The following is a 56,146-nucleotide window of genomic DNA, read 5'->3' as shown; positions in this document are numbered from 1 at the left end:
GCGAGCACATCCAGCTCGCCAACAACCTCGGCGACTACAACACCGAAGAGCAGCTCCGCGAGATCCTCGAAGACGTCGAGGAACACGGCCACCACCTCGAGCACTACCTCGAAGACGACACGCTCGTCACGAGCGAGACGCTCGAATAGGCCGCCCGCGGCGGACTGCTTCCGGGGCGTTCCGGCGTTCGATTCTCCGTTTTTTCACGCACCCAGTGACTACGCCGCCGATACCGCCTCGCTTACTCGAGATCCGGTGCCCGCTCGCCCGCCGGGACGACGATCTCCAGCCAGTTCTCCTCGGGCGGCAGCGGACAGGAGAACGTCTCGCTGTACGCGCAGAAGGGGCTGTACGCGAGGTTGAAGTCGACCGTGACGCTGTCGCCGTCGTCGAGGTCGCGCTCGGGGGCAAGCTCCATGTACCGGCCCTGATGATACGTCTGCTGGCCGGTCGTCTTGTCGCGGAAGGGGACGAAGATGGCGCCGTCGTCGCCCTCCTGTCGGTAGCCCGCGAGCGTGTGTTCCTCGTCGTTCACCTCGAACGCGAACGTGACGATCCGGAGGTAGCGGACCGGATTGCTCGCGGTCGTCTCCATCTCGACCGGGTCCGGGTCGTCGTGGACGGTGACGGTCGCCTCGACGCGGTAGTCCGGGTCCGGCGGGAAGTAGTCCAGCCCGTCGAAGTCGTCGCGGTGCTCCGGGGGGATCGGGGACTGCGGGTGGTCGGCGAAGAACTCGTCTTTCTCCCGGCGGTTCGCGCGGAGTTCGTCGGCGTAATCCTCGCTCATGGGCGGTCCGACGAGCGCCGGCGGTTTCAGGGCCGCGGTTCGGGCGGGACGACGCGCCGCCAGACCCATCGGCGAGGCGGTCGCGGCGGCCTCACAGCGCCTGAAGATCGGCGAGGCAGTCGTCGAGGTCGCGGTTCGACGTCGCCAGCGATACCCCGTCGACGCGGGCGAGGTCAGCGGCGTGGTCCCAGAGGTCGCCGTCTTCGATCCCGTGGAGCACGACCGCGTTCGGCGTCGGGCTCACGACCCGCAGCGCGACCAGCGGCGACTCGCCGCGGGTCACCCGCGTGAACACGAGCGCGCGGTTCGTCGACTGGCCGTAGAGTCGGTAGAACTCCTCGCTGGAGAGCCGCGTGATCGCCTGGATCGAGTCGATGACGGTGTGGCCGTTCACGTGGTCGTGGTCGCCCCGGACGATCTCCGTCGCGCCCATCGCCTCGTAGAACTCCGACAGGGGGACCGCCGTCGAGTACTCGCGGAGGTCGTGGACGATGTCGCTCTCGAAGCCGGCCGAGAGCACCCGGGCGTGCTGGCGGAGGCGCCCGCCGCCGCGCCGCTCGTCGATGTCGAGCAGCCCCTCGACGGTCCGGCGAACGACGCCGATCCCCGGGCTCTCGCGGCGACCGCTCTCGTAGTCGGAGACGACCGACGAGGAGACGCCGAGCTGGTCGGCCAGCTCCGTCTGCGAGACGTCGAAGTCGGTCCGCCACTTCCGGAGGGTCGCTCCGGGGTCGTCGCTCAGCGTTATCTCGCCGGCGATCCGGCGGGAGAGCTCCTCACGTGCGTCGCTCATGCCGTGAACGGACGACCGAGCGCCGCAAAAGGGTACCGTTCGTCGCGCGTCGAAAGCCGCTCGGCCTACTCCAAGTACAGCGAGTAGACGATGACGGCGAACCCGACCGCCGTGAGGAGCCCGTCGATGGCGATGCCGACCGCGAGGTCTGCGCCGATGATCTGGTGGGAGACCCCGCCCAACAGCGCGCCGACGGTGACGATGCCGAAGCCGACGCCGAGCTCCCGGAGCGAGCGGTCGCCGGTCCGGTCGTACGCGCGGAGCGCGTAGTAGGTGATGCTGCCACCGAGTACTAGGATGGCGGTCTTTGCGGCGATGATAGTCAGGTCGATGTAGGGGTTCATGTTTCCTCTCGTAGCTCAGACCACAGGTCGGCCAGTCGCTCGTCTCGGGTCCGCTCGGGCCGAGAGAACTCCACGTCGAACTCGCGACCGTCTCCGTCGCCCTCCGCGCCGTCGTCGACGGAGACGGTGACGGCGTCGAACGACACCGAGTACCGCGTCGTGTGTTGCCCGTCCCGCCGAATGTCGGTCGACTCAGACAGCAGGGAGGCGTCGGTGAGCAGCTCCAGTTTCCGGTAGGTCGTCGACAGGGGGATGTCGCACTCCTCAGAGAGCTCGCTCGCGGTCTTCGGCTCGGTGAGCGCCGCGACGATCCGACGGGCCGCGTCGTCGGCCAGCGCGTCAAGCACCTCGTCGACCGACGGCGGCTCCGGGTCTCGCGACGGGTCCCGCACCATAGGTGGAAGTTCGGCCCGCGGAACTTAAACCATCGAACTTCGGTCCGGCGCCGGAGCGGTCCGACCGACGACGACCGGCGAACGAGGACCGGTCGGCGGACTCGCGTGCGGCCGAGTCACGGACGCGACGGCCGACCCCGCGATTCCACCCGTTTTTGTACGGCCGCGACGTATCGCGGCTCGATGGACACGTGGAAGCGGCGGGTCGTGTTGTACGCGGCCTTCCTCGGCGTCATGCTCACGGTCACCGCCGTCGCCTACCAGTGGGGGATGCGTGTCTTCGAGGACGCCCCCCGCACCCTGATCGAGTCGTTCCAGTTCGCGGTCGAGATGTTCACCACGACCGGGTTCGGCGGCGACTCGGCGTCGTGGCAGAGCCAGCAGATGCACGCGTTCGTCGCCGTGATGGACCTCGTCGGGATGGTGCTGCTCATCGGCGCGCTGCCGGTGGTCGCGACCCCGCTCCTCGAGTCCGCGTTCGCGACGACCGTCCCCCGGTCGCTGGAGGGCGACGCGGAGGGGCACGTCGTGGTCTGTTCCGACACCACGCGCTCCGACGCGCTCTTGGACGAGTTCGAGTCGGAGGCGGTGTCGTACGTGGTCGTCGAACCCGACCCCGACCGGGCGCTGGCGCTGTACGAGGCCGGGCACACGGTCATCCGGGCCGACCCAGAGACGACCGACGGGCTCTCCAGCGCGCGGCTGACGGACGCGCGTGCGCTCGTCACCGACGTCTCGGACCGGGTGGACGCGAGCATCGTCCTCGCCGCGAAGGAGCTCTCGACGGACGTCCGCGCCATAAGCGTCGTCGAGGACCCGACCCGCGAGCGGTACCACCGCCTCGCCGGCGCGGACGAGGTGCTCTCCCCGCGGTCGCTGCTCGGCGAGAGCCTCGCCTCGAAGGTGACGACGGCGGTGCGGACCGACCTCGACGAGGCGGTCGAAATCGGCGACTCGCTCCGGATCGCGGAGGTGTCGATCCACCACGGCAGCGGGCTCGCCGGGTCGACGCTCGCGGGGAGCCGGATCGGCGAACGGACCGGCGTCGACGTGATCGGCGCGTGGTTCAACGGATCGTTCGAGGCGGCCCCGCCGCCGGACGCGACGCTGTCTGCGGGGACAGTGCTCCTCGTCTCGGGGACCGAGGGACAGGTAGAGCAGCTCGTCGACCTGACCAACTCGGCGGCCCGCCGGTTCGGCGCCGGCGAGACCGTCGTCGTCGGCCACGGACAGGTCGGGAAGACCGTCGTGAACGCACTCGAGGAAGCGGACCTCCCCGTGACCGTCGTCGACCGCGACGGCGGCGAGGCGATCGACGTGGTCGGCGACGCGACCGACCCGGAGACGCTGCGGGCGGCCGGCGTCGCCGACGCGCGGACCGTCGTCCTCGCGCTCCCCGACGACACGACGGCCGAGTTCGCGACGCTCGTGGTCCGCGATCTGGCGCCGAACGTGGAACTGCTCGCGCGGGTCGAAGACCCCGAGAGCGTGCCGAAGATGCACCGGGCCGGCGCCGACTACGTCCTCTCCCTCTCGACGGTGACCGGTCGGATGTCGGCGTCGGCCGTCCTCGCGGACCGGGACGTGCTCTCGCTGGACACCCACGTCGAGGTCGTCAGGAGCGAGGCCCCCGCCTTGGTCGGCCGGACGATCGGGCAGGCGGCCGTCCGCGAGACCACCGGCTGTACCGTCATCGCCGTGGAGCGCGGCGACGGCCTCGTCACCGACGTGGGGCCGGAGACGCGGATCGAGCGGGGCGACGAACTCGTCGTCGCCGGCACCGACGAGGGCGTCCGCGCGTTCGAGCGCGCGTTCGCCTGAGTCGGCTCGGTCCCGCCCGTTCGGCTCGCGGCGCTGACTCGGCTCGCGGCGCCGATCCCGCCGGGACGAGTCGAACGGTTCAAGTATTCGCTGGCTGTTCATAACCGTATGAAAGATCAGGGACGCTCCACGCGCAAGCGGACCGGCGGCCGACTCAAGCACGCCTCGAACAAGAAGCGCCACCAGCTCGGCCGCGAGCCCGCCGAGACCACGGTCGGCGAGACGCGACTCCAGTACATCGACTCCCGCGGCACGGAGAAGAAGGTCCGCGCGCTCTCGACGAACGTCGCGCAGGTCGCCGACGGCGGCGAGGTCACCGAAGCCGAGATCGAGAACGTCGCCGACAACCCCGCGAACGTCAACTACGCCCGACGGAACATCGTCACGAAGGGCGCCGTCATCGAGACGTCCGCCGGCCGCGCCCGCGTCACCTCCCGCCCCGGCCAGACCGGTCAGGTCAACGCGGTTCTCCTCGACTGAGCGCGCCCTTTCTGAAGCTATTTCCCCCCGCGCACCCACCAGCCACGCGTGTACCTCGGCGTCGACGAAGCCGGAAAGGGGCCCGCGCTCGGACCGATGGCCGCGGCCGCGGTGATCGCCGACCCGACGAGCCTGCCCGCCGACGTGGACGACTCGAAGCGGATCGCGCCGGCTCGGCGCGAGGAGATGGCGACCGCCCTCCGGGACGACCCGGCCGTCGCCGTCGGCGTCGCCCGCGTCGAACCCACCGAGATCGACCGCCCGGACACCGACATGAACACGCTCACCGTCCGCGGACAGGCGCGGGCGGTCCGCGACGCCCTCGCCGACCGCCCCGCCGAAACCGCCGAGCCGGTTCGCGTCGTCGCCGACGCGGGCGACACCAGCGAGGAGCGGTTCGCGGAGCGGCTCGTGCGCTTCGTCGAGGGCGACGATGCGGACGAATCTGTCGGCGACGGGATATCCCTCCCCGCGGTCGACGTGACCGCCGCCCACGGCGCCGACGGGGACGACCCCGTCGTGGGCGCGGCGAGCGTCGTCGCCAAAACGGTCCGAGACGCCGCGATGGCAGATATCGACGCCGCCTATCCCGACTACGACGATCTGGGAAGCGGCTACCCGAGCGACCCCGCGACGCGGTCGTTCCTCGCCGCGTACGTCGGCGACCACGAGACGCTTCCCGACTGCGCGCGCACGTCGTGGAGCACCTGCGAGGACGCGCTCGCGGCCGCCGAGCAGTCGGCGCTCGACGAGTTCTGAAACGGAGGCAGGGGACGCCGCGTCAGACCAGCCCGGCGACGAGGCCGCCGACCGCCCCGACGAACGTCTCCCACACCGAGAAGCCGGTCAGGATCGCCAACACGGTGTCCGCGCCGAAGAAGGCGAACAGCAGCGCGGAGCCGAGGTGTGCGAGCCGCATGTCGACCCGCCCGGCGAACGTGTGGAAGAAGTACGCGTTCGCGAGGCTCACCGGGATGATCGCGAGCATCTCCCCGACCCAGATGGCGGAGGTCGCGCCGTACTGGACGGCCAAGCCGATCGTGACGAGCTGGGTCTTGTCGCCGAACTCGCCGGTCGCGGTGAGCGCGAAGATGGGCAGGAAGCCCCCGAGCGACCCCGAGTACTTGTCGAGCCGCCCCGGCAGCGAGAGGTCGTCGAACGCGGCCATCCCGCCGTCGGTCCGCTCCGCCTCGGGGTTCGTTCCGCGGGGTGGGGCGGAGCGGTACAGGAGCACCGCGAAGACGAAGAACAGCGCGGCGGTCACGACGTTGAGCGCGAGCGGCGGCAGCGCCGACTGGAGCGCCTGTCCGAACGCGATCTCGACGGCGGTCCACCCGGCGAACGCGGAGCCGGCCGCGGCGACGACGATCTTCGGGTCGTACTTCGTGGCGAGCCCGGCGATCATCAGTTGAACCTTCTCGCCCGGGAGCACCGCGAGCTGGGCGGCGAACGCGATGACGGCGATCTCGGCGTAGCCGGTCATGCGTCGCTCGCCTCCTGCCCGTCGCCGGCGGCGCTCGACTCCGCGGCGCGGCGGACGGATACGTGGTCCGCGACGGCCTCCGGCAGTCCGTGTTCGTCGCCGTCGCTCGTCCGCACGGTGACCAGCCCGAACGAGGCGACGTCGACGACTTCGACGGTCGTGCCCGGGGTGATCCCCGCGTCGACGAGGAACTCCAACACGTCGGGGTCGCGGTCGCTGATCCGGGCGACGGTTCCCCGTTCGCCGGGCTCTAAGGCCGCGACGAGCGCGGTTCCGGCGTCTTCCGGCGTCGACAGGTCCGCCGGCGGGATCGGGTCTCCGTGCGGGTCGGCGGCGGGGTAGTCGAGGATGCGCTCGACGCGCCGCGTGAACTCCTCGCTGACGTGGTGTTCGAGCGCGTCGGCCTCGTCGTACACCTCGGTCGCCGCGTAGTCCAACTGCTCGGCGAGGAACGCCTCGATGAGGCGGTGCCGGCGCACGACCTCCAGCGCGGCCACCTCGCCGGCGGGCGTGAGTTCGGCGCCCTTGTACTTCTCGCGGGAGAGCAGTCCCCGATCCGAGAGCGTCTCCACCATGCTCGTTACGGTCGCGGGAGTCTTGTCGAGCGCCTCCGCGATCTGGGAGGTCGAGACGGGCGCCTCCGCCCGCGACTCGATCCGATAGATCGCCTTGAGATAATCTTCGACGGCGTCGGTGGTCATGCCCGATTTTGACCGGTCTAAATTAATAATTTATTGGAAGCGCCGTCTGTTCTTGTCGAAGCCGCAACGAAGACGGAGTCGATCCCCTGATGGGGAAAAAGTCCACCGCGTGCGGGGAAAAGCCGATCGAACGTCACACAGGGCCGAGAGTAGGGGTCGAGGGCTCGACGCCGACTCACCTGACCGTCAGCAGGCGGCGCAGGATGTCGCCGTACGCGGGGCGGGTGATCAGCACGCCGATCAGCACACCGAGGACGGTGAAGATGGCGAACCCGGAGAGGTCGCCGAGCGACAGCACCATCAGCGGCGACATCGCGATGATCGTCGTGGCCGCGGCCGCCCCGATGACCCAGAACGCCCGACGGAACCGAGAGTCGAACACCTTCTTGGAGTTCACGTCGCCCTCGCTCATCACCTCGTCGGCGATGATGACGAGGTCGTCGACCCCGGTCCCGACCACGGCGATGAAGCCGGCGATCACCGCGAGTTCGAGCGGGTAGCCGAGCAGCGCCGCGAACCCGAGCAGGGCGTACACCTCGGCCAGCGCCGTGAGGATCATCGGCAGGGCCACGCGCGGTTCGCGGTAGCGGAGGAACACCATCCCGGCGACGGCGAACACCGAGAGCACCCCGATGACGACCGAGTACGTCCGGAAGTTCTCCCCCTGCGAGGCCGAGATGGACGACGAGGTCCCCTCGCCGCTGATGTCGAGGTCGGCCGGGAGCGCGCCGGCGCGGAGGTTCAGCGAGATGCGCTCCGCCTCGGCGAACTCCGTCGTCGTGAGCCGGAAGTTCCCGGTGTCGGCCCATGAGCCGGCCGCCATGCTGTCGGCGAGGCCCGGGTCCATCCCGAAGGAGTTGACGACCTCGCCGTCGACGACGAGGAGGAGGCACGGGTTCGAGTTCTCGATTTCTCCGGTCTCCGAGTTGTACCCGCACCGGTCCGCCTGCGTCTGGTACGCGTCGGCGAAGCCGCGCTGCTCCACGGCGTCTTGGAAAGCGTGCGCCGGCGACTGGCCGTTGTCGGCGGTGTTACGCACGGTGACGGGCACGTATGCCCCGGTGCCGCGCTCTCTCTGTGCCGCGGTCCCGATCGTCTCGAAGTCCCGTTGTACCAGCACGCCCTCTTGAACGGCAGTTCCGTTCGCGTCGGGGTACGCGATGTCGATCCGGACGGTCCCGCGCTCTTCGAGGAGGTCGATAACCTCTTCGCGGCCTTGGCCGGGGACTTCGACGAGGATGAAGTACTCGCCGGTGATCGACTGGACCTGCTGGACGCTTCCGCCGGAGAGGCCGGCCTGATTGATCTTCTCTTGGATGACGCCTATCGTCGCGTCGCGCGTCTGCTGGGTGACGCCCTCCCGGATGCCGCCGTACTCGTAGCCCGCGGCGTCCATCGCCGCGCGGAACTGCGACTCGGTCACCGACGCCTCCGTGACCTCCACCGCGCGCTCCTCGGGAACGACGCCGACGTCCACCGTCGACGCGTTGTCCAGCTCGGCCGCGACCGCCTCCGCGACCGCCTCGGGAGTCTCACCCCCGAGCGCGACGTCGGTGGCGGTGTACCCCGAGAGCGGCGCGCGGACCCGCGTCCCGCCCGCGAGGTCGAGCCCGTACTGGAGGTTCGTGATCCCCTGTTGGGCCTCGCTCGCGTTCTCGCCGGGCGCCGGCTCCGGACCGAACCCGGGGCCGAACAGCGCCACGGTCGAGCCGAGCACGACGACGACGAGCAGCAGGATCCGCCAGTTCTTCTTGATCGGTTCGAGCATCAGCGGGCCACCCCCTCGAACTTGTACCAGCGAAGCAGCGAGACGTTCAGCAGGTAGGTGTTCATCAGGTCGGCGCACAGTCCCACCGAGAGGATGATCCCGATGTCGCGGAGCAGGCCGATCCCGAACACCGAGGCGACGACCGCCATCACGACCATCGCGGCGATGGAGGTGAGCGTCATCGTCACCCCGGTCCGCATCGCGCGGCTGACCGACTCGTAGAACTCGCCGGTGCGGCGCAGCACGGAGTCGTTCAACAGGATGTCCGAGTCGACGCTGTACCCGATGATCATCAGCAGCGCCGCGATCGTCCCGAGCGTCATCTGGATCCCGAGGAGGTTCATCGCCGCGATGGGGATGACGAGGTCGGAGAACGCGGACGCGACGACCGCCAGCGAGGGGACGAACGTGCGGAACAGCGCGAAGACGAGGACGCTCATCCCGAGGAACGCGAGCGCCACGCCAAAGATCGCGGTCCGCGCGGTGTCGCTGGCGAAGCTCGGCGACACCTGGTCGACCGCGGTCGTCGTCAGCCCCGCCGCCTCCGCCTGATCTTGGAGGTCGTTCGCGAGCCCCTCCGGATCGTCTTCGGCCGCCTGGAACGTGACGACGACCACGTCGTCGCCGGGGATCGTCCGGACCGAGTCGGGCTCCCGCTCGAAGGCGGTCTGGATCTGTTGTTCGACGTCGCCCCCGTCGTCCGCGACTCGCAGCTCGACGCCGCCGGTGAACTCCAGTCCGAGGTTCGCCGGCGCACCGGTGGCGACGACCCACCCGCCGATGATCGCCAGCGCGAGGACCAGAAAGGCGAGCGGCACCGCCGCGAGCTGCCGGTTCGAGTAGTCGGTGTAGTTGACTTTCGGCACCTCGATCGCTACCATAAACACCGCTTCCCCCGCGTGCGCGAATAAGCCTTCTTATCTGGTGACCCGTCGGCGGGAACGGCGCCGCAGCCGCCCCCGTTACGGGAGGTATCGGACCGCCACGACGCCCGGTTCCGAGCGGATTTCGACGCGGTTCACGCCGAACCGGGCCGCGCGCGAGAGCGTCCCCTCGCGGTCGTCGATCACGTCCTCGACCGCCGCCTCGGTCTCCGCCTCCGGCGGCGTCAGCACGTGGACCTCGCCGACGCCCGCGCGCTCCTCCCGGGCGAGCTCCCCGGTCGGCGTCTCGGCGGCGAGTTCGCGCTCGTGGACGGTCGGCGGCTCCGGGCTCTCCTCGATCGACAGCGGCCGGCGCTCCGCCACCTCGATCACCTGATAGGTGACCTCCATCGGCGGGTCCGGGGCGACCGTCGCCTCGACGGCGTCGTCGACCGCCAAGCCGGGGTTCGAACTCAGCGTGTGTACCTGTCCGTCGTTGACGTCTTTCAGCACGGCAGAGTCGCTCTCGACGTGCGTGACGAGGAACGTGCTCTCCTTCTCGTCGGTCATTGCGCTCGGATAGGCGCTCGGGCGACTTCCGGCTTTCGAGCCGCGATGGGCGGGATGCCGCTCACGTCGACTCGTCGAGGTCGGCCGGCGTATCGCCGTCGGTCGCCGCGCCGTCGTCGTCTGCCCCGCCGCGAAGTCGGAAGTGCGTCGCGAAGACGGCGAGCGCGGCCGCGACGGGCGGGACGAACCCGGCCAACTGGGGGAGGTCGTACAGCGCGTTGAGGAGGACGGAGTCGCTCGGGTCCCGGAGCCCCTCCGGCGCCGAGATCACCATGGCGAGGTACAGAGAGAGCAGGAACAGGAAGCCGGCGACCCCCATCCACCGGTCGTACGTGTCGGCGACCCGGTCCCCGCGGCGGTGGCGGCGGGCGACGAACAGGATCGGCGCGAGCAGCGGCCCGACGGCGCCGAGCCCGGCGACCACGAACAGCGACCGCGAAAAGAGGAACGTCCCCCCCTGCGCCGAGACGGTCTCGCCCATCCAGACGACCAGAGCGAGTGTGACGACGACCGCGACGAACCCGGCCGCCAGCGCGCCGAGCGCGGCGTAGGCCCGCATGGTCCACGACTCGGTCGCGCGGAACGCGTAGGGGATCGCGCCGAACACCCCGCGGTAGGCATCTGCCATCACCCGTGGTAGGCGCGTCGGCGAATTAAACCCCTCGTCGGCGAGAAGCCATTTATACGCGCGGCCGGATCCTCCCACGTGGGTCTCTACGACGCCTACCTCGCGACGCGCCACCGCCTCCACGACGCCGAGCCGCCGGCACACGTCGCCTTGGTTCTCACCGAGCGCGACCTCCTCGCCGACGGCGCGTTCGACACGCTCTCGTCGGCGATCGGCTGGGCGTTCGAGTACGGCGCGGAGCGCGTCACCGTCTCCGTCTCCGTCCTCGACCGCGCGGTCGCCCCAACGCTCGTCCGAGAGCTACGCCGCCTCGACGCGCCCGCCGAGACGGTGGTCAGGGGTCCGGACGCCGACGGGTCGTCGGATCGGCGGAGCCCGGACACGACGGCGGAGTCCGACGCCGACGCCCCGGTTCGGATCCTGGTCGGGCTCGGCGGCAAAGCGGAGTTCGCCGGCGCGGTCCGCGAACTGGCGAGCGACGTCGCGGCCGGCGAGATACCGCCCGAGGCCATCGACGAGACCGACGTCGCGGAGCGGCTGCTGTTCCCCGAGGAGCCCGACCTGGTCATCAAGACCGGGGCCGAGCGGCTCTCCGACTTCGCAATCTGGCAGTCGGTGTACGCCGAACTCTACTTCACCGACGTGAACTGGCGCGACCTCCGCAGGCGGGAGTACCTCCGCGCGGTGTTGGATTATCAGAACCGGCAGCGCCGGTTCGGTCGGTGACTCAGAACTGACCCTGCCAGACGAAGGTGAAAAGCAGGGTAAACGCCACCAGCGCGCCCACCGTCGAGAGGATCGGCACGACGTTCTGCATCAGCACGACGCGTGCGCTCGTGGCCGGGTTGAACAGGTCCGACGCCGAGGGGATGTCGCTCGCGTCGCCCTCGCCGATCGCCGGCATCTCGTCGGCCGTCAGCGCGCCGACGGAGACTTTCGGCTCCTTCTCGCCTTTGATCCCCTGTCGCACGGTCACGGTGCGCGTCGCGCGCCCCCAGCCAAGCCCCACGATCGACATCGTCGCGATGATCACGAAGGAGGCGGGGATACCGACCGCCGAGAGGCTGATGACGATCCCCGAGGAGACGACCGCGACGACGATGGCGGCCGTCAGCGGGAGGTCGGTGATGTCGTTGCCGAGCGTGTCGAGGGTCCGCCGCGCGATGGTGAACGCGCCGACCGCGACCGCGGCGCAGCCGAGGAGGATCATCGGCGTCATCTCCACGCCGTCGAGCGCGACGAGCGGCGCGATGGCGTTGGCGATGTTCGAGGTCCCGGAGGAGAACGCCATCAGGCAGCCGATAGCGATGACGACGATCCCGCCCGTCAGTTCGCGCCGCGTCGTGTTGGGTCCGGGGACCGGCTTTGGGATCAGCCCCGATCGGTCGAACTCGAACAGCGCGCCCTCGGTACTCTCGATCGCCACCCAGCGGTCGATCGCCGAGTAGAAGTAGCGACCGACGACCCCCGACACCCAGAACCCGATGATCGGCGCGACGAGCCACCAGATCGCGATCTCGCCCATCACGGCCCAGTCGAGGGTGTTCGTCGCGATGCCCAGCCCCGCGATGGCACCCACCGCCGTCATCGACGTCGACGCCGGCACGCCGGCGAAGTTGCCGATGAACAGCGCGCCGCCGATGAAGAAGAGCACGATGATGCTCGTCTCCAGCGTGAACACGCTCGCCCCGGTGACGAGGTCCTCGCCCAGCGTCGTCACCACGCGCCGTCCCAGCGTCGCCGCGCCGATGAAGAAGAACACGGACATCAGCGCCGCCGCGCCCGCCTTCGATAACACGTTCGCCCCGACCGCCGGCCCGAACGCCGGTCCCGTCGTCGCCCCGCCGATGTTGTATCCGACGAACGCCGCCACCGCGAGGCCGACGAGAAGAAGAATCTCAATCATATACGCAGATAGAGAACGCACGCGCTGTTAAACGGACGGGGTCCGTCCGCGTCAGCGCCGCCCGCCCGAGGGTCGCCCCCGGTCACGAGTCATAACGGTGGCGCGTGCCGACGAGCAGCCGTCAGGCTGCGAGTCGCACGCGCGAGGGAGTCGCTGGCGGCCGGAGCGGAGCGACGGCCGCCAGCGACGAGGCTGGGGAGGCGTGAGGTGCTGTGCGGTCCGCGAGAGAAACGCCAATTCCACGGCGACTGCGACCGACAGGAATCCCTTTTTGAGTCGACTCATAACCTTAGAAGCAGCACCGGCCGAGACTCGCGTGAGCAGAGCGAACGGGAGTCAGGCCGGGGCACGACGGCAGGGAGTGCACCGGCCGAGATTTGAACTCAGAATCAGACGTGCTCGCTCACGGCTCGTTCCGCTCGCCGTTTGCTGCGCCCGACTGATAGCGTTCAAATCTCTCTCGGTGATTTTGCTCACTTCGTTCGCAAGTCCGCTGAGCGGAGCGAAGCGGACGCTGACTGACGCAGTCAGTCAGAAAATGCACCGGCCGAGATTTGAACTCGGGTTGCAACCATGGCAAGGTTGCGTGATACCACTACACTACCGGTGCGTGCTTCGCACTTGCTGGTTTGTCAGAGACTCACTTAAGTCTGTCACCTCGGGACGGCGGCGCGGTGCGTCGGCCCGACGCCCCCGCCTCACCGCTCGCGTCGCCGAGCGATCTCCGCCGCGTGGGCCTCGTGGAGTTCGGCGAACGCCGCGGCCTCCGCATCCTCCTGCGTCCCGTCGTCGCGTCGGTCGCGGAGCCGGCACTTGATCGCCGCGAGCGCGTCACCCTCGCCCGCGGCGATCTCGTTGGCCACCGAGCGCGGATCGTCAACGACGCGCGAGACGAGCCCGGTCCGGAGAGCCGCCTCCGCGTCGAGGACTCGCCCCGAGAGCGCGAAGTCGAGCGCGTCGCCCTCGCCCATGACGCGCGGAAGTCTGACGGTCCCGCCCCACGCGCCGAACAGCCCGAGGGAGACGCCGGGTTCGCCCAGCGTCGCCCCCGGGGTCGCGACGCGGACGTCCGCCGAAAGCGCCAGCTCCACTCCGCCCCCGCGGGCCGGTCCGTCGATCCCGCAGACGACGACCGACGGCGACTCCTCGATCGCAGCGGCCGCGCGTTGCCCCCGCCGCGCGAACGCCGCCGGATCGTCGAGCGCGGCGACCGCGTCGAGGTCGGCGCCCGCACAGAAGGCGTCGCCCGCGCCGCGGAGGAGCGTCACCGGCGGGTTCGATTCGCTCCCCGTCCCGTCGAACGCCTCGCGGAGGGCGGTCAGATCGTCGGGGCGGAGCGCGTTGCGCGCCTCGGGGCGGTCGAGCGTGACGACGCGCACGTCGCCGTCGGTTCGTGTTCGAATCACGGTACGGGATTCCGTTCGTTTCCAAAGGTCTTTGCCCTTCGCTCGTCTACTGAACGGCAATGGACGATGCCGCGCGAGCGCGTGACGCCGCGCGTGAGGCGCTCGCGGACGTCGAACCCGAACAGCTCCGCGAGGCCCTCGACGACCGCCTCCTCGACGCGGCGGTGACCCCCGGCGTGCTGGCGCTGGTCACCGCTCGCGCGCTGGAGCCCGACGTCGACCTCGGCGACGTTGGCGACCGCGCCGCGGGCGTGCAACTCATCTACGAGGGGCTGCGGCTCACCCGCACGGTCGCCCGCGACGAGCCGTGGGTGACAGCGGCGACCGCCGCGGCCGACATCGACGCCGACATGGAGATCCTCGCCGCCGACGTACTCGTCTCGCGCGGCTTCTCGCTGCTTGCGTGTACCGACGCCGCCCGCCCCGCGGTCGACGTGGTTCGCGCGTTCGGCCGCGACCAGACGCTGCGCGACCGCGAGGGGACGGACGCCGAGGCGGCGGCCACGCTCGACCGGAACCTGGAGGTGGACGCGCTGGAACTCGCGGTCGTCGCCGGCACCACCGCCGTCGGCGGCGACCCGCCCGAGGAACTGCTCGCGTACGCCCGCGACCTCGCGGCCGACTGCGAGGGGGAGTTCCCGCCCGCCGGCCGAGCGCTGCCCGAGACGACCGCCGACCGCATCGCGGACATCTCGGACCGCGCCGTCAGCGCGACCGACCGGTGATCGGCGCGGGGACGACGCCCGGAGCGGTCCCGATTCCCGGACGCCGCGCCCGCGAATCGAAACCCATAAAGTCGAATCCGGTTAACGACTGATTGCGCGCCTGGGTAGCTTAGCGGTAAAGCGCGTCCTTGGTAAGGACGAGACCCCGAGTTCAAATCTCGGCCTAGGCTTCGACCTTTTCGTTCAGTAATCTCTTAGTAGAGGCCAAATTCACCGGTTTTAGGTTAGCAATTTTCCCGGCGCTTCCAGCCTTATTCACGCGCGGCTTTTTCGCGCGGTCAACGACACACACCGGCGTACGCTCACCTGTATCAAGACGACCGCTGAATCAACTCCAAGCGCACTCACTCTAACCACAATTGGCCTATGACTATCTCGGTAATTGGGGCCTGGCTCTTGGCCATCGCCTGTGCTCCCCGCTTAATAGGAACTATTCAAGCGGCTAGCACAGTAGTACGGAATGTTATTATGATTATTGTCCTCCTTTGAGGGGGTGTTCCTTATACAAGGGTCGTTAAAGATGTTCAACCCCTTCCGAAGGCTCTGACCAAGCCTTTGGATTTCAGCCCGCCAAAGCCTCGCTTCCCATGCCATCAAAGCCTGTTTTACCCACACACCTTTGCAATCTTCTTTTCAATAATGTGATATGAAACGAATGAAGCAGACTGACGAAACGCGTCAGTTCATATCGGCGATTCTCGAAGAAAGCGGGAGCGCGTCGACGGCGAAGATACGGCGGCGGACTGACCTTACAGAAGGACAGCTCCAACATCAGTTTAGAAAGCTTGAGCGTTATGGATTTATCGAGATAGACCGCTCAAGCGTTGAGAGTCAGAGCGGTTCTCGAATGAAAATTGCAGTTATTCCGGAGACAAAGCGTGAGGAAGCGGAAGCACTCCTGTCTCATAATAGAAAACCAGAGCGGACGAGTGTTGACATTGTGGAGCTCGCCAACGAGGTAGACAAGCTCACGACGACGATTGAAGAAATACAGGAATATATTGCAGAGGATATGTATAATAGTATTAAATTAAATAAGAAGCGAATAAATAAGCTAGAAGAACAACTTACAAATTAGCCTATTCTTTACTAGATTACTGGCTCTGTTGAAATCCTCAGTCACTGATAGTTTGTTGAGGCCGTGCTGAATACAGCGCGCTAGTCGGCCAGCCGCCGGTATTTTTCTCTCTACAATTATACGAATACTTATCATAATGCCTCTCCTCCATCATCCGAGTATGAATTCACGAGGACGAGACAGTCACGCAGGCCGTGTGTCACGTGCTATCATTAGCCGTCGAAAGCTACTGTCAGCGAGCGGTATCGTTGCGGTTGGTGGGCTGAGTGGGTGTCTGAATCGAGTGGCATCGTCCGTGGCGAACACGGGCGCATCGCCAGCAGCACCGTTCGCAGGCATCGGCACATACACTGGCCCCTCACCGACGAGTAGAGCCACTGTGTACAAACTGACCCCAACTGTAACCGCTGAATCGGGACCACTCTCCGGAGAGGTCGAACTCGAAGCATGGGTCACAGCACAATACATCGCAGCCACCTGCTGCTTTGACTACAACGAGGACACGGTTCATTCTGACCAAGCCAACTACAAAAACAGTCGGAGCAATAAGTCGAAGATTCGGTCGGATGGCGGCGGATTAGGTGACCATGATTTCAATGACATTAGGCCTGCGTTAGACTTGGAGAATACGCTTCTCTCTCAGACAACGGAGGCAGTATCCATCAGCAAGCGTAGTGCTCGAACTGGCCGGGGGACAAATTCAAACGACATAGATAAATATTTCGACAATATGAGGAGCAGTATAAATGAGATACAGGAGACGCTGGAAAGCTGCTCTGACGACGTGTGCGTAACCGTCCGAGAACACGCTGAGGGACAAAGAGAACTGACTCAGCAAGCGGCAACGCACGTTGACAACGGAGAATGGGACCACGCTGCCGAGGCCCTCCAAGAGATACAAGCAATTGTCGAGAGGGACATCGAACTACTCGAAAAGTCGTTACAGGACACCTCCGAACATGTCCTCGAAAACCCCCCGCTTCAGGACTTGACCGGAGCGAGTGACGAAGACATCGCCGCCCTGTACGAGTACCTCGCTGGAGCGCCAGTCATCAACGAGCAATTCACAATTACCGTGCCTGATGTCAGCCTCCCGGGAAGTGACGCAACACTCAAAAACGAGCTCACCCCGCGCCGCATCATCGAGTACGTAACAGGGCGAGCCGACGATAATGGGCGGCTCTACGCGTGGGGGCAAAACGATTACGAGGTAGGAAACGGAGGTGGGGAAACCAGTCCGCTTTACGAGGCCGAAAGGAGAGGAGGTGACAACCTGCTGAACAGAGGCCTCATCTCCGACGACACTTCGCTGTACAACTCGGACACGTTCCTCTCCGCCGTCTCTGGACCCGTTGACACGGGCATCCACCTCGAATCACACGTCGTTGACGGACGAGTAACGGTCAATCCGGTGAACGACCCACCGACGGCCACAAATAAGAAGACCTCGCTTGCGGTCAGCGCAGACGGGTCCTCGTCCGAACCAGCAGACTTCGACGACTGGGGGTCTGAGCTCGGAGAGGGTTCGACCACATCGACGCTGATGTGCCCGATTATGGTCGCGCCCCCAGAGTGCCCGCTTCCGTTCCCTGCGCTGTTGTATGTGAGCCGGTGTAAGAACGCTGACCAGTTCATCTACACAGGTGGTTGGGTCATCGATGACGGCAGCCTCTACGAGGATTCACTCACGCTCGTGGCAGTGCGAGAACCAACAGCAGTCATCGGTGTTGGCGCTGGTGACTTAGATGGAGACGGGTACGGTGACATGATGGCTCGTCGCCTGTCGGGTGACCGAGAGCGACGAGGGGCGAGACTGTTCGATGGGATGGTCTCAGACGCAGTTGCCGATGGGGTCCTCTCAGAAGCGGAAGGCGATGACCTACTGCTTCGAAAGAAGCCGGGGCGAAGGACCCAGCAAGAGGAGGGGGCTGCCGCTGATGTGCCTGTCACGATGGCCCAACAAGGTCGACTTCTCCACTTCACGGGAGTGAACACCTCGGACGACGTGAAGTTCAAAGCTGGAGCTGAGCTCTCGAAAAACGTGAATTAAACCGTCCGGCTCAGTGGCTCTCTCGTTGCTCGGCCTGTGATAGGTCACCGGCATGCCTCTTCACTGAGGATTGCCTCGGTACGAGTGAGACCGCTCCATACATCCTCTGTCTGTGTCACGCGGATTCTGTCAACTTCTAAGGGTTTCAACAGAGCCAGATTACTGGGTTTGTTAAGTAATCGATTATTCCGTGAGTAGAGGCCATACATAGCCGGTTAATCAAATAATCATCTGATTAATCAGGCTCATCATTATCGTTCCCAAGTCGACGGTGAATCCATCCAATTAGTGACCATCGCCATTCTGATACCGTATTGTCTTTCACATCTGCATCCTCAAGCGACGGGTCAGTCATATTTCTACAGAGTCGTTGTATGAACTTAGTTCTCAGGTCGCTCTATTGGATTTCTGTGGACGCTAGGAGCATGCGCTATTACATTGTGTCCGTTGAAAATTTGAGATACTACTATGTGGTATTGAAATGAAGGACTCTATCGAAACAGTTGTGATGACGTGTTACCTAGCGTATTTAAATCAAGAGTGGCTGAAGCCGAGATTGTGGTATAGAATCTCTGCTGACGAATAAAGAACGAATTCGTGTTTACGACTACGAACGGTAATCTTCTATCGGGACGAGGAAATCCGCATTATGCCTTCCATATTCAGGAATGACTCATAAGTTTCCTCAGGTACAACAAAGAACGTAACAATCAGTTCCATGATGTCCTCTGTATCGCAGAGAATCATAATTCCCTCAATCTCGTTCCTATCATGTGACACCACTCTACCAAAGAAAACCGATGGCTCTCCAGGGGTTATTCGTAGTATATTCTTTTCTTCGGCGTTCATAAATGAATAAAGTGAGTGTTGACCTGAAGTGACCTCGCCGTCCCATTCATGAACCGTTTTTCCTGCGTTAATTGCGATTGCTTTCGCCGCTTTTCGGGCTGTCTCTACCTTTTCTATTCCTATCATTGCAATTGTAAAGATGGCAACTAGTATATTAGTGGTTACTAGTTTTATCTGTCATTTTCTCGGGGAACGGGTATAGGTTGTCTGTGAAATAAACCGAGGGAGTCTATCCGTTCGATATAATGAGACAGTATCGAGAGTTCTAGTTATCCAGTTGACAGTATCCCCGCTGAAATATCTATTGTGGATACTATCAGAAATTAAGAAAAGTAATGCTGAACTTATCAAGATAGGATAGTGGGGCGCGGCACTCCCGGTCCCAAGACGAGATACAAACCTGAGGTTCTCAACCCAACAAGGACGGTCGATGTGGGAAACCACGCCGTTCACCGATAAAAAAAGGTCTCCTGACACATTTGGCCCAAGATAAATAAAGCCAAAACGATAGTGTGTGTATCCTTGGCTCCGTCTGATAGCTGTGTGAATAGAGCAACGACCCCCTGTCTAAGCACGGGATTCCTTCGCGAGCGCGTGATACCAGTCTTCCCTCTCAAGGATACGAGACAGGGTACTCGTGGAAGGAATTGCGGTCTGCTCTACGATAGACCGGAAAGATTCTCCAGCTTCCCGCATTTCTATAGCGGTTATCACCTCCCCAAAGTTGTCTCCGGGGACAAGGTGTTCTCTCTGTTCATCAAATTTAGTGCCGTACCTAGGTCTTCCTTGGTGAAACCCGGCATCAACTCGTTGTTGAATCTTTGTCCGAGCTCGCTGAATTTCTCGTCTCTTAGCGACATCATCGATGTAGGCTTGAATCATTTCGATAAGCCATGCTTCATCAGAGTTGAGCTCAATACGCGCTCTGTCGGTAGTTGTCCACAATTCAATGCCCCAGTCTCCGATGTCGTACATCAGCATTGACCGCTCTCGTTTGTCACGCGACAGACGGTCGCGGCCACGAACGATGAGTACGTCTGCGAGTCCGTCTTCCAGGTCTGTTTGCATCTGAAGATACTCTGGGCGTTCAGAGTCGAACCCAGACGCAAGTTCGCCATCATCATAGATACGCGTCAGGTTGAATCCCTGCTCGTCGGCAAGGTCGCGTATCTCTTGCTTCTGGTCGTCGATACTCGCGTCTGACTTCTGGGAGAGACGGGTATAGCCTATTGCAACCTCAGTCACCATCTTCATCCCTAATTACAGTCAGCTCAATTTTGTCCCGGGAGCTACCCATCGACCACTCCAGCTTATCACCCTGGTCGAGACTAAAGAACTCGGCCAGTTGCTTCGGAACTGATGTACTGTACTGTGTGATTGTTCGAGTCGACCCGTCCGGGTCAGTAATCTCTGAAGAGGTCTTTTGCACGGTTGATTTCGCCATGTCTTGTGTTGCACAACGTGTAGTCCAACTATTAACCTGCCTACACTCCGTTCCAGAAATCCCGATTTACAGAACACACCTACCAGCACAGTCAATTGGTCAACCAACCAATACAGAAGTATGACTAATCCCGACGACATCGATAACGACAGCAGCCAAATTACGGAGCATCCGCCACACACTGATATTGACCAATATATTGAGAATACCAACTTTCGAATTGAGCGAATGGGGTTCGATGGAGTCTGGATATGTGCGTACACGGACGACCCTGATGAGCCAGACCATCACTACGACCTTTACATCGCAGAAGATGATGGTATCCACATCACTCACCGGCAGGAAAACCCAGAATGAAAACCTGACTGATGAAGGGAGACTCTTCTCAAACTGAGAAGTTGGCGTCAACGCCCGGTGGATTCCTCTACTGGAGTCTGCTAGCTGGGGTGGTACTCTTGCTACTCAGCGTCCTCGTCGGCTGGGCGCTCTAGCGGAGACACCGGCACCGGAGGCTGTGAATACTATCGATATGTTGTTGCGAAGGTAGTGAAAACGCGTTTGACTGGACCTATCCTAATTCACGCCCAACACGCGAGAAGTTCGTATCCAGAATAGCGGCAAAGTGGATTTAAGCGTCTGCGAGGTAGTCCTCCCGTCGTTCCATCTATTCCTCCTTCGCCCCGGAGGTAGTACCTGTCTTTGCTGGGAATCTATTGAACATAGAGTTAGCCAGCCGGTATCTCCTTGTGAATGGCTTTGACCGCTTTCGAAGATTTGGACTATACTCCACGGCCTCGAATATAATCGTCGGTATCATCGATTAGTTTCCTAACTTTGTGTTCGTTCGGCCCCTGCTGATTCGCATGAGCACAGTCGTTTCTGATTTGGCCCAGCGTCTCAAGACTACTCAGTGTGGTACTGTTGATTTCATCCGCCTCATATAGAGTTTGAGCCAAACTCGCAATTCCATCATTATGTTCGTACCCAAGCTCCGCCTCATCGCACTCTATCTGAAGGTGCCGCTCCAGAGCTACACCGGCGAGCACTCCGGCCGCTCGCATGAGTTCCTCATCAAGGAGTTCCCGAGCTTGCTGTATCTCATCTTTCGAGAAAGTATCTGAGATTTGTTGACGAAGGCTTAGTTTTTCAGCTTCAACCTTCCCCGGTACTGCCTTGACTATATTCCGTTGCTCAGCAAAATAATCTGATGCGCTGTTCACGTACCTCTCCGGGTCAAATTTCGCATTCTTTTCCAATTTGATATATTTTTTCACGTCAGTACGCCGTCTCTCGAACTCTTCGGTTCGTTGAGGAAGATGCGTTGAAACGAGTTCTTCGGCTTGTGCGTACCAGGATTCGTATTCCTCTCTGAGCTCATCTTGGAGGTTCTTTGTTTCCCCTTCAGGGTCTTGCCAAATCTGCTTTGCATCTCCCCTTTGTGCGGCACCGACTGGGTGATTGCTACGAGTAAGTTCATAACCCTTCTCTGCCTCATGATAGAGCCGTTCAATCTTCGAAATGATATGTTCTGCATCTTCTTCTAATTGCTCAACGTATCGTTCAATTACGCCAACGGATGATTTCATGCGATATTGTGTGGCTCCTTTGACTGACCCGGAACTCAATCTTCCTCGCCGATGGCGTGTGATGTCGAATCCATCTCGGTGTGGCAATGAGGGCAACGAAACTCGTCGCTGTCCCCCCAATACGTGAACGCCCATTCACAGGCAGGACATTGAACCTGTGGTGCAGTATCACTACCAGAGGACAACGCGGCCCCGATAAGAGCGCCGACCAAGGCGGCTCCACCGGTTCCCACTGCGGCCACTCCAAGTAGCCCACCACCTATTGCGCCTGCCGCCTCATTCCCTTGAGCGTCCATCAGCTCTTCAATTCGTTCCTGAAGCTGAAGAGGCAACTCTGCCCTGTCGTAGACTACCAAAATGTCAAAATACGGGAAATTAATCTCGTAGCTATCGCCTTGCTCTTTGAATATCGCTGTCGGAATATTCTGGTCGCCAGCGATAGACGATTCAGCAATGAGCCAGGCGGGAGTGACTTTTTGTTCTCGGACCGTTGGTGTTGGGAAGACAAAGCAAGCGTCACACTCACTCATCTTCTGTTTGATTGCCTCACGGTCTGGTTCTTCTTCTGGTATGTTCTCCCATTCGTAAATCAGCGTGTCATACCCGACCAAATCCAGCGCACGGTCTATGCGGTCTACCAACTCCTCATCCCGACGAGAATGGGAAATGAAGACCTTTCCTGACATTATGTGTGTGTATTCTCTTTTTACGGAACAAAAAATCACGCTAACCGGGGTGAAAGTGGAACATGAGATGCTGGACTAATTCTTGTGTTCAAGTTGTAATTATTTATTGGTGACAGGTAAAATAAACAAGCCTCAATTTATCTACCACGACCGATGCCCTGCCATTGTGGACTATCTTCTTGGCACGAGTGACTCAGGGAAAATATTATAGGGCTTGGTTGCCACTATTCAGTAGCAAGGTACTAAGACTATGACCGAAAATGAGGAACCGGAGTTTCCTAGCTTCATTCCGGACCAGCAGGCTGTTTTTATTGGATGGATAGCTGACGAGGAGTCAGAAATGAACGGAATGCCTGCGTACTACATCCATTGGAGAGGGGGCCTGTTCGTCGGTACGTACAATGAACAGGATGAGCGGTTCAGTCCGCGCTACTCTCCCGGTACTGAGGGTGGGGCAATGTCTGAACAAGTTCACAAATTCAAGACCTCGACTCCTAACGTTGAACTCTCCCGTACTGGCCGTGCGCTTCATAACGCCTGGGCCTTACACGACTCCGATATGATTGGGATACAGCAGGCCCACGTACTCGCGTTACACAGGGCCAACTTCACCCGCAGTGAAATAGCTCAGATTCTGAACATTGAACCGAGTACAGTCGATTCACATCGGTACGATGCGACAGGAAAAGCGGACGCTGCGAAGACGTTCGTCGCACGTGTAAAGCAGATTGAGGAGAAAGGCGATTCTGATATCACACAGAACAGCGACGAAACGGCTCCAAACGCCCATTAAATGTATTTATTCCAGAAGTCAGAATCATTTATTAGAATAGTAGACGGATTTGAGCAATTGGGTGATAATCCCACACCATACACTCTACGAGGTGGCGGGGAAAACAAAAGTAACGCTGAGGCTATTCACGCAAACAGACCAGATGTTGACCAGCAGGAGGACGAGAGCTCAAATGAGCCAATCACTCTTGATGTAGACGCTTGGGAAGACGATATCTGGGAACTAGACTTTCCTCATGTAGATACGATTCCCCACTCAGAGCTCCTCAATCGAGCAATTCGAGTGCTTGAATATGCAGAGCAAAGTGGATATGTAAATGAATCTGAGCTGGATGGAGGTATTGATGAGGAGAATGTGATGGGGTATTTTGACCCAGTCCCGAAGCGAGTCGTCATAGATACTGACTCCGATGACTTCTTAGGAGCGAGAAAGGGGCCGACAGTCGCACACGAGCTTGGGCATGCCTTCGATATAGGTGTTGGACAAAAGAGTGAGAGAGCGGGCTTCGACGAAACAAAGGAGAGCGTATTCGACACAGACGGTGGTCATGAGGATGCCATTCGGCTATCTGAGCGGTTGAGAGGAACAATACCAGAAGGCGAGGGAGAGTATTCGTCATATCGACTGAGCGAAGAGGAGCTCCTTGCGGACGCATTTGCTCTGATGATTTTAGAGCCGAAGGCCGCTGAGCGGGTGGGCCCAAGGGCAGTAGCATGTCTCAAATCCTATCTTAGTGCCGTTACGGAAAATATTCTTACCTGAGTCTATTTCTACAAATCTCACCGTCATTACCCTACTCACCAGTCATCTCTCTACGCTTTTCATGATACTCAGAGGTGTTCGTGCAACCAGTCGTTCCCACTATCATTGATACCCCACGAAGCCCAACTGCCGGACAAACGAGTAACGAGTAGCTCGTCGTTTGAGTCGAGATGTGGGCTTAATTCGTCCACAATCTTTGATGCGGTGCTAGACGTGTCGACTAGCCATGTTGATTCGAGGTGGTGCCACCAAGCACCGAAATCCTTGATTTCTTCATGTAATTCTTCGTAGTCCTGTCCTGGGTCGTGGAGGTCGTAGCTGATTGAGTAAACAGTCATAGATTATTGGTGAACACAAATCTGGATAAAACTCGTGAAACCATGGCGAAAGTAAACAATCCTAGAGTTTGAGACAACTTTTTACCGAGTATCAATGATTAATCGCCCTTCTCAATACGTTCAAACGCAGCGATTGTTGAAGCGGCGAGCCCCTGTGTATCGCTCCACTCGAATAGACGGTTGTCAGCTCTCAGTTCATCAAATAAGCCTGAGGCTTGCATCGCAGAATAGTGTGAGTGCTCCTCTTTTTTAGAGGCATATTGACGCTTCAAAAGGTGTGTTTTCCGAACGTAGTCTTCGTGTGTGGCGATAATTCCCTGTTCAAACATAAACCCGCCTTGGTCGTTCTCGGCGACTCCCACAATCGAATCAGAGATATCCGCTAACAGACGGAATTTTATACCCAGATTAATCCATATATCGTCTCCAGGAACGTCGTCCATTAGAAAGACACGTGCTCGACTGGAACACCGGTTTCGGTACTCATCTCTTAGAATCTCTTGAACTGTCTCAAGATATTGCTTCTCACCGTCGCCGTAGCTCCCAAGAACGAATATCTTGTACTCATTATCCATCAAGGGCAGTAGATGTTGGCTGATAGCGGTTCTCACGTTAATCATTTCTTCACGCGTGATATCGCGACTAAGATAGGATTGAGTAACCCTTTGAATTAGAGCGAGTGAGGGATTGTCGGCCGAGGGCATTTGTTCAATCGAATTGTAAGGTAGCACTCAACTAAAAGGTTCCGACCAGTATGGTCTAGACCAAATCGGTCGTTACCTATTTAACCATCCGATAATAATGTTCTCCTGTCTAAGCCCATGATGGACACTAACTCCTGTCAAAAGTCGGCGTCAGAGAAGCTCAAGAGCACGAAAACCGACAAAATGATACTATGAAATAGGGTCACCTCATCTGGCGTGTACTACGAAATCGTAGTAGCCTATAGAGTAGGCTGCGGCCTGTGATAATCAATAAAATGACACAAAAAACATCAAAAAGAAAGTCGGACTGGGAACAAAGCGGCGCTCCGGAAATTAACGAGTACGAGGAGAAGCGGGAGCTACTACACGAAATAACTCAGGATACACGGTTCGATTTGATTCAGACGATTCTGATGCATCCTGACCAACTACCATCGCTCAACGAGGTTGAATACATGCACCCGGATAGAAGCAAAGCAACGCTTCGTGAGCACCTCGAAAAGCTTTGCTCGTTAGGGATTGTAGATAAACTCAAGCTTCCAAAAGAGAGGCAAACAAGGGACTCTCCCAAAGTGTTCTATGGGATTAGCGACCAAGGTAGAGATATTCTATCCGAATTTGGACTCTTAGACGTTGAAAACACTCTACAATACCTCTATGAGAATATGGAGAAGTCGGATAAAATCAAACGCTATGAGGATGCTCCGAGACCTTCTCGGGATTAGTTACGAATAGCTCCTGTTTTACACAGGCGTAACACCCCCACCTAGCGTGAGACGGTTTTTACGGTACACCGTAGAAGATAACACCCCTGGGAGTATGGTGACAGTATGACCCTCTCCCTACAGGAACTCGATTCACACCTTTTCAAGTGCGCGGACATAATCCGTGACGCAGTCGACCCAACTGACTACAAGGAATTCATTCTCCCACTCGTCTACTACAAGGCAGTCTCGGATGAGTTTGAGAAGCAGTACGAAGAGAACGTCGAGAAGTACGGTGACGAGGAACTCGCACGTCGTCCGAACCTCTACGACGTACCGGTCGTCCCCGAAGGATATCTATGGGATGACCTGCGCGCAGTCAGCGACAACGTGGACCAGGCACTGAACGAAGCGTTCGATGCCGTTACCGACGAGAATCCGGAGCTTCAGGGAGTGTTCCGTGCGGACTATATCGACGCTGACGCGCTTGACGATGACCGCCTGGGACGGCTCGTCGAACACCTCTCTACACACGACCTCGACCGCGACAGTATTCCACCGGACATGCTCGGAGAGGCGTACATGGACCTAGTGCGTCAATTTGCAGAAGAAGAGGGTAAGTCCGGTGGACAGTTCTTTACGCCACCTCACATCGTCAATCTCTGCGTTCGGCTCATCGACGAGTTCGAGGATGGGATGACATTCCACGACCCGACTGTCGGCTCTGGTGGGATGCTCATCGAGGCCGCACGATACTATCGGGAGGAGCAAGGTGGCGACTCCACGAAGATGACCTTCACCGGCCAAGAGGTTAATCCGGACATCGCTGCGATTGCGAAAATGAACCTCTCCATTCACGGGTTGGATGGGGAGATTGAGCGTGAAGACTCCCTTTCGAAGCCTGCGTTCACTAACGAGGAGAGTAACGAACTCACGCGCTTCGACCGTGTGCTGGCAAACTTCCCATTCTCCGCTGACTGGGACAAAGACGGTCTTCAGGATGACCCCTACGAACGCTTCAACTGGCACGAGAAATTGCCGCGTGCCGACCGAGGCGACTACGCCTTCATCATGCACATGGCGAAGCAGCTCAGGCGTCCCGAGCGCGATGAGGCGGGGGGCAAGGCTGCTATCGTTATTCCCCACGGCGTACTGTTTCGTAAGCACGAGGGGCGCTATCGGACGCATATGCTTGAAGAGGATATGGTGGAGGCCATCGTTGGACTCCCCGAAAATCTGTTCCAGAACAACTCGATTCCCTCCGCCATTCTCGTGTTGAATACGAACAAGCCTGCTGAGCGTGAGGACGAAGTACAGTTTATCCACGCTGCAGACGAGGCGTTCTACGAGGAGTTGTCGAACCAGAACGAACTCACCAGAGACGGACTCGACCACATCGTTGGGAACTTTCGCGAATGGACGACGGAGGAGCGCGTGAGCCGCACGGTGTCACTTGATGAAATTCGAGAGAATGACTACAACCTCAATATCGCACTATACGTCGATACAACGGAGCCTGAGGAAGATATCGACGTAGGAAAGGAACTGGCGAAGTTACGCGAGTTACAGGACAAACGGGGGGAGATTGAGGAGACAATGAGCCAGCATATGGAGGCGCTGAGTTATGAGTGAGCAAATTGACCTCACGGATTACACAGATTCTGATGCCGAAGAGGGTTCTGCGTGGGTTGAGAAACGCCTCGGTGATGTTTTTGACTCAATCTACAGCGGTGGTACCCCAAAAAAAGGAGTAGATGGGTATTACGGTGGGAATATACCGTTTGTCAAAATTGAAGACTTAAACGAGCAACAAGGTGACGGTGTTACAACGGCTAAGGACTTTATCACCGAGCAAGCACTCGATGAAACAAGTACGAGAGCGTTCGATTCGGGAACGCTTCTAATGACTATCTACGGAAGTCTCGCTGAAACAGCAATAGTTCACAGCCGTGTGGCGACAAATCAGGGAATTCTTGGACTCTGGGATGCTGACGAGGATAACGTACTCTACCTCCGCTATGCAATAGACAATACGCAGCCAAAATTAGCGAGTCTAAGCCGTCAAACAACTCAGGCGAACTTAGGAAAGGGAATTGTAAAGAAACATAAAATCCCAACACCACCCCTCTCCGAACAGCGCAAAATCGCCACCGTACTCTACACAGCTGACCAGGCGATTGAGAAGACTAAAGAAATTATTGAGCAAACTCACTCTGTCAAGAAGGCGTTAATTCAGGACCTATTTCATGGGCGTCACAAGAATTTTGAAGACAATCAGTCAACGCCAGTCGGTGAAATACCTCCACATTGGTCGGTCGCGAGCATTGGCGATGTGGTTCACACAGCGCAGTACGGCATTTCAGAAAGTTTGTCTGAGGAAGGTCAGTACCCCATCTTTCGGATGAACAATATAGAGAACGGGAAGATGGTCGACGAGCCTCTGAAATATATCGACCTTGATGACGACGAGTTTGAAAAATACCGAGTTGAGAAGGGGGATATTCTATTCAATAGAACAAACAGTCTCGAACTTGTAGGGAAAACTGGCATCTACGAACTTGAAGGCGACCACGTCTTCGCATCTTACCTTGTCCGACTACAAACAAACACAAAGGCTGACTCTCATTATTTGAACTATTACATGAATTCTTCAGAGGCACAAAACAGGATGATGGATTTTGCCACGAAGGGGGTCAGCCAAGCAAATATTAACGCCAACAGTATTCAGCAAGTAAAGCTTCCACTCCCACCTATTGAGGAACAAAAGGAGATTGTAGACCGACTCAGTAGTATTGACTCGCAAATTGAGACGAATGAGCAGTATAAGTCTCAACTCAAGCGTCTCAAGCGTGGTCTAATGCAAGACCTCCTCTCGGGAACAGTCCGAACAACCGACACTAACATAGAGGTTCCCGAGAAAATCGCACAGTATGGTTAGTCTCCCGTCCGAGGGGGGCGTCGAACGCTCACTTCTCTCGTGGCTCGACGGCGTCGGATGGGAGACACATGGATTGGACGGCGGGCGGGGTGCTGGCGTCCTCGATGAAGCCTACGAACGGAGCAACCGCGAAGTCGTCTACTGGAACCTCCTCGCCGAGCAGGTCGTCGCGTTGAATGATAACGTGACCGAGAAGAACGTGGACAAGTTTGTCTCCTCGCTCAAGCGCGACCTCGACGTGGAACATCTGATGGACGGTAACCGCGCGTTTCATCGGTTACTCACAAAGGGGAAGTCGTTCAATATCCAGCGCGATGACGGGGCGAGCGACACAATCTACGTTGACCTCATTGACCACGAGAACCCCGAGAACAATCGCTTCCACGCGGTGAATCAGTTCTCCGTCTCCCGCGAGACTACCATTCGCCCGGACGTGACCCTGTTCGTCAACGGGATTCCGCTCGTGACGATGGAACTGAAAAGCGTCGCGCAGGATAACGACTGGCACGACGCGGTGAGCGACCTAGTGGCCTACGAGGAGGACGTACCGCGCTTGTTCGTCCCCGGTCTGTTCAACGTCGCCGCCGATACGATGGAACTGCGGTATGGGGCGGTCGGCGCTCCTCGTGAGTTCTATGAGCCATGGAACGACGCTCCGGAGGAGTTCGCGGATGACAACGCGACGAGGCAGGCCATCAAGGCTCTCTGTAATCCCGCGACACTTCTCGACCTGCTCAAGCACTTCGTGTTTTACGAACAGCAAGCCGGTGGCGACGCGAAAATCGTCCCGAGATATATGCAGTACTACGCGGTGAATAGTATTCTCGACCGCGTCGCGGAGAGCGAATACGACCGAGGACTCATCTGGCATACACAAGGGTCGGGGAAGTCTTTCACGATGCTCTATGCCGCTGAGAACCTTCTCTCGCGTCCTGAGGTCACGCGCAACCCGCAGGTGTTCATCATCGTGGACACCGATAAGCTCAATTCGCAGATGCGCGACCAACTGGCGAACCTCTCCTTGGAGCAGTGGACGGAGGCCGAAAGCATCGACCCCCTCCAACGGCTTATCGAGGAGGGCAGCAGTCAACTCGTCCTAACGACCATCCAGAAGTTCGAGGACGTTGACCCCGGCGTACAGGGGAACGACGAGGTCATCGTAATGTCAGACGAGGCACACCGGTTCATGGAGGCCGACCTCGGAAGTCGTCTCGACGCGGCTCTCCCCGACTGTACGCATTTCGGATTCACTGGAACTCCCGTTCGCGAGGGCGAACGCCATGAAGACCGCAACACGTTCCGCGAGTTCTCCCCCGAGGGTGAGGACTACCTCCACCGCTACACGGTCAAGCAGGGGATTGACGACGGCCTGATTCTACCTGTGTACTTCACACTTCGGCACGAAATGGAGTGGGAGATTGACGAGGCGGGACTCGATGAGGAGTTCGAGCAGGAGTTCCGCGGGATGACGACCGACCAGAAACGCGAGGCCATCCGCGAGAACGCCACGGCGAGGACGCTCGCGGAACTCGAACCGCGTGTTGACCGCGCCGTGGAAGAAATCGACGCGCATTACGACGACCACGTCGCGCCGAACGACTGGAAAGGGATGGTCGTGACTCCGAGTCGCCGGTCCGCGGCGATGTACGGCGAGCGTCTCCGCCAGCGGCGGGGCGACGAGGAGGTGGAAGTTCTCTATACTGCTACGAAGGATGATTCCGACCTCATCGAGCAGTTCCACACCGACTCTGAGGAACGTGACAGCATTGTCAAGGCGTTTAAGCAGGAGTCGAACCCGAAACTCCTCGTCGTTCACAATATGCTCCTGACGGGGTTCGACGCCCCGATTCTGAAGACTATGTATCTCGACCGGAACCTCAAGAACCACAATTTAATGCAGGCCATCGCTCGGACGAACCGGCCTGCCGCAGGTAAGGAGAATGGCGAGATTGTGGACTTCCAGGGTGTCTTCGAGAACATCGACGAGGCACTTGACTACGACGCCGAGACGAAAGCGTACGCCGCCCGTGACAAGGACGAGCTATACGACGACCTCGTGGAGCAAATTGAACGGGTGATGGACATTTTCGACGGGATTCCGAAGGACGACACACAGGAGGCGACCTACGACGCCGTTGAGCGCGTGAGTACCCATCCTGAACGCCGCGAGTTCAAACAGCAGTTCCGCCGACTCCAGAATCTCTACGAAGCGGTCGCCCCGGACGGTCGGCTGGTGAGTGAGGGCATTGAGCGCGACTACAAGTGGCTGAGTCGGATTCACGTCGCGTTCAAGCGCACCACCTCGGGAGAGGACGACCCCGAGGAGGAGATGCGAGAAAAGACACGGGAGATAATCAACGACCACGTTGAGATTGGCGAAATCAAACGGGACTTCCCGACATACAAACTCGGGGAGGAGTTCCTTGAAGAGGTAGAGGGACTCGACAACCCCGGCGTGAAAGCCTCTCAGATTGCCCACGCCACCCGCGAGCATCTTCACCCGCGAGAGAATCAGAACCCACGGTACAAGCGACTGAGTGAGCGCGTCACCGACATTGTTGAACGGTGGCACGGCGAACAGATAGGCGACCCTGAGGCGGTGGAGGCGTTGAAATCGGTGGAGGAGGAAGTGTTGAAGGTTGAGAAGGAAGCCGATGAGCAAGGGATGGACGCCGCTGAGTTCGCTATCTACACGCACTTGACCGAGGAGACGCCCGAGACCATAGAGTCCGATGAGCAGGCGGAGGCTGTCGCAGAGGAGATTGTGACGCAGTTCCGCGAGCGTGTTGACCGTGACTATCCCGGCTGGAGAACAAATCGACAGACCATCGCTGAAATTGAGCGACTCTTGCTGGACGTGCTGGTGGTAGAGAACGACCTTGGCCACCTCATCAGAGACAATGACGAGTTTGTTGACGCCGTACGGGATTACCTGGTTCAGAACGATGGCTAAACCGCAACGACGGATGATTGACTTGCTGGGTGACTCCGTGGAGTTCGAAGTCCGGCGGAGTTCAGCTGCGAGCAAGCCGCGAATCGATGTGGATATACACGGTGTGACGGTTGTTATTCCTCAAAACGAGGATATACAGCCAAGCAAAATTCTTAGGGAAAACGCAGCGTGGGTGGTAGACAAGCAACGAAGTTATGAGGCTTATCGAGAGCAAATCCCCGACCGGACGTTTGAGGTTGGTGAGTCCTTTCCCCTTCTCGGCAAGGACCGTGAATTGGTCATAGAATCACGCACAAAAAATGGTGTAGACGAGGATACGATTCGCCTTCGCGAGAGTGCAGTCAAGCAGTCGTCGGTCAAGCAAGTTCTCGAAAATTTCTATCGGCGTCAGGCACGGGACTTCTTTACCAATCGTATCGAGCAATATGCCGAGCGCATGGATGTTGAGTACGATAAAATCGAAGTCCGGAATCAACGAACGAAGTGGGGAAGTTGCTCAACGACGGGAACACTTGGGCTCAACTGGCGATTGCTGATGGCACCACCTGATGTTGCGGAATACGTGGTCATTCATGAACTCGCGCATCTCCGTGAGCAAAACCATACAGACGAATTTTGGTCCTACGTTGAGGAATATGACTCCTCATACAAAGAACACAATCGGTGGCTCAAAGAGAATAGCGTACAACTCATCTTCACTCCTGATGATTTGTAGAATGTAGTAGCTGAAGTAATGATTTCAGCAGAGCCGGTTTCTCTTTTTGCGCCTCCAGAGCGCCACGGTCCGGGTGCTCTCTTCCTCCAGCAACACACCTTGCCATAGTAATAATAGGGGTGATTGGAGCTGTAAGGGGGTGGGGGTATACCCCTCCCCCCCCTCACTACGGCTTTACCCTTATACAGCAGTGGAGCGCAGAAGTAGTCTTACCATACAGTAGCAATCATATTTTTCACTAAAGCTTCCACGTATATCGATTTGAATATGACAGGGGCGAGGGAAAGTATATGTACGGACAGCACCTAATAGAATATACATGAATGAGTATACGACTGTGTCAATTGCCCCAAAAATCTCAGAGGAAATAGACATCCTTTGTGAGGACTTTTTCGTTGACGGTGTCACCGCTACGAAGAAGTCCGTGGTTGAGGCACTTGTCGCTGAGAAGCTCATGGAGCGTGAGCTCTAGAGCGTTTGAGTGAGAGATGGACCGGGTGTTGGTCCACCCGGAACATAGTCCGAGTCCCCATGGTCTGACAACAACAGCCTGGGACTAAGCGTATATACGCAGCAAGTGGTCTTAACCATTTCGCTGACATACTTCTTAGTCTCTCTTGTCGTCGGTTTTTGGACTCGCATTCATGAAAAAATATGAATTCAAGAACAGATACACAAGACGGTATAGATATTCGAAATGCGTATGTGACTGTCAAGGATGAGATATCCGAGACTCGTCATGACCCATTCGAGCGTAAGGCTTGCTTAGACGACTTCTGCGGGAAGTTGGCTACGGTCGTGGCGGATGGAGACTATGAGCGAGATGAAGCTACTCAGCTCCTTAGCACGCTCGCAGCCTACGCACAAACGAAAAAGGAGACTCTGGAGAAGATGTTCCAGCAGCATCTAGAAGAACTCATCGACGAGAGTTCTATGGAGGTCTCTTGGGATAATGGGCTTCCAGCCGATATTCTCGTTCGCACGAAGCTCTCATCTGTCACCCGACACGTGTCCAGTGACACCAACGTAGATACCTTCTACGTGTTTGAGTTCTCTGACCCGGATGTCCAGATAGAGACTAGCAGAGAGCACCTGAATCAGACTGAACTACGCCGGCTCTACTTTGATGCGTCAGAGCACTTTGTGGCCCCAGCCCAAGATGGGATTGGAGATTGGGCCGATTGGATACAGCAGTATCTCGAAGATTATCTTGAGAGCAATCCGGATTCAACCGTCCACTTTGACGGCGCACGGACACTAGCTGCTGAGACACTCCGTGCGGCCCTTATCAATCAAGTTCCTACAACAGTACTTCAGGAAGCGTTCTTGCAGGCGAGTCCTTACGTGGAGTCTGAGGGGTCTGATGTTCTTCAGGTCCCCTACGAGTTCATCGCAAGGGTGCTGATTGATTATGAAGACGTGCCTCCAGCAAACCTCCATCGTGAGTTACACGCGCGAGGCTTCCTACAGTCAAACGCAAAACGAGTTCGGATGGATACGGGTGAGGTGGTCTCACTCTGGCAAATCCGACGAGGCTGGGTCGATGGTCCTGATGTTGACGGGGGGGAGGAATAATGACTCGGAAGAGTCCGCCGAACTACCCAATCTTCGCCGAAGACGAGTACCCTCCCACGAGTTCGCTCAAGATTCACGGACCGCCTGGTTCGGGGAAGACGACTCAGCTGTTACTTCGTCTGATGGGCTTGCTAGAGGCAGGATATTCTCTGAGTGACATAGCGTTCGTTACCTACCACAAGGAGCTCTCCTCGGATATCTTGAGTCGATTGGAGGAGTACGGATTCATCGGCTCTGAGGAGTTGGACAAGCCAACAACTGGTGAGACCCGATACATCGGAACAATCCATGGGATTGCGAGCCGTATCAGTGGGGGCGCATTCCGTAACCTGGAGAGTGCGAAGACTAAGCACCGCCGAGAGTTCATGCGAGAAGTCTATTCTCGTCCTTATGATGCCCCTGCGACTCGTTCAGACATTACTCCGATAGGGGAGTTAGCATTTGACTGTATTGAGTGGCTCAAAAAGAATCGAATACCCATCTCTCAACCAACTCGTGCACCTCAATACGTCGAATATCGCTCAAACTGGCGTGGAGCCCCTAGTCTCAGAGAGTTCCAAAGAGAGTGGGAAGAGTACAAAACTGAAAAGGGATTGTTTGATTTCACCGACCAGTTGACGCACGCACTTGACGAGAAAAAATCTCCGTCGACACCGGTGTTAATCGTTGATGAGGCGCAGGATATGTTTCCGCTGCTCTCAAAGTTGGTTAACGAGTGGCGAAAAGACGCCGACGTGGTCGTTATCGCTGGTGACCCTCACCAGACGGTCAACACTCACGAAGGAGCCTCACCGAAGTTCTTCGACGCTATTGAACTCCCAACTGTAGTCTTACCTGACTCACACCGTGTTCCAGAACTTCACTGGCAGACAGCTCGTCGACTACTTGACCGCCATCATGAGCCTCCCGAACTCAACGTCAGGGATACCCGCGAAGCGACGTTGGAAGAAGTCCGCTCTCCAAGATTTGGGTACAACAGAGGTCAATGGATTGCTCCGACAGGGAAATCCAGTCCGCCCTGGTTGTTGAAGCAGTACGCACCTGATGGCGATGCGCTTCTGATAGCGCGCACACGACTACAGTGTCTAGGAATCGCTTGGAGTCTGATGGAAGCTGGCGCTCTGTTCCGGTCACAGAATGGATTGCTTGGATGGGACACGCCCGGTGTCGGTGAGGGCCGAACACGGCTGTTTAACGCGTTACAGAAAATCCGAGGCCTATCCCCTGACGAATCTGATGGTGGTTCCAGGGCTCCAGAAAAGCTTGAATCTTCAGAACTGGCGCTGACCCTCGATGAAGCACGAACCTTACTCCGGGCGATAGATTCCAAGTGTATCCGTTCACGGAAGAACCGGTTTAGAAGGACCACGGATTCTGTTTGGGAGATGCTGAACAAACACCCACATGACAACATCTCTCTGAAAAAACTAGACTGGCATCTCACGAAAGAATTCTGGGTTCGATATACAACCGGGCCCGGGGCCGTTGAATGGCTTAGTGGCTTCTTCGAAAAGCCAGAAGAGCAGATAGCACTACGGAATGCGTTACAGCGAACAAACAGGCCTATCACGTCGCTCGAAGCGACGCCACGGGTGTCTACCATCCATTCGACAAAGGGGGGTCAAGCAGAGACTACAATTTGCTATGATGGAGTACCCCCACGAGTGACGCAATCGCTTCACCGACCCGGCGCAAAGGCTACTGAAGACTTGATTTGGTATGTTGGACTCACCCGGAGTTCACAAAATCTCGTAATTGTGCGCGGCGGCTTCGACTGGATTACACCGTATCTGCCGAGCACTGTCGTTAACCAGGGTGAAATTGTATGAGTGAAACAAAATTCAACAGCGTCGCAGAAGAACCGGTATATGAGGAAACGATGACAGACCTACCCAACTGGGTAGTCTGGTCAACAACAGACAAACGCCCTCTGGCTCCGTGGTTGGGCCATCTCAATCCTTGCCGGTGGAATGGGAATCTCGACGAGAATGAGCGTCCAGAGAGGGCTTTTGAAGTCGCAAAGAACTGGGCTGGCCATCCAGGAACAAGAGATATCACTCATCAAGGTGAACTCGGTGACCTTGGTATCGCATACATTCTTCCATTTGAGAGTGACGCATCGATTCTCATGGTTGACTTCGACAACGTGCGACAGAGTGATACCGGAGAGGTCCATCCAATTGTAGTCGACCTTCTCAGTCGCCTCAGCAGTTATGCTGAAATATCGGGCAGCGGCCAGGGAATCCATGTCTTTGTCCGGGCAAATATCCCTGACTGGTATCCAGGCAGCACATTTTCGGCTGAGCTTGATACAGAAACCTGGGTTGATGGAAAGGTACCAAAGATTGAGATGTATGACAGAGCCCGGGTCTGTCTCACTACCGGTCAGCATCTAACTGAAACACCACCTAAGGCAGCGCGGAGGCAGAAGATTGTAGACGAATTAATACGAGAGTATGACCAGTCTATCGATACTATCGAGGACATCTGTGACCTTGAGGAGCGCCAGGCAAAACCTCGGGGTTCTACTGTTCAACAGGGCAATCAAAGTCCGTATTTCGACGTAGACTCGGTCGATGTTCTTCAGCGTTCGGGTGCTCAACTCAGGCAGCAGGGAAGTGGATATAGATGTGCCCACCCTGTTCACGGGTCGAGAAACGGAAACAACCTCGGTGTAGAAGGCGAAGTCTGGTACTGCCACCGACATAATGTAGGGGGGAACTCGCTCATGCTAGTCGCAGTTCTAGAAGGGTTCATCACCTGTGATAGAGCTGGCACAAATTCTCTATCTGAGCTTGAGGATGAAGAGTTCGCTCGCTTGTGTCTCCTCGCACGAGACTGGTATGGATTCGACGGCAAGCCGCCTGCTCGTGCCATCCGTGGCACTGCGCTCGCGTATGACCTCATCTCCGACCCAGAGAGCCAAATCAAGCACATCTACAAAATCACGAGAAAATTCTATGATGCATCACGACCGGAAGATTTCGGTAAGCAGGTACCCACTCTGGATGGTACGGTCTCAAAGAGGGGTGAGTGCTAATGGTCCGGTCTGTCCACATCTGGCGGAAGCGGGCAGAGGCGATGAAATGTCGAGAGGGTGGTCAGGTGGGCGACTGGGACATTCACCGAAATTACTACGAAGAGGAGGGGAATTGTCACTGTAACAACTGTGATGCTACAGGAGAATTCCACGCACCAACGGATGCGAATTGGAACTACACAGCAGGAGCAGTAGAGGTCCCTGGAGTGCTACACGAGGAAGAGATGGAACGCTTGTAGAGAATACTAGAGTTACTGATTATCGGAGTCACTTACCTCACGCTCAACCGAGTGTTCGCGGAATTGCTCGATACAATCTATAGCTGGACGGTCCGAACCCAATCTGGGTGTGAATATCGTACCACACCCACTACACTTTCCTCCACTGCCTATCATATCGAGCCCTTCAATTTCCAAAGTCACTGGACAGACCTTTTTTCGACCCATATTATATGTTCTCAGCACTTGTACAAAGCTTTCTGGATGGTTTGTGTTCCGTCGAGCTCTTTACAGTCTCTCAAGTCTTACTGCGTTTTCACTGGCCAGGCCTTCCTTTTCACCAATAATACAACACATCTGATGTAGCTTTACAAGATTGATTTCCGATATGACGAGATGGCAAATTTGTAGCTCTGTTGAAATTATTTGGGAGTGATATGTTCTGGCCGAGCGTGGTCAGTACAGACTAGCTACTTCTCAACCGTAATCTCGCCCGGGTATCGAACCGTGACAGTGTAGCCCGCGTAGGGGAACTGAACCGCTAGGTTAGTACCAGTTTCTGTGGTTCCGTGCTCAAATAATTCTCTCAGAGCGTCTGTCTCAATAGATTCGTACAGTATCGGAAGCTCGCTTTCCGAGACATTCTTCTTATCTGCGACGGCGGATACTACTTCTGTATCTATATTGATGGATAGTGCGATGTTACGTTTAATCGTTTCAAACGTATAACACTGGCCCCAAGCAGGACCAATTCGCACTACTCAGAGACCAGCTGTTTCAGGCGAGAATATATTTAAAAAAGAGGATTTCAGCAGGGTCGAATTTGTGTATTGTTTGAGCATGAGTGATGTACTTAGCCGGACGTATCTTAGAAACTAGTGATGAGTTCTGCAATTGAAGAATTAGAATCTATCACTAAGGCCAGCGTACGTGAGATGAAAAGATGGGGCTTACAGCCTATTGATTGGGAAGTGTATATTGACGAGGTAACTGAAGAACTCTGGGTGAATGTCTGGTTTGAGCCAGGCCTTTCCATTACTGAGCGGCGGAAATTTGGCCTCTACCTCTTCAAATCTGAACTAAACAAAAGCACCAGAACCCTTCCGGTGCGGGTCAACGTGACGTATGAGGATAACGCGACCGACAACGGCATTGCCGTATGGTGGATGAATGGCTAATCACTCTCAAAATTCTCCCAGTTCATATTCCTGAACTTAGTTGGAAATAGTGGGGGGTTTGTACCGGATTGACACCATGGGGTTTGAAAGAGTGGAAGTAGTGGGGCCGTCTACGTAGCAGCGGAGGTCGTCATCTTACAGTCGAAACGCACCCTTGGAATGCTGTTGCGTTCTATTGTATCCTAAATTACCTTGCCACTGTACCGCGTATAATACGTGTACACCGTCGGTTCGCCCTCTCTCTGAACCCCTCCTTTTCAGGTGCATCCACCTGAATCCCCAACTATACGTAGACTTACTCAAAGATACATGCTCTATACTCAGCACGTCTTCCTTTTATCCGTAGAGAATTTCGACAGGGCCGAATAGATTATTCTACCAACTTATATCTCCTAGAAAGTCAGCCAGTTCTCTGGCTGAGCGATTTCGCTTCATATTTGGTCAAAGTATCAAATTCAATATAATTATGTGGGACCACGATAGTAGGATAAATATGCCGTATCACCCAGACCATGCTCGCGGCGACATAGTGACTGTTGACCCAGATGACTGGTCATCTGACCAAACGATGAATGCCGAACGAGTACAATTCAGTATTGAGACAGATACGAGCCCATTTGTCGGATTAATGCGCGTGGTTGATGAGATTCGTGAAGAATTTTCAGATGACGATAAGCCGCCACGAGGAACCGTGCTTGAGGCGATTGTGTTTAATGGAGCTTTTGAAAATGAGGTAATTGTTGAAGACCTCGCCGCAGAATTCAATCAAAAATAACACTTATTTTCGCAATGGATTAAACACATTTCCGAATAAAAACTGGACTCATAGTTGCGAACCTGACAATCCAACGCTTGGGAGTCTCCCACGTTGACACAGAAGAGAGTGTTAATTATGTGGTTCGTCAAGGAGAAGCTCAATATGCGTGTAACCGTGTACGGTAAATAGATGGACAAGGATGTCGTCTTCGCGATGTTCTGAATTACAATCGCGACACTGATACATCCCACCAGTTTTGTCAAAGTGGCTGTCCAGAATATTCGGAATACGTGGTATCATAGTATGTATTGACGATGTACTACTGCTTTGCTGATGTGGTGGTTCAGTTTGTATTCCAAGATAATCTAAGACTACGTGTAGAGTTGTGAGATAGGCAGTTGTAGTATAAAATCGTAAATATATCATCAAATTATCTAACTAGCAAGAGAAATATTCCATTAGAGGATTCTTTAGAATACTTTTCGCCTTCTGAACTACTTCTCTAATTAGTGGTCTCAAAAAGATGGCTAAGGTGAGTGATACACATTCGATAAAAATGCACTTGACCGGCCTCAGAACTATGCTTAAAGTTTGCTAAATTTGTGGTTCCATCATACAGTAAGTCGGTGCCGTCTATTGGTTTAGGAAAATCTCAAAACTAGAAGTATTTATGAGATGTCGCACCAATAATTTATATAATGAATAAGGACGAGATGTCCACTTCGGCAATGCGCCGGGTGGTTGCTAAAGGAGACCCGACTGACCCGATGGTACAATTTATGGCTGGTGTTCTGAAGCGTTATGACTCGACAGAATCGGGGTCCGCATCGAGTGCGTCAGATGAATCACGGAGTTCGGGGAACTCTTTGAGCAATTCTCGCAATTCTCGTAGTCCTTCAGACATATCCGAATCTGGTTCCTCATCAAACGACCGCTCGACGACAGCGTCGTCCTGAGACTCTGCGCGGTCGATTGCTTCGTAGGTTAGTGCCTGGCCACAGAAGACACAGCGAGGGTAGTTGACGGGGTCTTCGGGTGTCTCTTTATCACACCGAGGGCAAAGCTGAACCCCAGGGCCGGACTGTTCTTCTTCCTCAACTTCAATACCGAGCATTCTTCGATAGCCTACATTCTTCCCTGGAGCAAAGTCCGCAACGTACCGTGCAATCTGTCTACTTCCTTGCTTTCGTCCCTGACGAGAGTTGATTTCTGGCTCACTCACCCCATTTTCCGCGAGCCAGCAAGCATTGGCTTTCCGAAATGCGGTGGGTGTGACCTTCTTTGTGACATCCACCCGTTTGGCTGCAGCTTGTAGCGCATCGTACATTCTCCGTTCGCTAATGCGCCCTTCCCCGTCACGACGTATCCAGAGGTACGCTTGCTTGTCTTTCTTTTTTGGATGCTTCTGGAGCCATTGGTTGAGGTACGGGACGCTTAGAATCAGTTCTACGTCCCTGCGACCTCGCTTACCATTCACATTCGCAATAAGACCAATACTTGCATCATCAATATCGCCGACGCGCATATCATAGAGCTCTCCACTCCTTGGCCCCGCATCGAAAGCGAGAGCCATCATAGCTCGCGTTCTGTCGTTACTTTCTGCTTGAATCATCGGATTGATATCATCGTCCCACTCTAGGATATCGATTCGTGAGGGAGTAGGGTCGTAATTTCGTGGATATGACGAACTGACCCATGAGATAGATGGGGCGATGTCATCTCCGTTGTACATTTCCAGGCCAAACGTTCGCGTTGCCTGTCGGTAGTCCCGGTTGGTCTCTTCGTTGTCGTAGGTGTCGTTGACCCAATCAACAATTGCGTTGGTCACGGCACGGTACTCAAGTGCGCTGCCTAGAATGCCGAGCTTGTCGATTAATGTCTCGACATCCCCATCAGAGTCTACGTCTGCCACCGCTGTCTCCTGGGCCTCTGCGAAGTTTTCAAGAGTAGGCATCAGCGTATGCTCGCTGATGCGAGTGACATGCCGGAGTAGTTTGATTCGGCGGTAGTCACCGTAGTTCTCTTGTCTCCGGTTCATGCGCTTGAGAAATCTGAGGATGAGAGTCCGGTCTGGTTTGTTCAGCCCCCGGTCACCAGCTTCAAGCTTTCCGCGAAGAACTTCGATTTGCCGTGCCGGGTCAACTGCCATGGCTCTCACACGCGGTAGGGCTTATTGAACGTATCGCGCATAGCCCGGCCTAGGCTCTTCCTGCGACGCCGCGTCTCACTCTCGACCTTCGGTTGCGAACGTCGCCGCGCGCCGGACCAGCGCGTCGTGCGGGTCGACTTCGGATCGCGGCGCGAGCACCTGCTCGAACGCCTCGCCGAGGCTCCGGTCCGTCAGTCGCGTCATCGCCGCCGCGGCGACCGCCGGGCTGCGGGAAGCGCCGGCCGAACAGTGGATCAGGACGCGCTGGCCGGCTTCGCGCCGCTTCACGACCGTCTCCGCGGCGGCGGCGAACGCGTCGTACTCGTTTCGCGGCCCGTCCGTCATCGGCGCGTCGACGCGAGCGACGGCCCCCGTGTCCGGGTCGTCGTGCGTCAGCGACACGACGGCGTCGACGCCGCGGCGGCGGAGCAGCGACTCGTCTTCGGCGTCCGACACTGTCCCGACGAAGATCCCGTCGGCGACCTCATCCATTTCGAGACACGCCGTTGGCCCGCCGTTCGGCCGCGACCGCATTAAACGCACGCCGTTCTCGACGCGGTTTATCAGACGACCGACGGCGGTCGGGAGCTCGCCGCCCGCACGCGGTTCCTTTATTCCCCGTCGCCGACCGACACATCACATGGGCAAACACGAGCGCGGCTGGGTCGAGGCCACCGAGAAGCTGACGGCGCAGCTCGCGAACGGCGCGGAGCCGGACGCCGACCTCGAAGAGCGGGGGCGACCCGATCTCGCCGAGGCGCTCGCCGACCGGCTCCGGAGCGACTTCCCCGACCTGACCGCGGTGCGCCACGCCGGCAACTCCTACGACTCGCTGGGCGACCTCATCGTCGAGTCGCCCGGCGGGGAGACGTTCGTCGAGGCGAAGTTCGTCGCCAGCGGCGGCACGCGGGCGAACCTCGGGCAGGACACGCTGACCGAGTTCGACCTGTTCGAGGACGCGACGGCGTGGAGCGACTTCCGCGAGGAGATCGGGTTCCCCGAGGACCGCGAGGCGCTCCTTCGCGAGTTCGACGACTACCCGGACGACGTCCGCGACTGGTCGTACAAGTCGGCGGTGTACGACCGCGCGAAACACCTCAAGAACGTCCTCGACGTGTCGCGGGGCCAGAACACGGGGTCCCGGGCGGACGAGGTCCTCGCGGACTCGGACGCGACAGAAGAGGAGCGCGAGGCGGCCCGGATCGTCAACGCGATCCTCGACCTCGATAGGGAGGAGAAGCTGGCGTACTTCGACCACCTCCGCGAGGCCGACCAGAACCCGCGCAACGTCGAGACGTTCGCGCACCTCATCGTCTGCGGCTACCACACCGCCGACGCGCTCGACGAACACTTCGACGACGACCTCGACGAGATCAAGCGGCTGCTCGAAGCCGACGCCTATCGACTGTACGAGGTAAACAAGAACAGCGGGACGGTGTCGGTCGAGAATCCATCGGCGCTGCTCGCCGGCTTCGACTGGCAGGACACCCGCGTCGAGATCCCGGAGGACGGGACCTCCGTGAGCGTGGTGACCGGGCCCCCCGAGAACCGGCGGCGCGTGCTGAACATCGCGTACAACTGGAAGAACAAGTTCCAGGGGATCCAGACGCCGTCGATGAACGTGTTCGTCCCGGAGGCGTGAGGCTCCGTCCCCGGGGCGTGAGATTCCGGTCGGCGTGACCCCGGATCCGCCCGGGCGACCCGCACCCTTTTGCGCTCGGACGCCAAGGACCATCCATGTCACGCGGCCGCCGGAAGCCGGACTGGCTGAAGTCGCGCCCGCCGTCCGGGAGTCGGTTCACCGAGATCAAGTCCACCCTGCGCGACCGCGACCTCCACACGGTCTGCGAGGAGGCGAACTGCCCGAACATGGGCGAGTGCTGGTCGGGCGAGGACGGCCCGGGAACGGCGACGTTCATGCTCATGGGCGACCGCTGCTCGCGCGGCTGCAACTTCTGTGACGTCGAGACGGGCGGGATGGAGGCCCTCGACCCCGAGGAGCCCGCCAACGTCGCGGACGCGGTCGCGGAGATCGGGCTCGACTACGTCGTCCTCACCTCCGTCGACCGCGACGACCTCGCGGACGGCGGGTCGGCGCACTTCGCCGAGACGATCCGAGCGATCAAGCGCCGGGACCCGGAAATTCTCGTCGAGACGCTCATCCCGGACTTTCAGGGCGACCCGGAGGCGATCGATCGCATCATCGACGCGGAACCGGACGTGATCGCCCACAACGTCGAGACGGTCGAGCGGCTCCAGTGGCCGGTCCGGGACCGCCGCGCGAACTACGAGCAGTCGCTTTCGGTCCTCGACCGGGTCGACAAGAAATCGGACATCCACACGAAGACGAGCCTGATGCTCGGCGTCGGCGAGTACGACCACGAGGTGTACCGGACGCTCGGCGACCTCCGCGAGGTCGGCGTCGACGTGGTCACCTTCGGCCAGTACCTCCAGCCCTCCCGATCGCACCTCGACGTGTTCGAGTACGTCCACCCGGACGTCTTCGAGACGTGGCGTCGGGTCGCCGAGACGGAGTTCGACTTCCTCTACTGCGCGTCGGGCGCCATGGTCCGGTCGTCGTACAAGGCGGGAGAGCTGTTCGTCGAGGCGCTGGTGCGCGAGGGCCGGTCGCCCGAGGACGCGCGGCGCCGAGCGCGGGCCGCGGGCGGCGACTGACGCGGGTTTCCGAACGCCGGGGCGGGGGATTACGGCCTTCGGCGGAGTCGCTGTAGCTGTCAGGTGGTTTCGAGGTCTCGATGTTTGTCCGAACAGCGAGTTATTTACCTCTCGGTGACTCACCCTGCGTCAGTGAGACGTACACATGGGAACAACTGACTCGTCGATCGTTGACTCGGCGCGGGCCCGGCCGGGGCTTCTCTTCGTCGCCCTCCTCGGCGGCCTGCTCCTCGTCGACCTCGCGGCGAAGCTCGCGGGGGTCGGCCTCGGCCCGATCGGGGGGTCGCTCTCGGTCGATCGGCTCGGCTCGAACCTCTGGAGCGGCATCGTCATCGGCCTCGTCATCGGGCTCGCCGGCATCGGGCTCTCGATGACGTACAGCATCCTCTCGTTCGCGAACTTCGCGCACGGCGACCTCGTCAGCGTCGGCGCGTTCTCCGGGTGGGGCGTCGCGTTCCTGATAGCCGGCTTCGGCGACATCCCGGCGCGCGCGCTCCTGACGGTCCGCGACGCCGGGAACGCCGCGCCGGGAGACATCGGCGCGCACATCCTCACGACGCCGGGCGGGATCCTCGTCGGACTGCTCGCGGCGTTCGTCGTCACCGCCCTCCTCGCGGTGGCGCTCGACCGCGCGTTCTACAAGCCGATGCGGGACCGCGACGGGATCTCCCTGCTCATCGCCTCCATCGGCGCGGCGCTCATCGTCCGCTACCTGCTCCAGTTCGTCTACGGCTCCGACCGGCGCGGCATAACCGCCAGCGTCGAGGCGTCGAACATCGCGTTCGCCCCGCTCGGGCTCTCGGTGAACGCGCACGAGCTTACCATCCTCGTGGCCGCACTCGGACTGATGCTCGCGATGCACGGCATGCTCCAGCACACGAAGCTCGGCACCGCGATGCGGGCGATGGCCGACAACAAGGACCTCGCGCTCATCACCGGCATTCCGGCCGAGCGCGTCGTCACCGCCACGTGGATCATCGGCGGTGGGCTCGCGGGCGCGTCGGGCTACCTCTACGTGCTGCTCCGCGGGACGATCCAGTTCGACTTCGGCTGGCTCCTCCTCCTCCTCATCTTCGCGGCCGTGATCCTCGGTGGGATCGGTTCCGTGTACGGCGCCATCGCCGGCGGCCTCGTCATCGGCGTGGTGTTCACCACGTCGACGATCTGGATCCCCTCCGACTTCAATCAGGCCGCGGCGTTCGGCGTGATGATCCTCATGCTGCTGTTGCGCCCGGAGGGGCTGTTCGGGGGGGTGACGACCACATGAGCGACGCCGACGCATCCGGCGGCTCCGCGTCTGGGCCCCCGGCGAACGGGCCGCAGGCGCCCGAGAGCGCCACGGCAGCGCTGGTCGAGGCCGCCCGCGAGAGCGACCTCGGCCTCGTGGTCGGAACGCTGCTCGTGATCTACGCCGCGGCGACGCTGCTGACGTTCTCCGACGGGCTCAACAGCGTCGTCGGCCTGTTGGAGACGCTGACGTTCCTCGGACTCGTCTACGCGCTCACCGCGCTCGCCCTCAACCTCCAGTGGGGGTACACCGGCCTGTTCAACATCGGCGTCGCCGGCTTCATGGCCGTCGGCGTGTACACGATGGGGATGGTCGTCCGGTCGCCGGACCCCGCGTTCGGCCCGCCCGGACTCGGACTGCCGCTCCCGGTCGGAATCGTCGCCGGCATGGGGATGGCGGCGCTGCTCGGCGCGGTCGCGGCCCTGCCGGCGCTCCGACTCAAGGCCGACTACCTCGCGATCGTGACGCTCGGGCTCTCGGAGATCATCCGCCTGTCGCTCCAGTCGAGCACCTTCGACAACTTCCTGCGCGACACGATCGGCGCCGGGACCGGCGGCGGCCGCGGGATGGGGATGCCGGACAACCCCGTCCGCGACCTGTTCCTCGTCGACGGACAGGCGGGGACGCCGACCGCGCTCGGCGACCTCGTCTTCGGCGTCTTCGGGAACGACGGGCTCGGCATCTCCCACCCGATACTCATCGGCTGGGGGTACATCGCCGTCCTCGCGGCGTTCTTGGTGGCCTTCTACCTCATACTCGAACGCCTCGGCCGCTCGCCGTTCGGCCGGACGATGAAGGCGATCCGCGAGGACGAACTCGTCGCCAACTCGCTCGGGAAGGACGTGAACCTCGTGAAGATCAAGGTGTTCGTCATCGGCTGCGCGCTGATGGGGCTCGCCGGCATCCTCTGGTTCGGCAGTCAGGGAAACGTCTCGCCCACTCCCCAGTTCCGGCCGCTCCTGACCTTCTACGTGTTCATCGCGGTGATCATCGGCGGATCCGGGTCGAACACCGGCTCCGTCCTCGGCGGCATCGTCTTCGCCGCGGCGCTGTTCGAGGGGCCGCGGCGCGTCGGCGGGGTGGTGCGGGGCCTCATCGACGCGGAGACGCCGCCGTCGTTCGCCGACGCGCTCGTCTCGCTCGACCCGGTGACGTTCCTCGCGTACGCGACCGACAACATCGCGCCGCTCCAGTTCGTCTTCCTCGGGATAGTCCTCGTGTTCATCATCCACCGGCGGCCGGAGGGGATCCTCGGCGACCGGATCGAGACGGCCGCGGCCGTCGACCTCTCGGAGCGGCCGAACGGAGGTGAGTCCGATGAGTAGCGACGCGCCCGACCGGAGCGACGCCGCGGACGGGGACGCCGCCGCCGACCCGGGCGATGCGACCGATCCCGGAGACCTCGGCGCGGCCGAGGCCGTCGCGGCGACGGACGGCGCCGAGGACGAACCGGAGGCGAACGACAGCGCGGTCGAGGAGGCGGCGAAACACGTCCCGTCGGGGTCCCCCTCGGGGACCCCCCCGCTCCGCGTGGAGGGGCTGGTCAAGCGGTTCGGCGGCGTCACCGCCGTCGACGGCGCCTCCTTCGAGGTGGAGTCCGGGTCGCTGACGGGGCTCATCGGCCCGAACGGCGCCGGGAAGTCGACGACGTTCAACTGTATCACGGGCGTCCACGAGCCGACCGCCGGTAAGGTGTACTTCGAGGGCGAGGACGTCACCGGCCTCAAACCGTATCAGATCGCGCGGAAGGGGATGGTCCGGACGTTCCAGATCGCCCGGGAACTCGGCGAGATGACCGTCCTCGAGAACCTCATGCTCGCGCCGCAGGGGCAGCTCGGCGAGTCCGCGATCCGCGCGGTGACGCCCGGGCTCCGCGGCGCGGTGGTCGAGGAGGAGACCGAACTCCGCGAGCGGGCCTGGGAGACGCTGGAGTTCTTCGAGATCGACCACCTCGCGCACGAACACGCGGGGAACCTCTCCGGCGGCCAGCGGAAGCTGCTGGAGATGGCCCGCGCGCTGATGACCGACCCCGAGATGGTGCTGCTCGACGAGCCGCTCGCCGGGGTCAACCCGACCCTCGAAGAGAAGCTGTTGGACCGAATCCACGACCTGCGTGCGGACGGCTACACCTTCCTGCTCGTCGAACACGACATGGACATCATCATGGAGAACTGCGAACGCGTCATCGTCATGCATCAGGGGAGCGTGCTCGCCGAGGGGACCGGCGACGAGATACGGAACGACGAGCGGGTCATCGAGGCGTACCTGGGGGAGGACCTATGAGCGTCGACGAGGCGGAATCGGCCGACAACGAGACGGATGCGGCCGCTACCGCCGGCACCGACCACGCGATCGACGACGACGCGATCCTCCGCATCCGCGACCTCGACGCCGGCTACGGCGACCTCCAGATCCTCACCGACGTGGTCCTCGACGTCGCGGACGAGGAGTACGTCACCATCGTCGGCCCCAACGGCGCCGGCAAGTCGACGGTGATGAAGACCGTCTTCGGACTCACGACGCACATGGGCGGCACCGTCGAGTTCGAGGGGCGGTCGATTCAGGGGCTCGCGCCCGAGCAGATCATCCGCGAGGGGATCGGGTTCGTCCCGCAGAACGACAACGTGTTCCCCGGGCTCAGCGTCCGCGAGAACCTCGAGATGGGCGCGTACATCCTCGACGAGGTGCCCGAAGACCAGATCGAGACGATCTACGACCGGTTCCCCATCCTCCGCGAGCGCAGCGACCAGAAGGCGGGGACGCTCTCCGGCGGCCAGCGGCAGATGGTCGCGATGGGGCGGGCGCTCATGCTCGACCCCGACCTCCTGCTGCTCGACGAGCCCTCGGCCGGGCTCGCCCCGGACCTCGTCTCGGACATGTTCGACCGGATCGACCGGATCAACGAGAACGGGACGGCGGTGCTGATGGTCGAGCAGAACGCGAAGGAGGCGCTGCGGCGCTGCGACCGCGGCTACGTGCTGGTGAACGGCGAGAACCGGTACACCGACCGCGGCGAGGTGTTGCTCTCCGACGAGGACGTGCGCCGCGACTTCCTCGGCGGATAGGCGGCGGAGCCCGCCGGAACCGCCGGCGACGCCACTGCGCCGTTTTTATAAATTGCCGGCGTCGAGCGGGTCCTCCAGCTGACCCATCACCGCCTCCATCGCGTCGGTGGCGGTGAGCAGCCCGACGACCTCGCCGTCCTCGACCACCAGGGCGAGCTCCTGCGACTCCGCCTGGAACCTGTCGAAGGCGTCGCTGACGCTCGCGTCCGCCGACACCGTCATCGGCGGGGCCGCGACGTCCGCGAACGCCAGGTCGCCGTCGCGGAGCTCGTCGAAGCGGCTCACGATCGACGGGGCGTACACGATCCCCTCGAACTCGTTCGGGTCGTCGCCGACGAGTGGGAACCGGCTGTGCGGGGTGTCGCGGATCCGGTCGAGGTTCTCCTCGGCGGAGACTGTCGTCGACAGCGAGATTATCTCGTCGGCCGGCGTCAGCACCTCCCGAACCGCGAGTTCGCCGACGTCGAGCGCGTTGAGGACCTCCTCGCGGCGCTCCTCGGGGAGTTCCACCTCCTCCATCATCGAGCCGAGGCGGTTGCGGAGCTCCGCGCGCGTCTCCAACACCTCCTCTTCGGCCTCGGTCCACGAGCCGGTCATCTCCACGCCGAAGAGTCCGAGGGTGGCCTTCGCGACCCAGTCGCCGAACTTGATCAGCGGCGAGATGAGCCACGCGAACCAGTAGAGGGGTCGGGAGCCGTACTGGGCCACCTGCTTCGAGCGCTCGACGCCGAGGTACGTCGGCGTCTGCTCGCCGTGCGTCAGGTGGACCATGTTGATGAGGAAGAAGCCGAGGAACGAGCCCGCGCCCGCGGACGCGAGCGCCGTGTTCTCGAATATTGGGGCGAACAGCGCCGCGAGCCCCGGCTCGGCGACGATACCGAGCGCGATGCTCGTCCCGGAGATCCACACCTGACAGGTCGTCAGGTAGAACTCCAGGTCGTCGGTCATCTCCCACGCGCGCCGCAGTCCGGGAGTGTCCATCTCCGATTCGGGGTACTGCCGGAGCCGCGTCAGGCCGAACTCGATTGCCACGAAGTACGCGTTGATCAGGATGAGGGCGACGCCGGCCGCCACGCGGAGGGCGACCTCGGTCGACGGCATCGCCGTCGCGAGCGGGATCATCGTCTCCCGTTGCCCGTCGGATCCTCAAAAGGGTTCAGGCCGCGACCCGGCGCTTACTCGTAGTCCTCGGACGTCGGAAGCCCGTCTTCGGGCGGGAACTGCTCGACCGGGACCGTTGTCTCGTCGCCGCTCGCCATGTCCTTCACCGTGTACTCGCCGTTCTCCAGGTCGCGCTCGCCGACGACCACGACCGTCTCGGCGTTGATCGAGTCGGCGTAGCCGAGCTGCGCGCCGAACGAGCGGTCGGAGACGTCCTGCTCGACGACCACGTCGTCGCCGAGCGCGCGGAGGTCGCTCGCGAGCGCGGCCGCCTCGCTCCGCGTGTCGCCCACCGAGAGGACGTAGTAGTCGGTCGCAAGCTCCTCGTCGGGCCAGACGCCCGCGCGCTGACAGAGCAGCTTGAGGGTTGCGTGGCCAGGGGCGACCCCGACCGCGGGCGTGGGCTGCCCGCCGAAGCTCTCGATGAGGTCGTCGTAGCGTCCGCCGCCGAAGACGGAGCGGGACACCTCGCCCGTGGAGTCGAAGCACTCGAAGACGACCCCGGTGTAGTAGTCGAGCCCGCGGGCGGTCGTCAGCGACACCTCGCAGAACTCGCCCGCGCCGAAGTCGTCGGCGGCGGCGAGGACGTTCCGGAGGTTCTCGACCGCGTCCTCGACCGACTCGTCGCCCGCCTCGGCGACCGCGTCGAGGTCGTCGACCGTCTCGGCGTCAGAGATGAGATCGTCGAAGTCGCGCGCCGTGTCGCGGGCGAGCCCCGCGTCGGAGAGGAGGCCGACGTACTCGCCGTCGTCGACCTTCGCGCGCTTGTCGACCGCGCGGATCGCGGCGGCGGTGTCGACGGCGTCGGGGTCGGCGGCGAGCGAGCGGACGAGGCCGCCGAGGATGTCGCGGTGCGAGACGCGGAACTCGAAGTCGTCGCCGGTGAGCCCGAGGTCGGTCAGGGCGTCGGCGGCGACCGCGAGCACCTCGGCGTCGGCCTCGGGCGCCGAGGAGCCGAACACGTCGATGTTCGTCTGGTAGAACTCGCGGAAGCGACCCTGCTGGACCTGCTCGTAGCGCCAGAACGGCCGGGTGGAGACCCACTTGATCGGCTTCGACAGCTCCTGACCCTTCTCGACGACCATCCGGGCGACGGTGGGCGTGAGCTCCGGCGTCATCGAGACGCCGCGGCCGCCCTTGTCGTCGAAGGCGTACAGCTCCTCGACGATCTCCTCGCCGGACTTGTCGACGTACATCTCCGTCCGCTCCAAGGCGGGGGTGGCGATCTCGCGGAAGCCGTGTCTGCTCGCGGCGTCCTCGATCGCGTCCGTCACCTCGCGGCGAGCGGACTGCTCGCCGGGGTAGAAATCTCGGAATCCCTTGAGGCCGTCGTACATGGGCGTCGCTTCGGCGAGCGCCCGCTTGAAACCATCCTTTCGGGGCGGGATAAGCGGGGCCGACGAGCGCGGTCGCGGCCCGGGAGCCGCGACTCCGTGCCCGTCTACTCGCGCTGATACTCCTTCTGGAACCCGCGGAACTCGGTCCGGTGGGCCTCCTCGTCCGAGAGGAGCGTCACGGCGAGGTCCTCGGTGACCGGGTCGTCGGCCGCTTCGGCGGCGTCGATCAGGTCCCGGTACGTCGCGATCGCGTCCGCCTCGGCGTCGAGTACGCCGTTGATGACGGCCAACACGTCCGTCGAGTCTTCGGGCGGCTGGAGCGACTCCTGCCCGGCCGTGAACTCGGCGGAGCCGGGCGGGCGCGCGTCGAGCTGTTTGAGCCGCTGGCCGAGCTGTTCGGCGTGGCCGAGCTCCTCCTGGACGTCCTGTTTGAGGCTCTCTTTGATCTCCTCGGCGCGGACGCCGTCGAAGACGATCGCGTTCGTCTGGTAGTTCATCACGGTCTCGATCTCGTCGGCGTACGCCGTCCTGAGCAGGTCGACGACTCGTTCGGATGACATACTTGGCGCTACGCTCGCGGGGTCGAAAGTAGTTCCGGCCGCAGTCGATCAGTCGTTCCGGCCGTGGACGTACGTCTGGTCGTGGTCCGGGAACACGTCGCCGACGGTCTCTTCGCCGTACTCGTCGGCGATGAGCGTCCGAAGTTCGTCCTCGTAGTCCGCCTTCGGAACCTCCTCGCTCGGCCCCTGCTGGACGTCGAAGGTGGCGTCGACGAGCTGGTCGACGGCGTGGCGGCCGAACCCGGAGAGCGGGGAGATGTAGTCGACGCCGTTGCGGTCTTCGAGGCTCTGCGCCTGCGCCCGCGACACCGTGGGGACGCGGTCGTCGCGGCGGGTGCCGTCCGCGATGGCGTCGACGTCGAGCGCGGCGATAGTCTCCAGCGCGTGCTCGTGGACGCGCTGGATCCCGTTTCGGGGGTAGCCGTCCGCGACCATGGTCTCGGCGGCGCTCTCGGCCACCTCGCGGTCGAGGGCGACGCGCTCGAACGGGAACCCGAGTTCGGCGGCCGCCCGCTCGGCGTGCTCCCAGTCGTCCGTGAGCCCGAAGCTGCCGGTGACGCAGCGGACGTCGTAGAACCGGTCGAGGAGGTGGGCGGCGAGCGAGGAGTCTTTCCCCCCGCTGTACAGCAGCGCGAGCTCCATCTACCGGTGGCGGATGTCGAAGCTCTTCTGTTCGGGCTGGAGCTCCTTGAGGAGCTCTCGCATCTGGTCTTCGTCGATCTGTCCCTGAACGCGTCCGCTCTGTGCCAGCGCGGCGACCTGCTGTTTCACCTTCTCGCCGAACTGCGGCTTCGACATCTCGACCGCGTTGAGCCGCTGGCGCGCGCCGTCGGTCAGGTGCTGTTTCAACACCGCCTCCTGCTGGGCCTCGGCGCGCTCCTGGGCCTCCTGTTGGGCCTCGGCGGCGTCGCCCTCGCCCCCCTGTCGCTCGCGGAGCTCCTCCATCTTCTGTTCGCGCAGTTCCTCGAGCCGTTCGTCGTCGGGGTTGCCGCTCATACGCCCCCGTTCTCGGTCCGTGCGAAAAACCATTTCGGAGGTCGCGACCCGCGCAGGCCGGCCGGATTCGGCCTCGCGCTCGTCGGCCGCGACGGGGGCGGTCCGCGCCGTTTAAACGGATCCTCGGCGTAGCCGCCTCCAATGAGCGAGTCGCGGGAGTTCTGTCCGCGCTGCGGCGACCCGGTCCCCGAGCGGCGCGACCCCCTTCCGGGCGAGCCGCGCGGGCGAGACGCGCTGCTCTGCGACGACTGCTACTTCGAGGACTTCGACCTGGTCGACGCGCCGGACCGGATCGAGGTGCTGGTCTGTTCCGGCTGCGGCGCGGTGAGGCGCGGCGAGTCGTGGCGCGACGTCGGCGCGCGCGACTACACCGACGTCGCCGTCGACGAGGTCGCGGAGGCGCTGGGCGTCCACGTCGACGCCGAGGACGTCGAGTGGGGCGTCGAGCCGGAGCAGGTCGACGAGAACAACGTCCGGATGCACTGCCGCTTCTCGGGCGTCGTCCACGGTACTCTGCGCTCCGCGGAGGTCACCGTCCCCGTGAAGATATCGCGCGGGACCTGCGACCGCTGCGGGCGCATCGCCGGCGGCTACTACGCGGGGATCGTTCAGGTCCGCGCGGACGAGCGGGACCTCACGCCCGCGGAGCGCGCGGAGGCGCTCGACATCGCGGAGACGTACGTGGCCGACCAGGAGGCCGACGGCGACCGCGAGGCGTTCATCACCGAGGTGAACGAGACCGACGACGGGCCGGACGTCAAGCTCTCGTCGAACCGGCTCGCGCAGAACGTCGCGACGCGGATCACCGAGTCGCTCGGCGGGAGCTTCGAGTCGTACCCGACGCTCGTCACCGAGGACGGCGACGGCAACGAGGTGTACCGCGTCACCTTCGCGGTCCGGCTGCCGAAGTACGCGGAAGGCGAGATAGTCGACCCCGAGGACGGCGACGGGCCGGTCCTCGTCACCGGCGTCTCCGGCCGCCTTCAGGGGGTCCGGCTCGCCACCGGCGCCGAGTACACCTCCGCGTTCGCGGACGCGGAGGCGCCGGACGCGACCCGGCTCGGTACCCGCGACGACGCGACGGAGACGACGGTCGTGACCGTCGAGGACGAGAACGCGATTCAGGTGCTCGACCCCGTCACGTACGAGGCGAAGACCGTCCCGAACCCGGCGTTCGTCGACGGGAACGCGGACTCGGTCCTCGCGTTCGAACACGGCGGCGACGTTCACCTCGTGCCGGAAGCGGGGACCGAAACGACCGTCGAGTCGGCGCCGGATCGAGACTGAAACCGCTCGCGAACCGCGTCGAACGCCTCCCGGGAATAGCTCACGCGAGAGGCAGAACTGATCGGTCGTGGAAGAGAGCCGGAAAGCCGGGTCGGCGTGTCGACGTCGTCAGCGGGGACGGGAGACGCTCAGTCGGCGCGGGCGGGCTGTTCGCGGCCGAGCGCTGCGGCGCGCTCGGAGTCGGTTACCTCGATGCCGCGGCGTTCGAGCTGCTCGATGAATTCGGCTTCGCTGAGCCCTGCCTGTGCGGCCGCCTGCGACAGCGTCAGGGTTCGCGCACCGTACAGCGTCAGCGCACTCGACAGCCCGTTCGTGGCCATACATCCAGTAGTAACGTGAGGGATTATGAAGGTTACTACTTCATGGAGGGACCTGATACACCTTATACGATATATATTGACGAATGATCGGCCCGGGAGTGATAATATGGCTCGCGCTCCGCGGGCCCTCGCCCGCAGGAGTTATACCGTTCTGCGGCCGAAACGGCGGCATGGACAGACAACAGGTCATGGCGCTGTTCTTCGCGTTCCTCATGGTGAGCTCCATGGTCGCGTACGGCGTCTCGCTGCTGTAACCGGCGGGCGATGCCGGGCGGACGGGTCCCCGCTTCGCGTCGATCAGCCGCCGCTGCTCGGTGAGTTCGGTCTCCACTTGCCGTCACTCCCGGATTCGAGTCCGCGTCAGCCGTCGCCCCACACGTCCGACAGCGGGTGATCCTGCCGGCGCTCCGCGTCCCGCTCGGAGCGGGTCCGGACCGACTCGTCGCCGGCCGTTCCGCCCTCGGCGGTCGGGTCGCCGTCGCCGGCCTCCGAGCCCTCCTCGCCGCGAGACGAGTGACCCGCGTTCGCGCCCGCCGACCCGCCCGAACGGCGACTCCGCCGCCGTCCCGCCCCCGCGCCGCCGGACGGCGACGCGTTGATGCCGGCCAGTGCCGCCTCCGGATCGACCGCCGGCAGCGACGGGGTCGTCATCGCGTCGACTTGGTCGCGGAACCAGTCGGGCGTGTCGGCCGCGGCGCGTTCGAAGAGGTCGAGGAGGGAGTCGTCGGCGAGGTACGTCGCGCCGTGGTCGTCGGGCGCGCGGACGACCCGCCCGCACGCCTGAATGACGGTTCGCAGCGCCGTACGGTGGTACCAGGCCCACTGGCCGTCCGCCAGCCGGCGGGCGACCCGCGAGTCGTTCGTGTTCCGGTACGGGGCCTTGCACACGACCTGCCAGCGACAGAGGTCCCCCTTCAGGTCCAGCGCCTCCTCCATCTTCACGGAGACGAACACCTCCGGGTCCGCGCTCGCCTTCCACGCCTCCAGTTCGGCGTCCCGGTTCTCTCGGTCGTGGCGCCTGACGCGCGCGGCGACGCCGAACTCGCCGAGGCGCTCCGTGATCCGCTCCGCGATGTCGTACGAGTGCGCGTGGATCAGTCCCTTCTCGTCGGGGTGTTCGGCCATCAGCCGGACGATCAGGCGGGCGATCTCCGGCACCGTCTCGTCGCGGTGTTCGTACGTCATCGACCCCTGCGTCACGTCGTACAGCGGCCGGTTCGCGAGCGGGAACGTGTGCTCGACGTCGACGAGGGCGACGTCGGCGGGGTCGAGGCCGACGCCGCGGCAGAACGCCTCCTTCGAGAGGATGGTCGCGGACAGCAGCGCGAACCGGTTCCCGCGGTCCCACACCGTGTGTCTGAGGTATCGCGCGGGGTCGAGCGGCTTGATCTCCATCGTCGACCCCTCGCCGCCCGGCTGATCGACGACCCACGAGGTCGGCGACTCCGGGTCGCGGTAGTCCTCGAGGAACCAGCCGAGTTCGCTGATCAGCTCCTGAAGCCGGTCGCGGCGGGCGACCTCCTCGCGGTCGAGTTCGGGGCGGCCGACCAAGTCGTCCTTCGCGCGGATCGACACGTCGCGCAGCGCCTCGACGAACCGCGCGGTCCGGTCGAGCGCGTCCTCCTCGGGGCCCGCGTCGGCCGCGACGTCGGGGACGCCGACCGAATCCCACACCGGGACGCGCTCCGGCGATATCTCGATGGTGGCGTACATCTCGGCCCACTCCGCGAGGCCGTGGGCCTCGTCGATGACGACCACGTCTCGCTTCCGGAACACCTCGGAGCCGGCGGTGCGCATGAAGTACGCGAGCGTCATCGCGGCGAAGCGGTTGCCGGAGGCGATGGCGCGGTCGGAGAAGTACGGGCAGCGGTGTCGGATCGAGCAGTCGAACCCCTGCTGGCGCGCACAGGGGGCGCGGTTCACGGGCGTGTCGTGTTCGCCCGGGAGCACGCAGTCGTAGTTCGACTTCCCGCGGATCACCGCCAGGTCGTCGAGGAGGTCGTCGGCCTCGACGTCGTCGATCTGCGACACCTGCGGGGTCGTGTAGTAGGCGCCGGTCGCCTCGCTGGGGGCCGCCTCGCCCGCCTTCGCGGCCGCGCCCATGATCGCCCGGGCGAGCAGCGACTTGCCGCTGCCCGTCGGCGCGCGCACCAGCACGACCCGGTTGCCGGCGGCGAAGGCGTCGCGGATGTCGGCGAGGGCCTGCTCTTGGGCCCCGCGGAAGCTCGGCGCGGGGAACTCGGCGGGGATCCGGCTCGGGTCCACACGA

58 protein-coding genes and 2 tRNA genes (1 of these 60 cut by a window edge) are annotated in these 56,146 nt (G+C 60.7%); 31 read left to right on the top strand and 29 right to left on the bottom strand.

Annotated features, from left to right (window positions below):
- Positions 1-149, top strand: the 3' portion of a protein-coding gene (dpsA, locus tag C463_RS04925; RefSeq protein ID WP_008441616.1) for a DNA starvation/stationary phase protection protein DpsA. The gene continues 400 nt to the left of window position 1, outside the view; only the last 149 of its 549 coding nucleotides appear in the window; its start codon lies off the left edge, out of view; its stop codon occupies positions 147-149.
- A gap of 92 nt (positions 150-241) precedes the next feature.
- Here dpsA and C463_RS04920 read toward each other — a convergent pair whose 3' ends face one another.
- The 4 genes from C463_RS04920 to C463_RS04905 all read right to left on the bottom strand — a co-directional run bounded on the left by C463_RS04920 (position 242) and on the right by C463_RS04905 (position 2,319).
- Positions 242-787, bottom strand: coding sequence for a DUF1684 domain-containing protein (locus C463_RS04920; protein WP_008441615.1), 546 nt, complete (start codon positions 785-787; stop codon positions 242-244).
- Positions 788-878: 91 nt separating this feature from the next.
- Positions 879-1,580 carry a helix-turn-helix domain-containing protein gene (locus C463_RS04915; RefSeq protein WP_008441608.1) on the bottom strand — a complete coding sequence of 234 codons (702 nt, stop codon included), beginning with the start codon at positions 1,578-1,580 and terminating at the stop codon, positions 879-881.
- 65 nt (positions 1,581-1,645) lie between these two features.
- The gene (locus C463_RS04910; RefSeq protein ID WP_008441606.1) at positions 1,646-1,924 is read right to left on the bottom strand and encodes a DUF7521 family protein; all 279 of its coding nucleotides are present in this window, start codon (positions 1,922-1,924) and stop codon (positions 1,646-1,648) included.
- The gene (locus C463_RS04905; RefSeq protein WP_008441604.1) at positions 1,921-2,319 is read right to left on the bottom strand and encodes an ArsR/SmtB family transcription factor; all 399 of its coding nucleotides are present in this window, start codon (positions 2,317-2,319) and stop codon (positions 1,921-1,923) included. Before C463_RS04905 ends, C463_RS04910 begins: the two co-directional genes overlap by 4 nt.
- A gap of 183 nt (positions 2,320-2,502) precedes the next feature.
- Here C463_RS04905 and C463_RS04900 point away from each other — a divergent pair, with 183 nt between their 5' ends.
- From C463_RS04900 to rnhB, 3 genes are all read left to right on the top strand, one after another.
- Positions 2,503-4,140 carry a potassium channel family protein gene (locus tag C463_RS04900; protein WP_008441595.1) on the top strand — a complete coding sequence of 546 codons (1,638 nt, stop codon included), beginning with the start codon at positions 2,503-2,505 and terminating at the stop codon, positions 4,138-4,140.
- A 108-nt stretch (positions 4,141-4,248) separates the two neighbouring features.
- Complete coding sequence (locus C463_RS04895) at positions 4,249-4,620, top strand: 30S ribosomal protein S8e (RefSeq protein ID WP_008441593.1); 372 nt, start codon at positions 4,249-4,251, stop codon at positions 4,618-4,620.
- Between the two features lie 48 nt (positions 4,621-4,668).
- Positions 4,669-5,379, top strand: coding sequence for a ribonuclease HII (gene rnhB / locus C463_RS04890; RefSeq protein WP_008441591.1), 711 nt, complete (start codon positions 4,669-4,671; stop codon positions 5,377-5,379).
- Between the two features lie 22 nt (positions 5,380-5,401).
- Here the strand turns inward: rnhB and C463_RS04885 are convergent, their stop codons facing one another.
- The 6 genes from C463_RS04885 to C463_RS04860 all read right to left on the bottom strand — a co-directional run bounded on the left by C463_RS04885 (position 5,402) and on the right by C463_RS04860 (position 10,633).
- Positions 5,402-6,103, bottom strand: a complete 702-nt coding sequence (locus tag C463_RS04885; protein WP_008441589.1) for a TMEM165/GDT1 family protein — start codon at positions 6,101-6,103, stop codon at positions 5,402-5,404.
- Positions 6,100-6,804, bottom strand: a complete 705-nt coding sequence (locus tag C463_RS04880; RefSeq protein WP_008441587.1) for a metal-dependent transcriptional regulator — start codon at positions 6,802-6,804, stop codon at positions 6,100-6,102. Before C463_RS04880 ends, C463_RS04885 begins: the two co-directional genes overlap by 4 nt.
- A 175-nt stretch (positions 6,805-6,979) precedes the next feature.
- Positions 6,980-8,572 carry a preprotein translocase subunit SecD gene (locus C463_RS04875; protein ID WP_008441581.1) on the bottom strand — a complete coding sequence of 531 codons (1,593 nt, stop codon included), beginning with the start codon at positions 8,570-8,572 and terminating at the stop codon, positions 6,980-6,982.
- Entirely contained in the window at positions 8,572-9,453 is an 882-nt protein-coding gene (secF, locus tag C463_RS04870; RefSeq protein WP_008441579.1) for a protein translocase subunit SecF, read from the bottom strand. Before secF ends, C463_RS04875 begins: the two co-directional genes overlap by 1 nt.
- A gap of 81 nt (positions 9,454-9,534) precedes the next feature.
- Positions 9,535-10,005, bottom strand: coding sequence for a DUF5812 family protein (locus tag C463_RS04865; RefSeq protein ID WP_008441577.1), 471 nt, complete (start codon positions 10,003-10,005; stop codon positions 9,535-9,537).
- 61 nt (positions 10,006-10,066) lie between these two features.
- Positions 10,067-10,633 carry a hypothetical protein gene (locus C463_RS04860; RefSeq protein ID WP_008441576.1) on the bottom strand — a complete coding sequence of 189 codons (567 nt, stop codon included), beginning with the start codon at positions 10,631-10,633 and terminating at the stop codon, positions 10,067-10,069.
- Positions 10,634-10,711: 78 nt separating this feature from the next.
- On the opposite strand from C463_RS04860, the gene C463_RS04855 reads away from it, so the two are divergent.
- Complete coding sequence (locus C463_RS04855; protein ID WP_008441574.1) at positions 10,712-11,359, top strand: undecaprenyl diphosphate synthase family protein; 648 nt, start codon at positions 10,712-10,714, stop codon at positions 11,357-11,359.
- A gap of 1 nt (position 11,360) precedes the next feature.
- Here the strand turns inward: C463_RS04855 and C463_RS04850 are convergent, their stop codons facing one another.
- From C463_RS04850 to C463_RS04840, 3 genes are all read right to left on the bottom strand, one after another.
- On the bottom strand, positions 11,361-12,539 hold the full coding sequence (locus C463_RS04850) for an inorganic phosphate transporter (RefSeq protein WP_008441573.1): 1,179 nt from the start codon (positions 12,537-12,539) through the stop codon (positions 11,361-11,363).
- Between the two features lie 539 nt (positions 12,540-13,078).
- Positions 13,079-13,149, bottom strand: a tRNA-Gly gene (locus C463_RS04845).
- Between the two features lie 88 nt (positions 13,150-13,237).
- Entirely contained in the window at positions 13,238-13,945 is a 708-nt protein-coding gene (locus C463_RS04840) for an enoyl-CoA hydratase/isomerase family protein (protein ID WP_008441572.1), read from the bottom strand.
- Between the two features lie 59 nt (positions 13,946-14,004).
- Between C463_RS04840 and C463_RS04835 the strand changes: the two genes are divergently transcribed.
- From C463_RS04835 to C463_RS19565, 4 genes are all read left to right on the top strand, one after another.
- Positions 14,005-14,670 (top strand): DUF7114 family protein, encoded by a 666-nt coding sequence (locus C463_RS04835; RefSeq protein WP_008441571.1) that lies wholly within the window; start codon positions 14,005-14,007, stop codon positions 14,668-14,670.
- Positions 14,671-14,768: 98 nt separating this feature from the next.
- A tRNA-Thr gene (locus C463_RS04830) sits at positions 14,769-14,840 on the top strand.
- A 476-nt stretch (positions 14,841-15,316) separates the two neighbouring features.
- On the top strand, positions 15,317-15,748 hold the full coding sequence (locus C463_RS04825) for a helix-turn-helix transcriptional regulator (RefSeq protein ID WP_137695694.1): 432 nt from the start codon (positions 15,317-15,319) through the stop codon (positions 15,746-15,748).
- A gap of 379 nt (positions 15,749-16,127) precedes the next feature.
- Entirely contained in the window at positions 16,128-17,798 is a 1,671-nt protein-coding gene (locus tag C463_RS19565) for a hypothetical protein (protein ID WP_239638852.1), read from the top strand.
- Positions 17,799-18,422: 624 nt separating this feature from the next.
- Here the strand turns inward: C463_RS19565 and C463_RS18450 are convergent.
- Positions 18,423-18,773, bottom strand: a complete 351-nt coding sequence (locus C463_RS18450) for a hypothetical protein (RefSeq protein WP_137695674.1) — start codon at positions 18,771-18,773, stop codon at positions 18,423-18,425.
- 441 nt (positions 18,774-19,214) lie between these two features.
- Positions 19,215-19,895, bottom strand: coding sequence for a recombinase family protein (locus tag C463_RS04815; protein WP_158294488.1), 681 nt, complete (start codon positions 19,893-19,895; stop codon positions 19,215-19,217).
- Between the two features lie 316 nt (positions 19,896-20,211).
- On the opposite strand from C463_RS04815, the gene C463_RS04810 reads away from it, so the two are divergent.
- Positions 20,212-20,448 (top strand): hypothetical protein, encoded by a 237-nt coding sequence (locus C463_RS04810; protein ID WP_008441568.1) that lies wholly within the window; start codon positions 20,212-20,214, stop codon positions 20,446-20,448.
- A 422-nt stretch (positions 20,449-20,870) separates the two neighbouring features.
- On the opposite strand, the gene C463_RS18445 is transcribed toward C463_RS04810, so the two are convergent.
- Entirely contained in the window at positions 20,871-21,677 is an 807-nt protein-coding gene (locus tag C463_RS18445; protein WP_137695675.1) for a hypothetical protein, read from the bottom strand.
- Between the two features lie 35 nt (positions 21,678-21,712).
- The gene (locus C463_RS04800) at positions 21,713-22,363 is read right to left on the bottom strand and encodes a TIR domain-containing protein (RefSeq protein WP_008441560.1); all 651 of its coding nucleotides are present in this window, start codon (positions 22,361-22,363) and stop codon (positions 21,713-21,715) included.
- A 250-nt stretch (positions 22,364-22,613) separates the two neighbouring features.
- Here C463_RS04800 and C463_RS04795 point away from each other — a divergent pair, with 250 nt between their 5' ends.
- The gene (locus C463_RS04795; protein WP_008441559.1) at positions 22,614-23,156 is read left to right on the top strand and encodes a helix-turn-helix transcriptional regulator; all 543 of its coding nucleotides are present in this window, start codon (positions 22,614-22,616) and stop codon (positions 23,154-23,156) included.
- Positions 23,157-23,918, top strand: a complete 762-nt coding sequence (locus C463_RS18440) for a hypothetical protein (RefSeq protein WP_137695676.1) — start codon at positions 23,157-23,159, stop codon at positions 23,916-23,918.
- Positions 23,919-23,986: 68 nt separating this feature from the next.
- Here the strand turns inward: C463_RS18440 and C463_RS04790 are convergent, their stop codons facing one another.
- Together C463_RS04790 and C463_RS04785 are read right to left on the bottom strand one after the other, a co-directional pair.
- Positions 23,987-24,256: a hypothetical protein gene (locus C463_RS04790; RefSeq protein ID WP_049905544.1), complete on the bottom strand. Its 270-nt coding sequence runs from the start codon at positions 24,254-24,256 to the stop codon at positions 23,987-23,989.
- Between the two features lie 98 nt (positions 24,257-24,354).
- The gene (locus C463_RS04785; protein ID WP_137695677.1) at positions 24,355-24,831 is read right to left on the bottom strand and encodes a hypothetical protein; all 477 of its coding nucleotides are present in this window, start codon (positions 24,829-24,831) and stop codon (positions 24,355-24,357) included.
- A gap of 389 nt (positions 24,832-25,220) precedes the next feature.
- On the opposite strand from C463_RS04785, the gene C463_RS17465 reads away from it, so the two are divergent.
- The 9 genes from C463_RS17465 to C463_RS18435 all read left to right on the top strand — a co-directional run bounded on the left by C463_RS17465 (position 25,221) and on the right by C463_RS18435 (position 36,885).
- Positions 25,221-25,685, top strand: coding sequence for a transcriptional regulator (locus tag C463_RS17465; RefSeq protein WP_239638851.1), 465 nt, complete (start codon positions 25,221-25,223; stop codon positions 25,683-25,685).
- Between the two features lie 105 nt (positions 25,686-25,790).
- Positions 25,791-27,296: a type I restriction-modification system subunit M gene (locus C463_RS04780; RefSeq protein WP_008441556.1), complete on the top strand. Its 1,506-nt coding sequence runs from the start codon at positions 25,791-25,793 to the stop codon at positions 27,294-27,296.
- Positions 27,289-28,602: a restriction endonuclease subunit S gene (locus C463_RS17460; RefSeq protein WP_080510767.1), complete on the top strand. Its 1,314-nt coding sequence runs from the start codon at positions 27,289-27,291 to the stop codon at positions 28,600-28,602. The genes C463_RS04780 and C463_RS17460 overlap by 8 nt, the downstream gene beginning before the upstream one ends.
- Positions 28,595-31,555, top strand: a complete 2,961-nt coding sequence (locus C463_RS04770) for a type I restriction endonuclease subunit R (protein WP_008441553.1) — start codon at positions 28,595-28,597, stop codon at positions 31,553-31,555. Before C463_RS17460 ends, C463_RS04770 begins: the two co-directional genes overlap by 8 nt.
- The gene (locus C463_RS04765; protein WP_049905540.1) at positions 31,548-32,270 is read left to right on the top strand and encodes a M48 family metallopeptidase; all 723 of its coding nucleotides are present in this window, start codon (positions 31,548-31,550) and stop codon (positions 32,268-32,270) included. Before C463_RS04770 ends, C463_RS04765 begins: the two co-directional genes overlap by 8 nt.
- A 319-nt stretch (positions 32,271-32,589) precedes the next feature.
- Complete coding sequence (locus C463_RS18955) at positions 32,590-32,742, top strand: hypothetical protein (RefSeq protein ID WP_158294489.1); 153 nt, start codon at positions 32,590-32,592, stop codon at positions 32,740-32,742.
- A gap of 182 nt (positions 32,743-32,924) precedes the next feature.
- Positions 32,925-33,845 carry a hypothetical protein gene (locus tag C463_RS04760; RefSeq protein ID WP_049905539.1) on the top strand — a complete coding sequence of 307 codons (921 nt, stop codon included), beginning with the start codon at positions 32,925-32,927 and terminating at the stop codon, positions 33,843-33,845.
- The gene (locus tag C463_RS17455; protein ID WP_008441547.1) at positions 33,845-35,674 is read left to right on the top strand and encodes a UvrD-helicase domain-containing protein; all 1,830 of its coding nucleotides are present in this window, start codon (positions 33,845-33,847) and stop codon (positions 35,672-35,674) included. Before C463_RS04760 ends, C463_RS17455 begins: the two co-directional genes overlap by 1 nt.
- A complete protein-coding gene (locus C463_RS18435; protein ID WP_137695679.1) occupies positions 35,671-36,885 on the top strand; it encodes a hypothetical protein in 1,215 nt (404 codons plus the stop codon). The genes C463_RS17455 and C463_RS18435 overlap by 4 nt, the downstream gene beginning before the upstream one ends.
- Positions 36,886-37,573: 688 nt before the next feature.
- Here the strand turns inward: C463_RS18435 and C463_RS18430 are convergent.
- Positions 37,574-37,861, bottom strand: coding sequence for a HalOD1 output domain-containing protein (locus tag C463_RS18430; RefSeq protein ID WP_199239103.1), 288 nt, complete (start codon positions 37,859-37,861; stop codon positions 37,574-37,576).
- A 123-nt stretch (positions 37,862-37,984) separates the two neighbouring features.
- Between C463_RS18430 and C463_RS04745 the strand changes: the two genes are divergently transcribed.
- Positions 37,985-38,281: a hypothetical protein gene (locus C463_RS04745; protein WP_049905536.1), complete on the top strand. Its 297-nt coding sequence runs from the start codon at positions 37,985-37,987 to the stop codon at positions 38,279-38,281.
- Positions 38,282-38,774: 493 nt separating this feature from the next.
- The gene (locus tag C463_RS18425; RefSeq protein WP_137695680.1) at positions 38,775-39,056 is read left to right on the top strand and encodes a hypothetical protein; all 282 of its coding nucleotides are present in this window, start codon (positions 38,775-38,777) and stop codon (positions 39,054-39,056) included.
- Between the two features lie 781 nt (positions 39,057-39,837).
- Here C463_RS18425 and C463_RS17450 read toward each other — a convergent pair.
- Together C463_RS17450 and C463_RS04740 are read right to left on the bottom strand one after the other, a co-directional pair.
- Complete coding sequence (locus C463_RS17450) at positions 39,838-41,187, bottom strand: tyrosine-type recombinase/integrase (protein ID WP_080510766.1); 1,350 nt, start codon at positions 41,185-41,187, stop codon at positions 39,838-39,840.
- Positions 41,188-41,262: 75 nt separating this feature from the next.
- Positions 41,263-41,679, bottom strand: a complete 417-nt coding sequence (locus C463_RS04740) for a dual specificity protein phosphatase family protein (protein WP_008441543.1) — start codon at positions 41,677-41,679, stop codon at positions 41,263-41,265.
- A gap of 148 nt (positions 41,680-41,827) precedes the next feature.
- Between C463_RS04740 and C463_RS04735 the strand changes: the two genes are divergently transcribed.
- From C463_RS04735 to C463_RS04710, 6 genes are all read left to right on the top strand, one after another.
- Positions 41,828-42,829, top strand: coding sequence for a hypothetical protein (locus tag C463_RS04735; protein ID WP_008441542.1), 1,002 nt, complete (start codon positions 41,828-41,830; stop codon positions 42,827-42,829).
- A gap of 95 nt (positions 42,830-42,924) precedes the next feature.
- Positions 42,925-43,863, top strand: coding sequence for a lipoyl synthase (gene lipA, locus C463_RS04730; protein ID WP_008441540.1), 939 nt, complete (start codon positions 42,925-42,927; stop codon positions 43,861-43,863).
- Positions 43,864-44,008: 145 nt separating this feature from the next.
- Positions 44,009-45,130: a branched-chain amino acid ABC transporter permease gene (locus C463_RS04725; protein WP_008441539.1), complete on the top strand. Its 1,122-nt coding sequence runs from the start codon at positions 44,009-44,011 to the stop codon at positions 45,128-45,130.
- The gene (locus C463_RS04720) at positions 45,127-46,476 is read left to right on the top strand and encodes a branched-chain amino acid ABC transporter permease (RefSeq protein WP_008441538.1); all 1,350 of its coding nucleotides are present in this window, start codon (positions 45,127-45,129) and stop codon (positions 46,474-46,476) included. Before C463_RS04725 ends, C463_RS04720 begins: the two co-directional genes overlap by 4 nt.
- Complete coding sequence (locus tag C463_RS04715) at positions 46,469-47,434, top strand: ABC transporter ATP-binding protein (RefSeq protein WP_008441535.1); 966 nt, start codon at positions 46,469-46,471, stop codon at positions 47,432-47,434. The genes C463_RS04720 and C463_RS04715 overlap by 8 nt, the downstream gene beginning before the upstream one ends.
- A complete protein-coding gene (locus C463_RS04710; RefSeq protein WP_008441533.1) occupies positions 47,431-48,216 on the top strand; it encodes an ABC transporter ATP-binding protein in 786 nt (261 codons plus the stop codon). Before C463_RS04715 ends, C463_RS04710 begins: the two co-directional genes overlap by 4 nt.
- Before the next feature lie 45 nt (positions 48,217-48,261).
- Here the strand turns inward: C463_RS04710 and C463_RS04705 are convergent, their stop codons facing one another.
- The 5 genes from C463_RS04705 to C463_RS04685 all read right to left on the bottom strand — a co-directional run bounded on the left by C463_RS04705 (position 48,262) and on the right by C463_RS04685 (position 52,270).
- Entirely contained in the window at positions 48,262-49,338 is a 1,077-nt protein-coding gene (locus C463_RS04705) for a CNNM domain-containing protein (protein WP_008441532.1), read from the bottom strand.
- A 53-nt stretch (positions 49,339-49,391) separates the two neighbouring features.
- The gene (hisS, locus tag C463_RS04700; protein WP_008441531.1) at positions 49,392-50,714 is read right to left on the bottom strand and encodes a histidine--tRNA ligase; all 1,323 of its coding nucleotides are present in this window, start codon (positions 50,712-50,714) and stop codon (positions 49,392-49,394) included.
- Positions 50,715-50,818: 104 nt separating this feature from the next.
- On the bottom strand, positions 50,819-51,274 hold the full coding sequence (locus tag C463_RS04695) for a DUF892 family protein (RefSeq protein ID WP_008441530.1): 456 nt from the start codon (positions 51,272-51,274) through the stop codon (positions 50,819-50,821).
- A 48-nt stretch (positions 51,275-51,322) separates the two neighbouring features.
- Positions 51,323-51,916, bottom strand: a complete 594-nt coding sequence (locus C463_RS04690) for a DUF7411 family protein (protein WP_008441529.1) — start codon at positions 51,914-51,916, stop codon at positions 51,323-51,325.
- On the bottom strand, positions 51,917-52,270 hold the full coding sequence (locus tag C463_RS04685) for a DNA-binding protein (RefSeq protein ID WP_008441527.1): 354 nt from the start codon (positions 52,268-52,270) through the stop codon (positions 51,917-51,919).
- Positions 52,271-52,411: 141 nt separating this feature from the next.
- Here C463_RS04685 and C463_RS04680 point away from each other — a divergent pair, with 141 nt between their 5' ends.
- On the top strand, positions 52,412-53,557 hold the full coding sequence (locus tag C463_RS04680; protein ID WP_008441525.1) for a 60S ribosomal export protein NMD3: 1,146 nt from the start codon (positions 52,412-52,414) through the stop codon (positions 53,555-53,557).
- 128 nt (positions 53,558-53,685) lie between these two features.
- On the opposite strand, the gene C463_RS04675 is transcribed toward C463_RS04680, so the two are convergent.
- Positions 53,686-53,877: a UPF0175 family protein gene (locus tag C463_RS04675; protein WP_008441523.1), complete on the bottom strand. Its 192-nt coding sequence runs from the start codon at positions 53,875-53,877 to the stop codon at positions 53,686-53,688.
- An 83-nt stretch (positions 53,878-53,960) separates the two neighbouring features.
- Between C463_RS04675 and C463_RS18950 the strand changes: the two genes are divergently transcribed.
- Complete coding sequence (locus C463_RS18950) at positions 53,961-54,131, top strand: hypothetical protein (protein WP_158294490.1); 171 nt, start codon at positions 53,961-53,963, stop codon at positions 54,129-54,131.
- A 106-nt stretch (positions 54,132-54,237) separates the two neighbouring features.
- On the opposite strand, the gene C463_RS04670 is transcribed toward C463_RS18950, so the two are convergent.
- On the bottom strand, positions 54,238-56,142 hold the full coding sequence (locus tag C463_RS04670) for a helicase C-terminal domain-containing protein (RefSeq protein WP_049905534.1): 1,905 nt from the start codon (positions 56,140-56,142) through the stop codon (positions 54,238-54,240).
- Positions 56,143-56,146: the final 4 nt, after the last annotated feature.

This window comes from Halorubrum californiense DSM 19288 (genome assembly GCF_000336875.1).
Taxonomy (GTDB): Archaea; Halobacteriota; Halobacteria; order Halobacteriales; family Haloferacaceae; genus Halorubrum; species Halorubrum californiense.
Note: the sequence above shows the minus strand (reverse complement) of the source record. Positions and strands in the feature narration are given on the sequence as shown.

Excerpts from the sequence above, each read along its gene's own strand:
- C463_RS04920 (WP_008441615.1), bottom strand. The coding sequence starts at position 787 with ATGAGCGAGGATTACGCCGACGAACTCCGCGCGAACCGCCGGGAGAAA.
- C463_RS04915 (WP_008441608.1), bottom strand. The coding sequence starts at position 1,580 with ATGAGCGACGCACGTGAGGAGCTCTCCCGCCGGATCGCCGGCGAGATA.
- C463_RS04910 (WP_008441606.1), bottom strand. The coding sequence starts at position 1,924 with ATGAACCCCTACATCGACCTGACTATCATCGCCGCAAAGACCGCCATC.
- C463_RS04905 (WP_008441604.1), bottom strand. The coding sequence starts at position 2,319 with ATGGTGCGGGACCCGTCGCGAGACCCGGAGCCGCCGTCGGTCGACGAG.
- C463_RS04900 (WP_008441595.1), top strand. The coding sequence starts at position 2,503 with ATGGACACGTGGAAGCGGCGGGTCGTGTTGTACGCGGCCTTCCTCGGC.
- C463_RS04895 (WP_008441593.1), top strand. The coding sequence starts at position 4,249 with ATGAAAGATCAGGGACGCTCCACGCGCAAGCGGACCGGCGGCCGACTC.
- C463_RS04885 (WP_008441589.1), bottom strand. The coding sequence starts at position 6,103 with ATGACCGGCTACGCCGAGATCGCCGTCATCGCGTTCGCCGCCCAGCTC.
- C463_RS04880 (WP_008441587.1), bottom strand. The coding sequence starts at position 6,804 with ATGACCACCGACGCCGTCGAAGATTATCTCAAGGCGATCTATCGGATC.
- C463_RS04875 (WP_008441581.1), bottom strand. The coding sequence starts at position 8,572 with ATGCTCGAACCGATCAAGAAGAACTGGCGGATCCTGCTGCTCGTCGTC.
- secF (WP_008441579.1), bottom strand. The coding sequence starts at position 9,453 with ATGGTAGCGATCGAGGTGCCGAAAGTCAACTACACCGACTACTCGAAC.
- C463_RS04865 (WP_008441577.1), bottom strand. The coding sequence starts at position 10,005 with ATGACCGACGAGAAGGAGAGCACGTTCCTCGTCACGCACGTCGAGAGC.
- C463_RS04860 (WP_008441576.1), bottom strand. The coding sequence starts at position 10,633 with ATGGCAGATGCCTACCGCGGGGTGTTCGGCGCGATCCCCTACGCGTTC.
- C463_RS04850 (WP_008441573.1), bottom strand. The coding sequence starts at position 12,539 with ATGATTGAGATTCTTCTTCTCGTCGGCCTCGCGGTGGCGGCGTTCGTC.
- C463_RS04835 (WP_008441571.1), top strand. The coding sequence starts at position 14,005 with ATGGACGATGCCGCGCGAGCGCGTGACGCCGCGCGTGAGGCGCTCGCG.
- C463_RS04825 (WP_137695694.1), top strand. The coding sequence starts at position 15,317 with ATGAAACGAATGAAGCAGACTGACGAAACGCGTCAGTTCATATCGGCG.
- C463_RS18450 (WP_137695674.1), bottom strand. The coding sequence starts at position 18,773 with ATGATAGGAATAGAAAAGGTAGAGACAGCCCGAAAAGCGGCGAAAGCA.
- C463_RS04815 (WP_158294488.1), bottom strand. The coding sequence starts at position 19,895 with ATGGTGACTGAGGTTGCAATAGGCTATACCCGTCTCTCCCAGAAGTCA.
- C463_RS04810 (WP_008441568.1), top strand. The coding sequence starts at position 20,212 with ATGACTAATCCCGACGACATCGATAACGACAGCAGCCAAATTACGGAG.
- C463_RS18445 (WP_137695675.1), bottom strand. The coding sequence starts at position 21,677 with ATGAAATCATCCGTTGGCGTAATTGAACGATACGTTGAGCAATTAGAA.
- C463_RS04800 (WP_008441560.1), bottom strand. The coding sequence starts at position 22,363 with ATGTCAGGAAAGGTCTTCATTTCCCATTCTCGTCGGGATGAGGAGTTG.
- C463_RS04795 (WP_008441559.1), top strand. The coding sequence starts at position 22,614 with ATGACCGAAAATGAGGAACCGGAGTTTCCTAGCTTCATTCCGGACCAG.
- C463_RS18440 (WP_137695676.1), top strand. The coding sequence starts at position 23,157 with ATGTATTTATTCCAGAAGTCAGAATCATTTATTAGAATAGTAGACGGA.
- C463_RS04790 (WP_049905544.1), bottom strand. The coding sequence starts at position 24,256 with ATGACTGTTTACTCAATCAGCTACGACCTCCACGACCCAGGACAGGAC.
- C463_RS04785 (WP_137695677.1), bottom strand. The coding sequence starts at position 24,831 with ATGGATAATGAGTACAAGATATTCGTTCTTGGGAGCTACGGCGACGGT.
- C463_RS04780 (WP_008441556.1), top strand. The coding sequence starts at position 25,791 with ATGACCCTCTCCCTACAGGAACTCGATTCACACCTTTTCAAGTGCGCG.
- C463_RS17460 (WP_080510767.1), top strand. The coding sequence starts at position 27,289 with ATGAGTGAGCAAATTGACCTCACGGATTACACAGATTCTGATGCCGAA.
- C463_RS04770 (WP_008441553.1), top strand. The coding sequence starts at position 28,595 with ATGGTTAGTCTCCCGTCCGAGGGGGGCGTCGAACGCTCACTTCTCTCG.
- C463_RS04765 (WP_049905540.1), top strand. The coding sequence starts at position 31,548 with ATGGCTAAACCGCAACGACGGATGATTGACTTGCTGGGTGACTCCGTG.
- C463_RS18955 (WP_158294489.1), top strand. The coding sequence starts at position 32,590 with ATGAATGAGTATACGACTGTGTCAATTGCCCCAAAAATCTCAGAGGAA.
- C463_RS04760 (WP_049905539.1), top strand. The coding sequence starts at position 32,925 with ATGAATTCAAGAACAGATACACAAGACGGTATAGATATTCGAAATGCG.
- C463_RS17455 (WP_008441547.1), top strand. The coding sequence starts at position 33,845 with ATGACTCGGAAGAGTCCGCCGAACTACCCAATCTTCGCCGAAGACGAG.
- C463_RS18435 (WP_137695679.1), top strand. The coding sequence starts at position 35,671 with ATGAGTGAAACAAAATTCAACAGCGTCGCAGAAGAACCGGTATATGAG.
- C463_RS04745 (WP_049905536.1), top strand. The coding sequence starts at position 37,985 with ATGAGTTCTGCAATTGAAGAATTAGAATCTATCACTAAGGCCAGCGTA.
- C463_RS18425 (WP_137695680.1), top strand. The coding sequence starts at position 38,775 with ATGCCGTATCACCCAGACCATGCTCGCGGCGACATAGTGACTGTTGAC.
- C463_RS17450 (WP_080510766.1), bottom strand. The coding sequence starts at position 41,187 with ATGGCAGTTGACCCGGCACGGCAAATCGAAGTTCTTCGCGGAAAGCTT.
- C463_RS04740 (WP_008441543.1), bottom strand. The coding sequence starts at position 41,679 with ATGGATGAGGTCGCCGACGGGATCTTCGTCGGGACAGTGTCGGACGCC.
- C463_RS04735 (WP_008441542.1), top strand. The coding sequence starts at position 41,828 with ATGGGCAAACACGAGCGCGGCTGGGTCGAGGCCACCGAGAAGCTGACG.
- lipA (WP_008441540.1), top strand. The coding sequence starts at position 42,925 with ATGTCACGCGGCCGCCGGAAGCCGGACTGGCTGAAGTCGCGCCCGCCG.
- C463_RS04725 (WP_008441539.1), top strand. The coding sequence starts at position 44,009 with ATGGGAACAACTGACTCGTCGATCGTTGACTCGGCGCGGGCCCGGCCG.
- C463_RS04720 (WP_008441538.1), top strand. The coding sequence starts at position 45,127 with ATGAGCGACGCCGACGCATCCGGCGGCTCCGCGTCTGGGCCCCCGGCG.
- C463_RS04715 (WP_008441535.1), top strand. The coding sequence starts at position 46,469 with ATGAGTAGCGACGCGCCCGACCGGAGCGACGCCGCGGACGGGGACGCC.
- C463_RS04710 (WP_008441533.1), top strand. The coding sequence starts at position 47,431 with ATGAGCGTCGACGAGGCGGAATCGGCCGACAACGAGACGGATGCGGCC.
- C463_RS04705 (WP_008441532.1), bottom strand. The coding sequence starts at position 49,338 with ATGATCCCGCTCGCGACGGCGATGCCGTCGACCGAGGTCGCCCTCCGC.
- hisS (WP_008441531.1), bottom strand. The coding sequence starts at position 50,714 with ATGTACGACGGCCTCAAGGGATTCCGAGATTTCTACCCCGGCGAGCAG.
- C463_RS04695 (WP_008441530.1), bottom strand. The coding sequence starts at position 51,274 with ATGTCATCCGAACGAGTCGTCGACCTGCTCAGGACGGCGTACGCCGAC.
- C463_RS04690 (WP_008441529.1), bottom strand. The coding sequence starts at position 51,916 with ATGGAGCTCGCGCTGCTGTACAGCGGGGGGAAAGACTCCTCGCTCGCC.
- C463_RS04685 (WP_008441527.1), bottom strand. The coding sequence starts at position 52,270 with ATGAGCGGCAACCCCGACGACGAACGGCTCGAGGAACTGCGCGAACAG.
- C463_RS04680 (WP_008441525.1), top strand. The coding sequence starts at position 52,412 with ATGAGCGAGTCGCGGGAGTTCTGTCCGCGCTGCGGCGACCCGGTCCCC.
- C463_RS04675 (WP_008441523.1), bottom strand. The coding sequence starts at position 53,877 with ATGGCCACGAACGGGCTGTCGAGTGCGCTGACGCTGTACGGTGCGCGA.
- C463_RS18950 (WP_158294490.1), top strand. The coding sequence starts at position 53,961 with ATGATCGGCCCGGGAGTGATAATATGGCTCGCGCTCCGCGGGCCCTCG.